Annotated in this window: 48 protein-coding genes, 1 tRNA gene and 1 pseudogene (1 of these 50 only partly in view); 31 read left to right on the top strand and 19 right to left on the bottom strand. The window is 70.5% G+C overall.

Features of this window, described 5'->3' with window-relative positions; genetic code table 11:
* A protein-coding gene (locus tag ID574_RS31955) for an RNA polymerase sigma factor (protein WP_188192756.1) crosses the window boundary here: on the top strand, window positions 1-515 show its 3' portion. 727 nt of this gene lie to the left of the window's left edge; only the last 515 of its 1242 coding nucleotides appear in the window; its start codon lies beyond the left edge, outside the window; the stop codon is at window positions 513-515.
* Here ID574_RS31955 and ID574_RS31950 read toward each other — a convergent pair.
* Window positions 510-1106: a class I SAM-dependent methyltransferase gene (locus tag ID574_RS31950; RefSeq protein ID WP_188192685.1), complete on the bottom strand. Its 597-nt coding sequence runs from the start codon at window positions 1104-1106 to the stop codon at window positions 510-512. The genes ID574_RS31955 and ID574_RS31950 overlap by 6 nt on opposite strands.
* Window positions 1107-1389: 283 nt before the next feature.
* On the bottom strand, window positions 1390-2181 hold the full coding sequence (locus ID574_RS31945; RefSeq protein WP_188192684.1) for an MBL fold metallo-hydrolase: 792 nt from the start codon (window positions 2179-2181) through the stop codon (window positions 1390-1392).
* A 47-nt stretch (window positions 2182-2228) separates the two neighbouring features.
* Here ID574_RS31945 and ID574_RS31940 point away from each other — a divergent pair, with 47 nt between their 5' ends.
* Window positions 2229-2633, top strand: coding sequence for a MerR family transcriptional regulator (locus tag ID574_RS31940; RefSeq protein WP_223167269.1), 405 nt, complete (start codon window positions 2229-2231; stop codon window positions 2631-2633).
* A gap of 6 nt (window positions 2634-2639) precedes the next feature.
* Here the strand turns inward: ID574_RS31940 and ID574_RS31935 are convergent, their stop codons facing one another.
* Together ID574_RS31935 and ID574_RS31930 are read right to left on the bottom strand one after the other, a co-directional pair.
* A complete protein-coding gene (locus tag ID574_RS31935; protein ID WP_188192683.1) occupies window positions 2640-3842 on the bottom strand; it encodes a hypothetical protein in 1203 nt (400 codons plus the stop codon).
* Window positions 3843-3955: 113 nt separating this feature from the next.
* Window positions 3956-5587, bottom strand: coding sequence for a dolichyl-phosphate-mannose--protein mannosyltransferase (locus ID574_RS31930; protein ID WP_188192682.1), 1632 nt, complete (start codon window positions 5585-5587; stop codon window positions 3956-3958).
* Between the two features lie 66 nt (window positions 5588-5653).
* On the opposite strand from ID574_RS31930, the gene rsmI reads away from it, so the two are divergent.
* Window positions 5654-6514, top strand: coding sequence for a 16S rRNA (cytidine(1402)-2'-O)-methyltransferase (rsmI, locus tag ID574_RS31925; RefSeq protein ID WP_188192681.1), 861 nt, complete (start codon window positions 5654-5656; stop codon window positions 6512-6514).
* A gap of 8 nt (window positions 6515-6522) precedes the next feature.
* Complete coding sequence (locus ID574_RS31920; RefSeq protein ID WP_223167267.1) at window positions 6523-8109, top strand: dolichyl-phosphate-mannose--protein mannosyltransferase; 1587 nt, start codon at window positions 6523-6525, stop codon at window positions 8107-8109.
* Here the strand turns inward: ID574_RS31920 and ID574_RS31915 are convergent.
* Window positions 8045-9565, bottom strand: coding sequence for a hypothetical protein (locus ID574_RS31915; RefSeq protein WP_188192680.1), 1521 nt, complete (start codon window positions 9563-9565; stop codon window positions 8045-8047). The two genes, ID574_RS31920 and ID574_RS31915, sit on opposite strands and share 65 nt — an antisense overlap.
* Before the next feature lie 592 nt (window positions 9566-10157).
* Here ID574_RS31915 and ID574_RS31910 point away from each other — a divergent pair.
* From ID574_RS31910 to ID574_RS31895, 4 genes are all read left to right on the top strand, one after another.
* Window positions 10158-11378, top strand: a complete 1221-nt coding sequence (locus ID574_RS31910; protein ID WP_188192679.1) for a glycosyltransferase family 2 protein — start codon at window positions 10158-10160, stop codon at window positions 11376-11378.
* Window positions 11379-11942: 564 nt separating this feature from the next.
* A complete protein-coding gene (gene metG / locus ID574_RS31905; RefSeq protein WP_188192678.1) occupies window positions 11943-13724 on the top strand; it encodes a methionine--tRNA ligase in 1782 nt (593 codons plus the stop codon).
* A gap of 33 nt (window positions 13725-13757) precedes the next feature.
* The gene (locus tag ID574_RS31900) at window positions 13758-14612 is read left to right on the top strand and encodes a TatD family hydrolase (protein ID WP_188192677.1); all 855 of its coding nucleotides are present in this window, start codon (window positions 13758-13760) and stop codon (window positions 14610-14612) included.
* 231 nt (window positions 14613-14843) lie between these two features.
* The gene (locus tag ID574_RS31895; RefSeq protein WP_188192676.1) at window positions 14844-15689 is read left to right on the top strand and encodes a resuscitation-promoting factor; all 846 of its coding nucleotides are present in this window, start codon (window positions 14844-14846) and stop codon (window positions 15687-15689) included.
* Here ID574_RS31895 and ID574_RS31890 read toward each other — a convergent pair.
* Together ID574_RS31890 and ID574_RS60310 are read right to left on the bottom strand one after the other, a co-directional pair.
* Entirely contained in the window at window positions 15686-16888 is a 1203-nt protein-coding gene (locus ID574_RS31890; protein ID WP_188192675.1) for an FG-GAP repeat protein, read from the bottom strand. The genes ID574_RS31895 and ID574_RS31890 overlap by 4 nt on opposite strands.
* Window positions 16885-19155: a serine/threonine-protein kinase gene (locus tag ID574_RS60310; protein ID WP_223167266.1), complete on the bottom strand. Its 2271-nt coding sequence runs from the start codon at window positions 19153-19155 to the stop codon at window positions 16885-16887. Before ID574_RS60310 ends, ID574_RS31890 begins: the two co-directional genes overlap by 4 nt.
* 91 nt (window positions 19156-19246) lie before the next feature.
* On the opposite strand from ID574_RS60310, the gene rsmA reads away from it, so the two are divergent.
* Complete coding sequence (rsmA, locus tag ID574_RS31880) at window positions 19247-20086, top strand: 16S rRNA (adenine(1518)-N(6)/adenine(1519)-N(6))-dimethyltransferase RsmA (protein WP_188192753.1); 840 nt, start codon at window positions 19247-19249, stop codon at window positions 20084-20086.
* Between the two features lie 151 nt (window positions 20087-20237).
* The gene (locus tag ID574_RS31875; RefSeq protein WP_188192674.1) at window positions 20238-20756 is read left to right on the top strand and encodes an NlpC/P60 family protein; all 519 of its coding nucleotides are present in this window, start codon (window positions 20238-20240) and stop codon (window positions 20754-20756) included.
* A 3-nt stretch (window positions 20757-20759) separates the two neighbouring features.
* Here ID574_RS31875 and ID574_RS31870 read toward each other — a convergent pair whose 3' ends face one another.
* Entirely contained in the window at window positions 20760-21806 is a 1047-nt protein-coding gene (locus tag ID574_RS31870; RefSeq protein ID WP_188192673.1) for an arginase family protein, read from the bottom strand.
* A 242-nt stretch (window positions 21807-22048) separates the two neighbouring features.
* On the opposite strand from ID574_RS31870, the gene ID574_RS31865 reads away from it, so the two are divergent.
* Together ID574_RS31865 and ID574_RS31860 are read left to right on the top strand one after the other, a co-directional pair.
* Window positions 22049-22972: a 4-(cytidine 5'-diphospho)-2-C-methyl-D-erythritol kinase gene (locus ID574_RS31865; RefSeq protein WP_188192672.1), complete on the top strand. Its 924-nt coding sequence runs from the start codon at window positions 22049-22051 to the stop codon at window positions 22970-22972.
* 417 nt (window positions 22973-23389) lie between these two features.
* Window positions 23390-25225, top strand: a complete 1836-nt coding sequence (locus ID574_RS31860) for an ABC-F family ATP-binding cassette domain-containing protein (protein ID WP_188192671.1) — start codon at window positions 23390-23392, stop codon at window positions 25223-25225.
* Between the two features lie 563 nt (window positions 25226-25788).
* On the opposite strand, the gene ID574_RS31855 is transcribed toward ID574_RS31860, so the two are convergent.
* Window positions 25789-26295: a MarR family winged helix-turn-helix transcriptional regulator gene (locus tag ID574_RS31855; RefSeq protein WP_188192670.1), complete on the bottom strand. Its 507-nt coding sequence runs from the start codon at window positions 26293-26295 to the stop codon at window positions 25789-25791.
* Between the two features lie 69 nt (window positions 26296-26364).
* On the opposite strand from ID574_RS31855, the gene ID574_RS31850 reads away from it, so the two are divergent.
* The 4 genes from ID574_RS31850 to ID574_RS31835 are packed head-to-tail and all read left to right on the top strand — an operon-like array spanning window position 26365 to window position 30167.
* Entirely contained in the window at window positions 26365-27123 is a 759-nt protein-coding gene (locus ID574_RS31850; protein ID WP_188192669.1) for a trans-aconitate 2-methyltransferase, read from the top strand.
* Complete coding sequence (locus tag ID574_RS31845; protein WP_188192668.1) at window positions 27120-27467, top strand: VOC family protein; 348 nt, start codon at window positions 27120-27122, stop codon at window positions 27465-27467. Before ID574_RS31850 ends, ID574_RS31845 begins: the two co-directional genes overlap by 4 nt.
* A gap of 52 nt (window positions 27468-27519) precedes the next feature.
* Window positions 27520-28995: a CYTH and CHAD domain-containing protein gene (locus tag ID574_RS31840; RefSeq protein WP_188192667.1), complete on the top strand. Its 1476-nt coding sequence runs from the start codon at window positions 27520-27522 to the stop codon at window positions 28993-28995.
* The gene (locus ID574_RS31835; protein ID WP_188192666.1) at window positions 28992-30167 is read left to right on the top strand and encodes a cytochrome P450; all 1176 of its coding nucleotides are present in this window, start codon (window positions 28992-28994) and stop codon (window positions 30165-30167) included. The genes ID574_RS31840 and ID574_RS31835 overlap by 4 nt, the downstream gene beginning before the upstream one ends.
* Here ID574_RS31835 and ID574_RS31830 read toward each other — a convergent pair whose 3' ends face one another.
* The 4 genes from ID574_RS31830 to ID574_RS31815 form a co-directional block, all read right to left on the bottom strand.
* Window positions 30168-31322, bottom strand: a complete 1155-nt coding sequence (locus tag ID574_RS31830) for a substrate-binding domain-containing protein (RefSeq protein WP_223167265.1) — start codon at window positions 31320-31322, stop codon at window positions 30168-30170.
* A gap of 148 nt (window positions 31323-31470) precedes the next feature.
* Window positions 31471-32616 carry an ABC transporter permease gene (locus tag ID574_RS31825; protein ID WP_188192665.1) on the bottom strand — a complete coding sequence of 382 codons (1146 nt, stop codon included), beginning with the start codon at window positions 32614-32616 and terminating at the stop codon, window positions 31471-31473.
* A complete protein-coding gene (locus ID574_RS31820; protein ID WP_223167264.1) occupies window positions 32616-34160 on the bottom strand; it encodes a sugar ABC transporter ATP-binding protein in 1545 nt (514 codons plus the stop codon). The genes ID574_RS31825 and ID574_RS31820 overlap by 1 nt, the downstream gene beginning before the upstream one ends.
* Window positions 34161-34333: 173 nt before the next feature.
* Window positions 34334-35125: an IclR family transcriptional regulator gene (locus ID574_RS31815; protein ID WP_223167263.1), complete on the bottom strand. Its 792-nt coding sequence runs from the start codon at window positions 35123-35125 to the stop codon at window positions 34334-34336.
* A gap of 171 nt (window positions 35126-35296) precedes the next feature.
* Here ID574_RS31815 and ID574_RS31810 point away from each other — a divergent pair, with 171 nt between their 5' ends.
* The 5 genes and pseudogenes from ID574_RS31810 (at window position 35297) to ID574_RS31790 (ending at window position 40413) form a co-directional block, all read left to right on the top strand.
* On the top strand, window positions 35297-36262 hold the full coding sequence (locus ID574_RS31810) for a cyclase family protein (RefSeq protein WP_188192662.1): 966 nt from the start codon (window positions 35297-35299) through the stop codon (window positions 36260-36262).
* Complete coding sequence (locus ID574_RS31805) at window positions 36259-37317, top strand: NAD(P)-dependent oxidoreductase (RefSeq protein ID WP_188192661.1); 1059 nt, start codon at window positions 36259-36261, stop codon at window positions 37315-37317. Before ID574_RS31810 ends, ID574_RS31805 begins: the two co-directional genes overlap by 4 nt.
* Complete coding sequence (locus ID574_RS31800) at window positions 37314-38195, top strand: NAD(P)-dependent oxidoreductase (RefSeq protein ID WP_188192660.1); 882 nt, start codon at window positions 37314-37316, stop codon at window positions 38193-38195. Before ID574_RS31805 ends, ID574_RS31800 begins: the two co-directional genes overlap by 4 nt.
* A 14-nt stretch (window positions 38196-38209) precedes the next feature.
* Window positions 38210-39022 (top strand): annotated as a pseudogene (gene gnd, locus ID574_RS31795) (phosphogluconate dehydrogenase (NAD(+)-dependent, decarboxylating)); the annotation flags it as partial.
* A gap of 365 nt (window positions 39023-39387) precedes the next feature.
* Complete coding sequence (locus ID574_RS31790; RefSeq protein ID WP_223167282.1) at window positions 39388-40413, top strand: MFS transporter; 1026 nt, start codon at window positions 39388-39390, stop codon at window positions 40411-40413.
* A gap of 11 nt (window positions 40414-40424) precedes the next feature.
* Here ID574_RS31790 and ID574_RS31785 read toward each other — a convergent pair whose 3' ends face one another.
* Together ID574_RS31785 and ID574_RS31780 are read right to left on the bottom strand one after the other, a co-directional pair.
* The gene (locus tag ID574_RS31785; RefSeq protein WP_223167262.1) at window positions 40425-41912 is read right to left on the bottom strand and encodes a gluconokinase; all 1488 of its coding nucleotides are present in this window, start codon (window positions 41910-41912) and stop codon (window positions 40425-40427) included.
* Between the two features lie 105 nt (window positions 41913-42017).
* Entirely contained in the window at window positions 42018-43352 is a 1335-nt protein-coding gene (locus ID574_RS31780) for an MFS transporter (RefSeq protein ID WP_223167261.1), read from the bottom strand.
* 273 nt (window positions 43353-43625) lie between these two features.
* Here ID574_RS31780 and ID574_RS31775 point away from each other — a divergent pair, with 273 nt between their 5' ends.
* The 5 genes from ID574_RS31775 to ID574_RS31755 all read left to right on the top strand — a co-directional run bounded on the left by ID574_RS31775 (window position 43626) and on the right by ID574_RS31755 (window position 48360).
* Window positions 43626-44510 carry an NAD(P)-dependent oxidoreductase gene (locus ID574_RS31775; RefSeq protein ID WP_188192658.1) on the top strand — a complete coding sequence of 295 codons (885 nt, stop codon included), beginning with the start codon at window positions 43626-43628 and terminating at the stop codon, window positions 44508-44510.
* Window positions 44507-45280: an SDR family oxidoreductase gene (locus ID574_RS31770; RefSeq protein ID WP_188192657.1), complete on the top strand. Its 774-nt coding sequence runs from the start codon at window positions 44507-44509 to the stop codon at window positions 45278-45280. The genes ID574_RS31775 and ID574_RS31770 overlap by 4 nt, the downstream gene beginning before the upstream one ends.
* Before the next feature lie 18 nt (window positions 45281-45298).
* Window positions 45299-46369, top strand: coding sequence for an L-idonate 5-dehydrogenase (locus ID574_RS31765; RefSeq protein ID WP_188192656.1), 1071 nt, complete (start codon window positions 45299-45301; stop codon window positions 46367-46369).
* 66 nt (window positions 46370-46435) lie between these two features.
* A complete protein-coding gene (locus ID574_RS31760; protein ID WP_188192655.1) occupies window positions 46436-47437 on the top strand; it encodes a 2-hydroxyacid dehydrogenase in 1002 nt (333 codons plus the stop codon).
* A 110-nt stretch (window positions 47438-47547) separates the two neighbouring features.
* Window positions 47548-48360, top strand: a complete 813-nt coding sequence (locus tag ID574_RS31755; protein WP_188192654.1) for an IclR family transcriptional regulator — start codon at window positions 47548-47550, stop codon at window positions 48358-48360.
* Between the two features lie 27 nt (window positions 48361-48387).
* On the opposite strand, the gene ID574_RS31750 is transcribed toward ID574_RS31755, so the two are convergent.
* The 4 genes from ID574_RS31750 to ID574_RS31735 form a co-directional block, all read right to left on the bottom strand.
* Window positions 48388-49218 carry an NUDIX hydrolase gene (locus ID574_RS31750; protein WP_223167260.1) on the bottom strand — a complete coding sequence of 277 codons (831 nt, stop codon included), beginning with the start codon at window positions 49216-49218 and terminating at the stop codon, window positions 48388-48390.
* Window positions 49211-51271 (bottom strand): RNA degradosome polyphosphate kinase, encoded by a 2061-nt coding sequence (locus ID574_RS31745; protein WP_188192653.1) that lies wholly within the window; start codon window positions 51269-51271, stop codon window positions 49211-49213. Before ID574_RS31745 ends, ID574_RS31750 begins: the two co-directional genes overlap by 8 nt.
* A gap of 118 nt (window positions 51272-51389) precedes the next feature.
* Window positions 51390-52265: a TetR/AcrR family transcriptional regulator gene (locus tag ID574_RS31740; protein ID WP_188192652.1), complete on the bottom strand. Its 876-nt coding sequence runs from the start codon at window positions 52263-52265 to the stop codon at window positions 51390-51392.
* An 82-nt stretch (window positions 52266-52347) separates the two neighbouring features.
* Window positions 52348-53286 carry an acyl-CoA desaturase gene (locus ID574_RS31735; RefSeq protein WP_188192651.1) on the bottom strand — a complete coding sequence of 313 codons (939 nt, stop codon included), beginning with the start codon at window positions 53284-53286 and terminating at the stop codon, window positions 52348-52350.
* 279 nt (window positions 53287-53565) lie between these two features.
* Between ID574_RS31735 and ID574_RS31730 the strand changes: the two genes are divergently transcribed.
* The 5 genes from ID574_RS31730 (at window position 53566) to pth (ending at window position 57670) form a co-directional block, all read left to right on the top strand.
* Window positions 53566-53637 (top strand) — tRNA-Gln (locus ID574_RS31730).
* Window positions 53638-53773: 136 nt separating this feature from the next.
* Window positions 53774-55225: a bifunctional UDP-N-acetylglucosamine diphosphorylase/glucosamine-1-phosphate N-acetyltransferase GlmU gene (gene glmU / locus ID574_RS31725; protein WP_188192650.1), complete on the top strand. Its 1452-nt coding sequence runs from the start codon at window positions 53774-53776 to the stop codon at window positions 55223-55225.
* On the top strand, window positions 55222-56199 hold the full coding sequence (locus ID574_RS31720; RefSeq protein WP_188192649.1) for a ribose-phosphate diphosphokinase: 978 nt from the start codon (window positions 55222-55224) through the stop codon (window positions 56197-56199). Before glmU ends, ID574_RS31720 begins: the two co-directional genes overlap by 4 nt.
* A gap of 102 nt (window positions 56200-56301) precedes the next feature.
* Window positions 56302-56925: a 50S ribosomal protein L25/general stress protein Ctc gene (locus tag ID574_RS31715; RefSeq protein WP_188192648.1), complete on the top strand. Its 624-nt coding sequence runs from the start codon at window positions 56302-56304 to the stop codon at window positions 56923-56925.
* Window positions 56926-57085: 160 nt separating this feature from the next.
* Window positions 57086-57670, top strand: a complete 585-nt coding sequence (gene pth / locus ID574_RS31710) for an aminoacyl-tRNA hydrolase (protein ID WP_188192647.1) — start codon at window positions 57086-57088, stop codon at window positions 57668-57670.
* The last annotated feature ends 1 nt before the right edge of the window (window position 57671 follow it).

The following is a 57671-nucleotide window of genomic DNA, read 5'->3' as shown; positions in this document are numbered from 1 at the left end:
CGCGACGGCCCGCGCGCACCGGCCCCGACGGGGCGCTGGTCCCCATGGCCGAGCAGGATCGCAGCCTCTGGAACGCCGCGCAGATCGAGGAGGGCGTCGCGCTCGTCACCGGAGCGCTGGCCCGGGGAGCCGTCGGGCCGTACCAGTTGCAGGCCGCCATCGCGGCGCTGCACGACGAGGCGCCGAGCGCGGAGGAGACCGACTGGCCGCAGATCACCGCGTTGTACGAGCTGCTCATGCGGATGTCGGACAACCCGGTGGTGGCGCTCAACCACGCTGTCGCCGTGGCCATGTCCCGCGGCCCGGAGGCCGGGCTGGAGCGGCTGGACCTGCTCCGCTCCGACGAACGCGTCGCCGGTGACCACCGGATGCACGCCGTCCGGGCTCACCTGCTGGAGATGGCCGGCGACCGCGCGGGGGCGCGGGAGGCGTACGAGGAGGCGGCCAGGCGCGCCATGAGCTTCCCGCAGCAGCGCTACCTGCACGCCAGAGCGGCCCGCCTCAAGGGCTCATGATCCGTCACGGGCGGCGAAGACCGTCAGGTTCTTCAGCTCGTGGCGCTTCACCTCGTCGAACAGCTCCGACAGCCCTTCCGCGATCCGCGCCAGCTTGTCCTCGGGCAGCCGCAGGGTCTTCGCGATCCTGGACCGCGCGCTGCCGCCGTGCCAGGCGATCACCACCCGGCCGCCGGCGCGGGTGACGCGGCGCAGCTCCCGCAGGCCGTCCATCAGGTCCGGCCAGAGCGCCACGGTGTTGACCGTGACCACGCAGTCGAAGCTCCCGTCGGGGAAGCCGGTGTCGGACGCGGTGCCCAGCCGCAGGTCGGCGCCGCCCGCCCGGCGTGCCGCCAGCTTGAGCATGTCGGGCGAGGGATCGACGCCGCAGACCCGGCCGGCATCGGTGCGGCCGAGCAGCCGGATGAGCGCGCCGGGGCCGTACCCGACCTCCAGCACGCTCTCTCCCGGTCGCAGGTCGAGAACGGGCAGGACCTCCTCCTGCCGGTTGGTGTAGTACATGAACCGTCCCGCCAGCCGGCCGATCAGCCCGGAGGGCGAGGCGAAGGGCGAGTTGACCGGGCCGCCCGTGACCCACGATCTGGTACCCATGTCCCGGGAAACTGCCCGGCTCCTCGGCAGGAATGCCTCGCCGCCGCGTCACCAGGAGGAGTACCCCCGGAAAATTGCTCGGCGAGCCGGGGAATGTTCCGCGGGGAGGTGTGGTTACATACATCGTGGCCGGTGTGTCCAGTGTCCCCGGGCCTCACCTATTGCCTTCGCGGACTACCGTTCGGCTGGAGCCGCGTTGTGCCTTTCGCCGAGAGGCGACCTGCACACCGGTACGCACTCGTTGAGCGCCCGCCCTCCCAGAGGGCGGGCGCTCTCGTGTGTTCTATGGGAGGAAGCCGGCCAGCTCCCAGGGGTCGTGGGCGGAGAAGACCGTCACCCCGTGATCGTGGACGAGCGAGCGCAGGCGCTCCTGGCTCGACACCCGGCGCTCGGCGTCGACCTGCGAGTCGAGCTGCACGATGTCCATCAGCGGGTGGGAGCGGGGCTCTCGGAGCAGTTCGCCGTGGTAGAAGTACGCGTCCCCGGCGTGCAGCAGCCACCGGTCGCCGTCGTGGACCGCCACCCCGGCATGCCCCCTCGTGTGCCCGTCCAGCGGCACGAGCAGGATCTCCTCGGGCAGGCCCTCCAGCGGCCGCACCCCCTCCACGCCCAGCCAGCGTGTGCCCGTGACGGGATAGGTGACCCAGCGCGGCCCGTGCGCCCAGTGGCCGGGGCGGTAGCGGCGGTTCGGCGCCTCCGCGAACGCGGCCTTCACCTCCGCCTCCATGACATGCACCTGGGCGTCGGGGAAGTCGGGCAGGCCGCCGCTGTGGTCGACGTCCAGGTGGGTGAGCACGATGTGGCGTACGTCGGCCGGGTCGTGGCCGAGCGCCGCGATCTGCCGCACGGCGGTCTCGGCGGGCGTCAGTGCCGGCTGGACGAGCTCCGTCCATTCGCGTTCCAGCAGCTCTCCGGGCCGGGTCACGTCGTCCGTGCCGAGACCGGTCTCCACCAGCACGAGCCCGGACGCCGGGGTCTCGACGAGCAGGGCGTGGCAGACCGCCGGTGCGGCCGGGCGGTCGTCGAGCGAGTCGATCTCCCGCATGGAGCCGACGTTGAGGTGGTGAATCTTCATGCGGCTAGGCTGCTACTTGAAGCGCGGTTCAAGTCAAGGGGGGCCAGATGACCATGGCGGACACGTTGCTCGACATCGGCGAGGTGGCCAGGCGGAGCGGGCTCGCGCCGTCCGCACTGCGGTTCTACGAGCGCAAGGGCCTTATCGAGGCCGAGGGACGCAACGGGCTGCGGCGGGCGTACCGGCCGGAGACGCTGGACCGGCTGGCGATGATCACCTGCGCCCGGGACGCGGGGTTCACGCTCGCCGAGATCGCCCAGGTCCTGCGCGCCCGGCCGTCGGACACGCGGCTGCGCGAGCGCATGGCGGCCAAGGAGCGCGAGGTGGACGCGCGGGTCGCGCAGCTGACCCGGCTGCGCGACAGCCTGCGCCACGCGGCCGTCTGCGAGCACGACCCGCTGGTGGAATGCCCCGACTTCAAGCGCGCCCTCGGCCGGGTGCCCCGAGGGTGAGAGGCGTCAGCCGGAGCCAGTGGGCCGGCCCGAGCTGACGTATTTCCTGGGGCGCAGGGCGTGGGCCCGCAGCGCCGCCAGGGCCGCGAGCTGCCCCGGCCGGTCCATCCGCACCGCCAGCTCGTCGCTGAACGCCAGCCCCAGCGCCGTCAGCTGGGCGACCAGGTCCGCCACCGGGCGGGCGACGTCCTGCACGCTCGTGGCCGGATGCCAGCCCTCGCCCCCGACCACCTCCGCGACCCGCTCACGCAGGTGGGCGGGCGACATCAGCGTGCCGTCGGCGAGCAGCATGAGCGCGGCCTCCCTGGCCGACACCTCGAACTCGTGCTCGCCCTTGGCCAGCAGCAGCCTGGTGACCGCCGCCCACATGTCGTCGGGCGAATTCAGCAGCCGCCTGCCGTAGTCGGTGATGGCCAGCCGCGCGCCGTCGCGGCTGATCGCGCCCAGCTCCCGCTCGGCAAGCTCGCGCAGCCTGAGCGCCTCGGGCGAGGGCGCCAGCCGCAGCGGCAGCGTGCCCTCCTTGTCGGCCAGGGAGAGCAGCCCGCGCAGGGCGGGCAGGGGCTGCGGCGTGACGGGCGCGTGCAGGCGCACCTCGAACGGCTGCGCCAGCTCCCTCCTCGCCGGGCCCCGCCCCAGCACCCAGCGGTTGAGCCGCTCGCCGTGCACCCGGTTGAGCCAGCTGTCGCCGCCCAGCTCGGCCCGCGGCTCGGTGAGCCAGCGGCGGGTCAGCGAGGCCCGGTCGACCTTCTCGCCGGAGACGATGGCCAGCTCCAGAGCCGCGGAGCAGGCGAGGTGCGCGCCCAGCTCCTCCGGTCCCATGATCATGCTCCACTGGAGTTCCGGCACGTCGGGCGGGAGCACGCCCGTGGCCTCGAGCGCCTGCTGGTAGGCGTTGGTGCCGGCGTCCTCGCCCTCCAGGGCGTAGGTGCGCAGGATCTGCACGGTCGTGGGGGACACGCACAGGGCGGCGTACCGGTCCAGTCCGCCCAGCTGGAGGAGTCGTCCGAGCGAGCGTGCCAGTCGCTCGTGGTCGCCGCCCACCTTGAGCGGCAACGTGTACCAGAGGAACTCGCAGACATCGAGCTGGGTCACCGTCTCCAGGGGTTCCCCACCCGTCAACCATTCGACTGCGGTCCTGGCGTCGTCGGCCAGGTCCGGGTGAGAGCGCTCCAACTCGGCGAGAAGGGCGGTGACATCCGGTGCACTCATGCCTCGAAGTTTGCCGTATCGACCCCTGGCCTGACGATGACCGAATCCGGTCCACATTGGGTCTTGCACAGTGACTACCCTAAGAAAGCACTAATGAGCAGGCTGTAACCGGGTCAGATCCATCGTTTTTCAAACAACATGCGGGCCTTCCACTCGGTGTACGGGATCAACTCGCCGGACAGGATCGGGTGCAACCACCAGAAGTTGATCAACGCTAGCAGAGCGAAGGCGCCGACGACCGCCGCCCCGATCGTACGCCGCAGCGGCATGGCCCCCGTGGCCGTGGGCCTGGACGGCCCGATCAGCAGCCCCGCGCACAACGTGATGGCCAGCACCATGAACGGCACCATCGGGATGGCGTAGAACAGGAACATCGTGCGGTTGTCGGCGAAGGCGAAGTAGAACCACGGTAGCCACCCCATCGCGTACGCCAGCAGCACGGCCCCGGCCCGCCAGTCGCGGGAGGAGACGTAGTAGGCGATCAGCGCCACCAGCGCGGCCACCGCGCCGAACCAGATCACCGGCGTGCCGACGCCGAGCACCGCCTCCGAGCAGTCCTTGACGCCGCAGGTGTTCTGTCTGCCCTCGTAGTAGAAGGCGACGGGACGCAGCAGCAGCGGCCACTGCCACGGCTCCGACATGTAGGGATGCGAGGTCTCCAGGCCGCTGTGGAAGGTGAAGACCTGCCATTGGTACTTGACCCACGACCGCATCGAGTCGAAGAGGAAGAAGAACGGCCCGGACGAGGTGGCCTGATCCCAGTTGCGCCCGTAGCCGGTGCTCGTCGCGAACCAGCCGATCCAGGTCAACATGTAGGCGACGAACGGTACGATCGTGAACGCCGCGAGCCCCTGCGGCACGTCCTTGCTGAACGCCCCCGCGTACGGATGTCGCAACCCCAGCGCCCGCCGCGCCCCGAAGTCCCACATCAGCGACATGGCCGCGAACGCCACCGCGAAGAACAGCCCCGACCACTTGACCGACATCGCCAGGGCCAGGCACACGCCGGCGCCGATGCGCCACCACCTGATCCCCAGCGCCGGCCCGTACGGCGACACCGGCGACGTCTCGTACCAGGCGACCAGCCGCTCCCGCGCCTGATCCCGGTCGACCACCAGGCAAGCGAACGCCGCCAGCACCCAGAACATCAGGAAGATGTCCAGCAGCGCCGTCCGCGACAGCACGTAGTGGAGGCCGTCGAGCGCCAGCAGCAGCCCGGCGAAGCAGCCGAGCAGCGTCGAGCGCGTCATCCTGCGCGCCACCCGGGCCAGGACGAGGATGGACAGCGTGCCGATCACGGCCGCGGCGAAGCGCCAGCCGAACGGGTTGAGCCCGAACATCCACTCGCCGACGCCGATCATCCACTTGCCCAGCGGCGGGTGCACCACGTAGGAGGCGCACTTGTCGAGCGTCTCCTGCGTGCACTTCTCCCAGATGTTGAGGTTGTCGGCCAGGATCGCCTTGTCCGCGTCCTTGATCGTCACTCGCTCGACGCCCCACGTGATCAGCGAGAACGCGTCTTTCATGTAGTACGTCTCGTCGAACACCACGGCCCTGGGATGGCCGAGGTTGAGGAAACGCAGGATCCCGCCGAACAGAGTGACCAGCAGCGGGCCGACCCACCCCCACAACACGCTGCCGCGCATGGGAGGTATGACCCGATCGCGCACGGACCGAGTCTGAGGAAGGCTCTCGCCGACCTCCGACTTGTCGTAGGCCTGGTACGGGGAATCGGTCACCGCCATTCGGACATCGTACGGGGCTCGGGCGTAAGAGGTACGTAGGGAACGGAGAAAGACGGTGCAATTGGGATGCCCTGCCACAATGGTCAGGTGACTGGAGACGGCAGGTTGGTGCTGGCAGGAGCCCCTATCGGCCAGGCGGGCGACGTCTCGCCGCGGCTGCGGGAGGTGCTCGCGAGCGCCGACGTCGTGGCCGCCGAGGACACCAGGCGGCTGCGCAGGCTCGCGGCCGACCTGGGCGTCGAGATCGCGGGCCGGGTGGTGTCCTACTACGACCAGAACGAGGCGGCCCGGGCCGAGGAGCTCCTGGAGACGCTCAAGGAGGGCCGCACGGTCGTGGTCATCACGGACGCCGGCATGCCGGGCGTCTCCGACCCCGGCTACCGCCTGACCCGCCTCGCGGTCGACGCGGGCATCACGGTCACCGCCCTGCCGGGGCCGAGCGCCGTCACCACCGCCCTGGCCGTGTCGGGGCTGGCCAGCGACCGGTTCTGCTTCGAGGGGTTCCCGCCGCGCAAGCCCGGCGACCGGGCCCGCCGCCTGGCCGCGCTGGCGGCCGAGGAGCGCACGATGGTCTTCTTCGAGTCGCCGCACCGGCTGGCGAGCTCGCTGGAGGCCATGGCCGAGGCGTTCGGCCCCGACCGGCCGGCCGCGGTGTGCCGCGAGCTGACCAAGACGTACGAGGAGGTGCGCCGCGGCGGGCTCGGCGAGCTGGCCGAGTGGGCGGCCGCGGGCGTCAAGGGCGAGATCACGGTCGTGGTCGCCGGCCACGTGCCCGGCGCGGGCGAGCAGGACATGGAGGGGCTGGTCGCCGAGGTGGACCGCAGGGTCGCGGAGGGCTCCCAGCGCAAGCTGGCCATCGCCGAGGTGGCCAAGGAGGCGGGCGTCCCCAAGCGAGAGCTGTATGAGCTAGTTCACAAGCGCCTATAGTGCGCATCGTGAGGAACTGGGGGGTTTCGCCGCGGCGATTGGTCCCGCCGATCCAGGGATCCGCCCTGCTGGGCTGGATCGGGCCGCTCCTCGTCGTGATCTTCGGCGGCGTGCTGCGTTTCGTCCGGCTCGGCGAGCCCAGGGCCGTGGTCTTCGACGAGACCTACTACATCAAGGACGCGTACTCGCTGCTCAAGTACGGTGTCGAGCGGGTCACCCTGGGCGATGCCAAGAACCCCGTCGCCGACCGGCGCCTCATCACCGGCAACCTGGACATCTTCAAACAGTGCCCCGAGCCCGCCGACTGCGCCTCCTTCGTGGCGCACCCCCCGCTGGGCAAGTGGATGATCGCCGTCGGCGAGCAGCTGTTCGGCATGAACCCCTTCGGCTGGCGCTTCGCCGCCGCCCTCGCCGGCACGCTCTCCATCCTGATCCTGGCCCGGGTGGCGCGCAGGATGACCCGCTCCACGCTGCTCGGCTGCCTCGCCGGGCTGCTGCTGGCGCTCGACGGGCTGCACCTGGTGCTGTCGCGGACGGCGCTGCTGGACATCTTCCTGATGTTCTGGGTGCTGGCCGGGTTCGCCTGCCTGGTGGCCGACCGGGACTGGGCACGCAGCCGGCTGGTCGACTGGTACGAGAGCGCGCCCGTCACCGAGCTGGGCCCGCGGCTCGGGCTGCGGCCTTGGCGGCTGGCCGCCGGGGCCTGCCTGGGGGCGGCCTGCGCGGTCAAGTGGTCGGGGATCTTCTTCCTCCTCGCGTTCGCGGTGCTCACCGTGATGTGGGACATGGGGGCCAGGCGGGCGCTGGGGCTGCGGGAGCCGTACCGGGGGGCGCTGTCGTACGACGTGCCCGGCGGGGTGGCCGCGATGGCGCTCGTGCCCGCCGCGGTGTTCATGGCGAGCTGGTCGGGCTGGTTCGCCACCGCCGGGGGATGGGGGCGCAACTGGGCGCAGGCCACCTCGTCAGGGCCGCTGTTCTTCGTGGTCGACTCGGTGCGGTCGTGGTTCGAGTACCAGAAGCAGGTGCTCGGCTACCACAGCGGCCTGGACGACTACCACCCCTACATGTCCGAGCCCTGGTCGTGGCCGCTGCTGCTGCGCCCCGTCTCGTTCCACTACCCGTCGAACCTGCCGCCGTCGGCGTGCGGGGCCGACAAGTGCTCCCAGGCCGTGCTCGGCGTCGGCACCCCGGCCCTCTGGTACGGCGCCGTGCTGGCCCTGCTCGGCCTCATCGCGTGGTACGTGTCGTCGCGCGACTGGCGGGCCGGGGCCGTGCTGCTCACGGTCGCGGCCGGCTGGCTGCCGTGGTTCTACTACGCCATCGCCGACAACCGCACGATGTACCTGTTCTACATGATCCCCGTGGTGCCGTTCATGGTGCTGGCGGTCGTGCTCGTGGCGGGGCTGATCCTGGGCCGGGAGAGCGCTCCCCCCACGCGCCGGGCGGCCGGGGCCGCGGCGGTGGGGGCGTTCGCGCTCATCGTGCTGATCAACTTCTGGTGGCTCTATCCGGTGCTGACCGCCGAGACGATCACACAGGCAGAGTGGTGGGCTCGGATGCTGATGCGCTCTTGGGTGACCGCCGCCCCCAAGTGATGCCCTTGCGCAGCGTGATCGCCGCCGCCACGCAGGCCAGGGGGACGGCCGGAAGCACGTAGCGGTAGTCGAACTCGGCCGTCGCCGCCGGGGCCAGCAGCAACCCGACCGCGCCCAGCCAGGGCAGCGCCACCGCGCCGCCGAACTTGCGCCAGCGCACCGCGACGCCGTACAGGCCGATCAGCAGGATCCCGCCGAGCATGATGCCGCGCAGGTAGAACACCTTCTGGTAGCCGCTCATGATGTCGGCCCACGGGTGCACGATGCGGGTCTCCGGCGGGCCCTGCTCGTAGCTGAACGCGTCGGTGTCGGTGCGGCCGCCGGCGTACGACGACCACTTCGGCAGCCGCTTGGGCTGGCCGTTCTCGTCGAGTTCGACGTACGGCTTGAACTGGTACATGTTGTAGGTGTTCTCGTCCGGGAAGCGCGGGCGCGCCCAGTGGAACGAGCGGAAGAAGTCACGCGCCACGACCTTCAGGTAGTCGCCCGGCTGCGACGTGATCGCCCGCGTGGCGAACGCGCTGGCCGCGTCGTTGGTGATCTCGCTCCACTTCTTCTGGATGCCCCATCGGTGCAGCACCTCGCCCGTGGCCGTGCCGTCGTGGCTGCCCTGGCCCCACAGGTACCACTGTGCGTACTCTTTGCGCTGGTCGACCGGGTCGTTGATGCACAGCAGGAGAAGCTGGACCTCTTTGTACTTGTCGATGTTCATCTTGTTGCAGTCGGCGAAGATCGCCGTCCGCATGTACAGGATGAGGCCGTCGCTGTTGGTCATCGCGAACTTGCCGTACGCCGAGGCGAACCAGCCCATGTACGCCATCACCGGGATCGCGCACGCCGTGATCAACGCTGCGATGGGCCGCCAGCCCGTCCGCCTGACCAGCAGATAGAGCACCACCAGGGCCAGGATCGGCAGGCCGATCGAGCGCGTCAGCCACGTCAGCGCCAGCAGGAACCCGACGACCGCGCCCGCCTTCCACGACAGCCGCCGCTTCCACAGCACCAGTGTGATCACGCCCACCACGAGCAGCGTGAACATGGTGTCCGACATCACCAGCTGCTCCAGCTGGATCTGGTACGCGTCGAACAGCACCGGCGCCGCCGCCAGCGTCGCGCCCCACTTCGGCAGCCTGAACTTGATCCGCAGCAGCGCGTAGATCAGGCACGCCGTGGCCAGGCCCATCAGGTGCTGCGTGAAGGTGACCAGCGCGAAGCTGTGGAACGGCTTCAGCAGCATCAGCCAGAAGCTGTAGCCGTCCGGCCTGATCGGGTGGGGCCTCGGGTGCAGCGCCACCGAGACGTACTCGTAGGAGTCGTTGAACCACATGGCAGGGCCGTAACCGAGCATGGTGATGAGCCGCAGCACGGCGCCGACGCCGAAGGCCGCGGCGAACACCCGATGCCGGTGCAGAAGCAACCGCCAACGAGTTGTCCGGCCGGGAGCGGAGTAATCCACAGGGGTATTCTGCTCCGCGACGCTCACCATGCTTTGACCTGCTCCTCGCCTTGGACGACGAGGATTCCTCAACCGCTGCCCGGTTGGGTGCTTGGCGCTTCGCTGACCGGGCGACCCCGAGGTCTCCACGCCCTGAGACGACCGGCCCGGCCGCCCTTTGTCCGACTGGCTATCGCCTGCTCGTTCGACTGGCTCGACCCTAATCGCTCTCGATCGATGCGGCAACCGGATCACTCGCTCTTTTGACTTGCTCCTCGCCTAAAGAGGCGAGGATCCCGGAGCCGCTTGCGCGGCCCTGGTGCTTGGCGCTTCACAGACCGGGCAATCCCGAGGTCTCCACGCCCTGAGACGACCGGCCCGGCCGCCTGTAGCGCCATGTTGATCTCACTCGACGGCTTGGTTATCGCACGCCCGTTCGATCGATTCCGACATTAGCGCGTCTCCGGCCGTGCCGCCATTGATTCGCTGAGATCCCAGGTCCCTGCTTCGCGCTCCGGTAAAGATTGACGGTCGATTTTGGGTCTTGACGCGAACGCCTCCGGGCACAGGGCATGATGGTTCACTGGAACAGCCTTAACTGAAGGGTAGACACGTGGAACTGACGGTGGTCATGCCCTGCCTCAACGAGGCGGAGACCGTGGAAGTCTGTGTGCGCAAGGCACTGGCGTGCATGGAGGAGCACGGCATCGAGGGCGAAGTCCTGATCGCCGACAACGGCAGCACGGACGGCTCTCAACAGCTCGCCCGCGACGCCGGCGCCCGCGTGGTCCACGTCGAGGAGAAGGGCTACGGCAACGCCCTCATGGGCGGCATCCGGGCGGCGCGCGGCAAGTTCGTCATCATGGGCGACGCCGACGACTCCTACGATTTCACCTCACTGCTGCCGTTCGTCGAACAACTGCGCGACGGCGCGGACCTGGTCATGGGCAACCGGTTCAAGGGCGGCATCGCCCCCGGCGCCATGCCTCCGCTGCACCGCTACCTCGGCAACCCGGTGCTGTCGTTCATCGGCCGGCTGTTCTTCCCGTCGGCGATCGGCGACTTTCACTGCGGCCTGCGGGGCTTCAGGCGCGACTCGATCCTGAAGCTGCACCTGCAGACGGGCGGCATGGAGTTCGCCTCCGAGATGGTGGTCCGCTCCACGCTGGCCGGCTACGACGTGCGCGAGGTGCCCACAACGCTCTCGCCCGACGGCCGCTCCCGCCCGCCGCACCTGCGCTCGTGGCGCGACGGCTGGCGCCACCTGCGCTTCCTGCTCCTCTACAGCCCGAAGTGGCTGTTCTTCTACCCCGGCGTGCTGATGATGATCATCGGCCTGGTGGCGGGGACCGCGCTGACCTTCGGTCCTGTGGAGATCGGCGAGCTCGCCTTCGACGTCGACACCCTGGTCGGGACGTCGGCGCTGGTGGTGATCGGCTTCCAGGCGGCGCTGTTCGCGCTGTTCACGAAGGTTTACGCGGCCGAGGAGGGGTTCCTGCCGGAGTCGCCGCGGATCCGTAAGATCATCGACATCGTCACTCTGGAGAAGGGGCTCGTCGTCGGCGGGCTGCTGGCGCTGGCCGGTCTGGTGGGGCTGGTGATGTCGCTGGTGCACTGGCAGGTGCGGAGCTTCGGCGAGCTGAACCCGCGGGAGTCGCTGCGACTGGTGGTGCCGTCGGCAACGGCCTTGATCATGAGCTTCCAGACGATCTTCGCGTCGCTGTTCGTCAGCATCCTCGGCATCCGCCGCTCCCGCGAGACGCCGATCGACCGCGCGGCCGCCGCCGCTGAGGAGGCGGCCGAGGCGATCTCACGGGAAAGATCAAAAGCTTGACATCTTTCTTTTACGCGTTGCCAGGGTCGGCCATCCGCCGACCCTGGCTCGTGTCTGTCCAGGGGAACGGCCGCTGACCGGTCAGTGGCGCGCCGCCGTTACGGGGCGCTTCGTTGACCGGCCTCCATGGCCCACCCGGGCGCCGTTCGGATCGCGCCGGGCTCCACCGCACCACCTCCCGCCGACGCGGCGCCGGGAGCTTCCCCCGCGGCCCCACCGAGGACCCTGCACCACCGGCGACTCCGGCACCATCGGCAACGCCGGCAACGGCGGCAACCCCGGCACCAACGGCGACAGTTCCACCACCCGCAGGCCATCACCTCGCAGGCCAGCGACCCCCGCCTCCAGCGACCCCCGTGCAGGGCGCAGGCCGGCAACCCTCCCGCAGGTCCGCAACTCCCGCAGGCCGACTAATCCCGCCAAGCTGAGCGGGGTATCGGCGTGGGTGTCAGAGGGTGCCGGAGACGGGGGTCGGAGCCCCAGATGGGCCGACCTGGTGGACCGGGCGTGTCGTGGAGGGGGAATGGGTCCGAGGGGGACAGCGATCCCCGTAGGCTTAGGAATATGTCCCAGCACATCTTGACCGCCGTCGCGTGGCCGTACGCTAACGGCCCCCGTCACATCGGGCACGTCTCAGGGTTCGGCGTGCCGTCCGACGTCTTCAGCCGCTACCAGCGGATGGCGGGAAACAAGGTGCTGATGGTGTCCGGCACCGACGAGCACGGCACGCCCATCCAGGTGCAGGCCGACAAGGAAGGCGTCAGCGCCAAGGAGCTCGCCGACCGCTACAACCGGGTCATCGCCGAAGACCTCACCGGCCTGGGCCTGTCGTACGACCTGTTCACCAGGACGACCACGAAGAACCACTACGCCGTCACGCAGGAGATCTTCAAGGGTCTCCACGCCAACGGCTACATCTTCCCCAAGACCACGATGGGCGCGATCTCGCCCTCGACCGGCCGCACCCTGCCCGACCGCTACATCGAGGGCACCTGCCCCATCTGCGGCTACGACGGCGCCCGCGGCGACCAGTGCGACAACTGCGGCAACCAGCTCGACCCGATCCAGCTGATCAACCCCAAGAGCCGCATCAACGGCGAGACGCCGACGTTCGTCGAGACCGAGCACTTCATGCTCGACCTGCCCGCCTTCACCGAGACGCTCGGCTCCTACCTGCAGTCCAAGCAGGGCGAGTGGCGGCCCAACGTGCTGAAGTTCGCGCTCAACCTGCTCGGTGACCTGCAGCCCCGGGCGATCAGCCGCGACCTCGACTGGGGCGTGCCGATCCCGCTCGACGGCTGGCGCGACCAGCCCAACAAGCGCCTCTACGTCTGGTTCGACGCCGTCATCGGCTACCTGTCGGCCTCCATCGAGTGGGCCAGGCGCTCCGGCGACCCCGACGCCTGGCGCCAGTGGTGGCAGAACCCCGACGCCCGCGGCTACTACTTCATGGGCAAGGACAACATCGTCTTCCACGCCGAGATCTGGCCGGCGATGCTGTTCGGCTACAGCGGCCAGGGTGACAACGGCGGCACGCCGGGCTCGCTCGGCTCGCTCGAGGTGCCGTCCGAGGTGGTCTCCAGCGAGTTCCTGACGATGGAGGGCCGCAAGTTCTCCTCCTCCCGCCAGGTCGTCATCTACGTGCGCGACTTCCTGGCACGCTACGACGCCGACGCGCTGCGCTACTACATCGCGGTGGCCGGCCCCGAGACGCAGGACACCGACTTCACCTGGCAGGAGTTCGTCAACCGCAACAACGGCGAGCTCGTCGCGGCCTGGGGCAACCTGGTCAACCGGTCGATCTCGATGGCGGCGAAGAACTTCGGCGCCGTGCCCGAGGCGGGCGACCTGACCGACGCCGACCGGGCCCTGCTGGAGCGCTCTCGCAACGCGTTCGGGCCGGTGGGTCAGGAGCTGAACAGGTCGCGTTTCAAGAACGCCATCACCGAGGCGTTCGACGTGGTCCGCGAGGCCAACAAATACCTCGCCGAGCAGGAGCCGTGGAAGCTCAAGGAGGACCCGGCGCGGCAGAAGTCGATCCTGCACGTCGCGCTCCAGGTCGTCGACGACGCCAAGACGCTGCTCACGCCGTTCCTGCCCAGCTCGTCCAACAAGGTCTTCGCCATGCTCGGCGGCGAGGGCGTGTGGTCGGGCATGCCGGAGATCCGCGAGGTCGACGAGGACGGCGGCGAGCCGTACCCCGTGATCACGGGCGAGTACGACGGGGCGGCCCGCTGGGAGCACCGGCCGATCAAGCCGGGCACGCAGCTCGCGCCCCCGGTGCCGCTGTTCAAGAAGCTCGACCCGAAGGTCGTGGACGAGGAGCTGGCCCGCCTGGCGGAGTGACCGGCTGTCGCGGGGAGCGGCTACTTTAGGGGCGTGAGCAAGATTCCCGCCGCCCCAGAGCCGCTTTCCGTGCCCGTGTTCGACAGCCACTGCCACCTCGACATCATGGTCGGCAACCGGCAGGCGTCGTCCGGCGACCCGGTGGCCCAGGCGGCGCAGGCCGCGGCGGCCACCGTGCGGAGCATCCTGGACGACGCCAGGGCGGTCGGCGTGACCAGGCTCGTCACGATCGGCTACGACCTCAAGTCCTCCCGGTGGAACGCGGAGACGGCGGCGGGTCAGGAAGGCGTGTACGCCGGGGTGGCGATCCACCCCAACGAGGCCCACGAGGCGACTCCCGAGGTGCTGGCCGAGATCGAGGCGCTGGCCCGGCGGCCGGAGGTGCGGGCGGTGGGGGAGACCGGGCTCGACTACTACCGCGACTGGGCGAGCAAGGACGACCAGCACGCCAGCTTCCGCGCGCACGTCGAGATCGCCAAGCGCACCGGGAAGGCGCTGGTCATCCACGATCGGGACGCCCACGACGACGTGCTCAAGGTGCTGGCCGCGGAGGGCGCGCCGGACAAGGTCGTGTTCCACAGCTTCTCGGGCGACGCCGAAATGGCCAAAAAGTGCGCCGAAGCTGGATATTTCATGTCCTTCTCCGGCCCTGTGACGTACAAGAACGCCGTCTACCTCCGCGAGGCCGCCGAGGTGGCCCCGTTGGAGTTGATGCTGGTCGAGACCGACGCCCCCTACCTCCCGCCGGTCCCGCACCGGGGCAAGCCCAACGCCCCCTACCTCATCCCCCTCACCCTGCGTTGCCTCGCCGAGGTCAAGGGGATCCATCCGGACCGGTTGTGTGAGGCGATCAGCACCAACGGGGTCACGGTCTTCGGCGAGTGGTGACCATCTTTTGGTGAACCGGTGGATGCCGGCGTGTCGTGGCGGCTAGCGTTCGGGCGGTCACTTTCCGTTATGGAAGGTGACGTGTGTGGTCGCGCTCACTTGGCCCTCGCTGGTAACGCAAGCTACCGCTCTCGGGCCTGAGCGTTCGCCGCTCCGTACCGGAGGTGGTTCGTGCGAGGCAGGAGACGTGCGCCGCGTCCGCCGATCCCATGGCGCTCCCCGTGGACACCGGTGGTGTGCCTGACGGCGGCCGTGGCCGCAGGTCTGCTCGTGGCCGTGTCGTCCCTGGCCAAAGACGTGACCGTGGTCGTGGACGGCAAGTCGATGGCGGTGCGGAGCTTCGCCGGCTCCGTACGCGACGCGCTCGGCGACGCCGGGGTCTCGCTGAGCTTCGGCGACGTCGTACACCCGCCCGCCCAAGAAGGCGTCTCCGACGGGACCAGGATCGAGGTGCGCCGTGCCCGCCCCATCACGCTGACCCTGGACGGCCGCACGAGCCAACACCTGGTCACCAGTACGAAGGTCGGCGACGCCCTCGCCGAGCTGGACATCTCCCCGGCGGCCGCCACGTTCTCCGCGCCCCGCGACGGGACGGTGCCGCTGTCGGGCATGTCGCTGACCGTCTACACCAAGCGCAAGGTGTACGTGGTGGCCGGCACCACCAGGCTCATCTCCCGCACCACCGCGCGCACGGTCCGCGAGGTGCTCCGCCAGAAGCGCATCGACCTGCGCCGCGGCTACCGGGTGACCCCGCCGCTGGGCAGCTTCCCCAAGGACGGCACGGTGATCATGGTCACGCCGCCGCACACCGTCGAGGTCCAGCCGGGCGTGGCGCGCCTGAACTGGCGGGCGCTGGCCGAGTGCGAGTCGCGAGCGAACCCGCGGGCGTACAACCCGGAGGGGCCTTACTACGGGATGTACCAGATCAGTCTGCCCATGTGGAAGGCCGTCGGCGGCATGGACCTGCCGTCGGCCTGGCCGACGGAGGAGCAGACGTACCGGGCCCAGCTCCTCTACCAGCACGTGGGCGGCCGCTGGCAGGTCCAGTGGCCCCGCTGCGGCGCCCACCTGTTCTAGGGGCCGGACACCGCCACCCCGAAGTCGGCGCCCGTGGACGGCTGGAGCTCCTCCAGGCTCTCGGCGTTCCGCCCGGCCACCGCCACCTTCCCGTACGGCGGCGCGTCCGGCTGCCCCACGAACAGCTTGTTGCCGCTGAAGGCCACCGACCAGCCGAACAGCCCGTCGCCGCCCGGCAGCCGCCGCTCCTCGCCGCCGCCCTTCCAGGAGACGATCCTGACGCCGCCGCCGTAGGGAGCCCCGATGGCCAGCCTGCCGTCCGCCGAGGCGGCCAGCGAGAAACCGAACGCCTGCTTGCCGCCCTGCGTCACCGTCCTGATCGGCTTCCTGCCGGGATTGAGCAGCTGGACGTAGCCGGGGCCGGGGGCGCTGACCGCGTAGCCGGAGCCCGCCGAGTACGTCACCGCGTAGCCGTACCGGTCGCCGGAGGCGTTGGTCGGGGAGTCCAGCTTCAGGCTCGTGATCTGGGGCGCGAAGGGGTCGTCGATGAACACGACCGAGCCCGAATCGATCTTGCCTGCCTCGATCTGGCGGCCCGCGCCGTCGTCGTTCTCATACGGGACGCCGACGAGCAGGGTCTTCTCCGCCCCGAACGCCATCGACCAGCCGAACTGGTCGCCCACCTCACTGTTGCCCCGCACCTCGACGGTCTCCTGGCTGATCCTGCGCAGCTCGCCGGTGCCCTTGCGCACGTAGATCGCGCCCACGTCGAGGAGCTTGTTCTCGTCCTCGTAGGGCGCGCCGATCGCCACCAGATCGTTCAGCGTCGCCAGAGACCAGCCGAAGTGCGCGAACCGCTGCGGCTGCGGGGCGGTCAGGCGCTGCGGGGGCTTGGCGCCGCCGCCGTAGACGACGTACGCGGCCCCGGCGTCCTCCGTGCCGTCCACATCCGCGTACGGCGCGCCGACCACCAGGTCCGCGCAGGCGTCGCCGTCGACCTTCGCCAGCCGCGCGGACCACCCGAAGGCGTCGCCCTTGACCAGGCCCGGCACGGCGACGGGGACGACCTTGCCGCCGGACAGCACGTGCACGGCGCCCTTCTGATCGTCGGCGAACGGGTCGCCCACCGCCACGTCGTCCACACCGTCGCCGTCGAAGTCGGCGGCCCCCGCACAGGCCGCCGCCGCGGCGGTGGCGCCGGGGACCGCGCTCATGCCGATGGCGAGCAGCAGCGCGACGAGCGTCTCCCTGGTCCTCACAGCGCCACCTCGATCTGCTGGCCGTTCTCGAGCATGGTCGCCGTCAGCTTCACCGGCTTGCGGTAGGCGGCCAGGTCGAACACGAAGGCGCTGTCCACGCGGGCGCCGGGGAGGATGGCCGGGGGCAGGGTGAGGGCGGCCGGCTCGTGCTCGCCGCCCCGGTCGTCGACCATGGTGACGACCGGCTGGATCAGCGTGCGCCGCTCGCCGCCCGGGTTGAGCATCGTCCAGCGGATCACGCAGAGCTGGCCCTGGGTGGCGGTCTTGCCCTCGTACTCCTTCAGACCGCACTCCGGGGCACTCGCCACGATCGCGATCGGGTCGTCGAAGCCGGCGCCCAGCGGGAACCTGCGGCCCACGTCGTCGGGGCTCGCCGTGGCGGCGGCCTGGGAGGGGCTGCCGGGGTTGGAGGGGACCGTGTTCCGGCCCGAGGTGACGATCAGCACGGCCACGGTGACCACGATGGCCAGCACGGCGGCCCCGGCGGCGATGAGCCACCGAGTGCCCGGGGTCCTCGTCCCGCCCAGTGTGTCGGGCTCGCTCGGGAGCAGCTCCGGGGTGATGGCGGTGGCCCGGTCACCCGGCTGGGTGTCGGCCCCCCGCTGCTCGGACTGCTCCATCTGCCGTAGTTGCTCCTGCCCCGGAATGCCGGCGGCCTGCCGCAGATGCTCCCGCCCCGCAATACCGGCCGCCGCCCGCCCCTGCTCCTGACCGGCGACTCCGGCCACGCGGTGCTGCGGCTGCCCCTGACCGGGGACGTCGGCCGTCCGGTGCTGCGGCTGTCCCAGGCCGGGGGCGTTGGCCGCCTGGTGCGACGGCTCCTGGCCCGGGAGACCGGGAGCCTGGTGCGGCTGTCCTTCTCCTGAGGCGCTGTGCGTCTGGAGCGGCTGTCCCTGGCCCGGGGCACTGGGCGTCTGGTGCTGCGGCCCCGCGAGCCCGGGCAGCCCGAACTGCGCCGGCGGCGCCTGCCCCGCAGGACCGCCGGCTGGCCGCGGTTGCGCCTGCGGCTCCGGCGTTCCGGGCGTTCCCGTCCCTCCGAGCGTTCCCTCCGCCGACTGGGCCTGCTGCTCCTTCTTTCGATCACCTCTCCGGAAGAACCCACGCGCCCGCACCTGACCCTTACCCGGTGCTTCGGCCTGGGGCTGCGCAGGCCAGCGAGCCAGCTCCTCCTTGGCCGCCTGCTCCTCCCTGCGCGCCCGCTCCTCGACCGACGCCTGCCCAAAAGGACCGGAAGGACCAGAAGGACCGGGGGGACCGGGGGGACCGGGGGGACCGGGGTGGACGACGTTGGGCCCGCTCGACGCCCGCCCCGTGGCGTCACCCGGCGGCGGCGTCGTGAACGTCGCCGTGATGTCGGGCTCGTCCACGACGTTCTGCGGCGGCTGCCACTCGTTGAACATCTCGGTCGCGACCAGAGTGGGGGGATTGATCGACGGCGGCGGCGTGTTGCCTCCCACCAGCGCGATCAGCAGGTCCTGCGCCGTCGGACGCAGCGCGGGGTCCATGGAGGTGGCCAGCCGCGCCAGCTCGTTCAACGGCGCGGGCAGCGCACCCAGCTCCGGCTGGGTGTTCAGCACGCGGTGGGCCATGGTGATGGGGTCACCCCGCCCGAACGGGTGCCGCCCGTTGCCGGCGTACGCCACCAGGCAGCCCCAGGCGAAGATGTCGGCCGCCGGGCTGACCACCTCGCCGCGCACCTGCTCGGGCGCCCACCATCCCGGGCTGCCCAGCAGCTCGCCGGATAGCGTGAACCCGGTCTCCCTGTCGAGCGCCCTGGCGATCCCGAAGTCGATCACCCGCGGACCAGAGAGCGAAAGGATCACGTTGGCGGGCTTCAGATCCCTGTGCACCAGCCCCGCCACGTGGATGGCGGCGAGCGCCGCCGCCACCCCCAGCGCGACACCATGTAACGGCCCAGGATCCAGAGCCCCATATTTCGCGATCTGGTCGGACAGCGGGGTGCCCGCGATGTACTCGGTCACCATGTACGGCCGTCCGTCGCCGGTGTTGCCGTTGTCCAGCACCTGAGCCGTGCAGAACGACGCCACCCGGCGAGCGTTGTCGACCTCCGCATGGAACCGGGCCGCGAACCCCTCCTGGTTGGCGAACTCCGCCTTGACGACCTTGAGCGCGACGAAACGCCCCGTCGGCGCGCGGGCGAGGAAGACGGTCCCCATACCGCCTTCGCCGAGTCGCCCCAGCAGACGGTACGGACCGATCTCCCGCAAATCCGTCGGGCGGAGCGGCGCGGCGCCCGTTGGCTCCATGAGGGACGTCCCTTCCTGTTCCACGCCATCCTCCCCTTTGGTCTCCCCATCCGCCATCGCAGGTTCTTCGATGCGAGAGACTGATTGGATGATGAGGCTGTTGGGCCCTGCAGAAATACGTATTTTGGCGGAGAAGCTAGATCTTCGTCCGACAAAAAAGCTTGGCCAGAACTTCGTGATCGACGCGGGGACCGTCCGGCGCATCGTCCGCGTGGCCGATCTGTCGGAGAACGACGTGGTCATCGAGGTGGGGCCGGGGCTCGGCTCGCTCACCCTGGCCCTCCTGCCGTCGGCCGCGCACGTGGTGGCCGTCGAGATCGATCCGGTGCTCGCCGCCCAACTGCCCCTCACCGTCGCCGAGCGCGGCCCGTCCGACAAACTCACGGTCGTCAACGCCGACGCCATGAAGGTGACCTCTGACGACCTGTTGGGCTTCACTCCCTCGGCCCTCGTCGCCAACCTGCCGTACAACGTTGCCGTCCCCGTGGTGCTCCACCTCCTGGAGGTCCTCCCGTCCCTCCGCAAGGGCCTGGTCATGGTGCAGTCCGAGGTGGCCGACCGCCTCGCGGCCGGTCCAGGCTCGAAGGTGTACGGGGTACCGTCGGTCAAGGCCGCGTGGTACGCGGACGTACGCCGGGCCGGCGCGGTGGGCCGTACCGTCTTCTGGCCCGTCCCCAACGTCGACTCGGGCCTCGTCTCCCTCACCCGCCGCGAACCACCGGCCACGGCGGCCTCGCGCGAGGAGGTCTTCGCCGCGGTCGACGCCGCCTTCGCCCAGCGCCGCAAGACGCTGCGCGCGGCCCTGGCGTCGTGGGCGGGCAGCCCGGCCGAGGCGGAGAGCATCCTGCGGGCGGCCGGTGTCGACCCCTCGACCCGAGGCGAGCAACTCGACATCACGGCCTTCGCCCGCATAGCCGAACTGAAACCCTGACGCTGGGGCCGGAAGCCGCGGAGAGCCGGCGGAACTGTGGACAAGCCCTCGTCGTCCACAGAATCGCATTCGGCCCCGCGCCACCCCGCCTCGCCACACGATCCTGGCCTCCCACCATCCATCCGTACGGCTGGACCCAGGGAGGTCAACGATGATCCGCAGTTTCCTCCTCGCCGTCACCGGCGGGCTGTTCATGACCTTCGCCACATTCCCCACCACGGCCCAGGCCCTGTCCGTGAAGAAGGCCAAGGAGAAGCTGGCCCGGGGCGAGATCGCCGCCGCGGCGGCCCTCAGCCAGTTGGGCGTCTCCTTCTCCTGGGGCGGCGGCTCCCCGAAGGGCCCCACCTTCGGCATCGGCAGAGGAGCCGGCACGAAGGGCTTCGACTGCAGCGGCCTGACCCTCTACGCCTGGTCCAGAGCCGGCGTGACCCTCGCCCACTACACAGGCACCCAGTTCCGCCAGGGCCGCCGGATCCCTCCGAGCGCCCGCCGCGCAGGCGACCTCCTCTTCTTCGGCGGCGGCCGAGGCGATCCCACCCATGTGGGCCTCTACCTCGGAGGAGGACTGATGATCCACGCCCCGAAGACCGGCGACGTGGTCAAGAAGACCAACTTCCTCAACTCGCCCTACTACCGCGCCGTCTACCGGGGCACTGTCCGCCCGGGCTGACCCTCACCGGCGCGCGCAGACCGCCACCAGCCCGGAGACCAACCCCGACAGCAACTCCTGATCCTCATCCCGAGAGGGCTCGTACTCCATGAGCCCGAGCCCGACCACCTCGAACCGCTCGGCGACGGCGGCGACGGACGACAGGAGCCGCTCAGGATGCAACCCACCAGGCGACGGACATCCCACACTCCGGAAGATCTCCGGATCGAGCACATCGAAGTCGACATGCACATAGACAACGGGGTCACGCCCATCCGACCCACGGCCGTCCCTTTCGCCGTCCGACGCGCCGCCGTCCGACGCGCCGCCGTCCGACGCGCCGCTGTCTGGCGCGCCTGCCGCCGTGCGGCCGTCCGCTTCGCCGCCTGCCGCCGTGCGGTTGTCCGCCTCACTGCCTGCCGACGCACGGCCTTCCGGCTCGCCGCCCGCCGACGCACGGCCTTCCGGCTCGCCGCCCGCCGATGCGACGGCCGCCACGAGAGCCGCCGGGTCCTCCTCCACACCCCATCGCCGGATCCCCGCGGCCGCCACGAAGTCCGCCTCCGCGGGATCCAGATCCCGCACTCCCGCCAGCACGATCCGCCCGGGGTCCAAACACGCGTCCGGCACCAGCCCCTGCGGTCCTTCTCCGGTCAGCGCACGCAGCACCATCCCGTGGTAGGCCCCGGAGGGCGAGGAATCCGGCGTGTTCACGTCCCCATGGGCGTCGAACCAGACCACGACCAGCCGATCCCCGTACGCAAGCCTCGCCGCCGCAACAGGTTCGAGTTCGACACCACAGTCCCCGCCGACGGTGACCATCAGCCCGCCGCGAGCCCCGGCGGCGGCTGCGTGGGCAATCGCCGTGCGCACCCTGGTAGCGGTGGCGACGAGGCTGTCGTCATCGACGTCGACCCGCACTCGACGATCCGCCTTCACCATGGCGCCGAGCAGCCGGGCCCCCTCACGGAGCCGCTCAGCCGTACGCGACCCGGACCCCCGCCACTGTGCCACCTCAACAACCGACACCCCTGACAACACGCCCACCCTTCCCGAACTCGCCTTCAGCATGACCAGATCAGCATGCCCAGCCACATACGCACAAAGCTCCACTACGTCACTCAACGGAACCAGATCGGGGTCGCTCCTCGTTACCGAGAGGAAAAAGGCAAATGACCACGAACTTGACTCTGTGTGTCGGAGAAGTAGTCACTCCCCAGGCCATATTTCGAGAACCGCATGTCAGGGCTGCGTGCCCCGATAACATCGAGTGTCCTCCGACCCCGGCAAGCGATGAGAGTGGCAGAAGATCGATGAGTTCGGTGACCGTACGTGTGCCCGCGAAGGTCAACGTGCAGCTTTCTGTCGGCCCGCTCAGGGAAGATGGCTACCACGACCTGGTCAACGTCTTCCACGCCGTATCGATCTTCGATGAGGTGGTGGCGAAGGAGTCCGAGTCGATCACTGTGTCGGTGACCGGGAAATGGTCCGACCAGGTGCCGGTCGACGACAGCAACCTCGCGATCCGGGCCGCCCGGGCGCTCGCCAAGCACGCGGGACGCACCTATGGCGCCGACCTGATCATCCAGAAGGACATTCCCGTGGCGGGCGGAATGGCGGGCGGCAGCGCCGACGCCGCAGGCGCTCTCGTGGCCTGCAACGAGCTCTGGGGTCTCGGGCTGCCGTTCGACGACCTGATGGAGATCGCCGGAGACCTGGGCAGCGACGTGCCGTTCTCCCTGCTCGGTGGCACCGCCGTCGGCACCGGCCGTGGGGAGCAGCTGACCGAGCTCCCGACCGGCGGCACGTTCCACTGGGTGTTCGCGCTGGCCGACGGCGGTTTGTCCACGGCCAGCGTGTACGCCGAGTGCGACCGGCTCCGCAAGGCCTCGGGGGCCGAGGTGCCCTGGCCACAGCTGAACGACTCCCTGGTGGAGGCGCTGGGCACCGGCGACGCCTACGCCCTGGGCGCTCACCTGAGCAACGACCTCCAGCCGGCGGCCCTCAACCTCCGGCCCGAGCTCGCCCCGACCCTCGAAGCCGGTCGTCAGCACGGAGCCCTGGGCGCGATCGTCTCCGGCTCGGGCCCCACCTGCGCTTTTCTCGCCATCGACGCCCTCCACGCCCGCGACCTGGCCCTCAGCCTGACCACCACGGGCGCCGCCCACACCGCGGTAGCGGCCCATGGCCCCGTCAACGGCCCGGTCCACGGCACCGCCGTCCCCAGAAGACACTGAGCACTCGCGCCTGCCCACTCCTGGAGCGGCCGCGCAGCGACGCACCCTTGGCTGCTCGCCGACCGGCTGCTCCCGACCGGCTGCTCCCGACCGGCTGCTCGCCGACTGGCTGGCCGCCGACGCGGTTGCGGTGTTCGAGCGGACCGGAATGCCGCGCCGCACCCCGAACACGATCACCGACGTCCGGGTGCGGGCGCGGCACCGTCTGAAACGGGAGGGGACTGCGGTGGGGCCTGGAATACGGGGACGGGCCCCGGTGGGCTCCGGAGGAGCGGTCTGCGGTGGGGCACGGGCCACGAGAGCTGGCGCGGCACGACGCCGGGGCTGCGGCGGGTCCGGATCGTGGGAGCAGCGGGCTGCGGCGGGGCCCGGACCAAAGCAGGGAATGGTCCTCGCTGCGGCTACCCTTGGAACGTCATGAATCTGGTCAACCTTGAGTCGGTTTCCCATGCCTACGGGCCCAGGCCGCTCCTCAGCGACGTGTCGCTCGGCGTCGAGGCAGGAGATCGCATCGGCGTCGTCGGGCGCAACGGAGGCGGCAAGACGACCCTGATGTCGGTCATCGCCGGAGCCGTACGCCCGGACAGCGGACGTGTGACGCACAATCGCGGGCTGCGCGTCGCGTTCCTCTCCCAGCAGGACTCGCTCGATCCGGCCGCCACTGTGCGGGAGACCGTCCTGGGCGGGATGGCGGAGCACGAGTGGGCGGGCGACCAGCGCGTTCGCGAGATCCTGACGAACCTGATCGGCGACCTCGACCTCGATGCCAAGACCGCCGACCTCTCGGGAGGCGAGCGCAGGCGCACGGCGCTGGCGCAGCTGCTCATCGACGACCACGACCTGATCATGCTGGACGAGCCCACGAACCACCTCGACATCGAGGCCATCGCCTGGCTCGCCGCCCACCTGACCACCAGGAAGAGCGCGCTGCTGGTCGTGACGCACGACCGGTGGTTCCTCGACGCCGTGTCCACCCGCACATGGGAGGTCGTGGACGGGCGCGTCGAGCGGTACGAAGGTGGCTACGCCGCCTACGTCCTGGCCAAGGCGGAGCGGGCGCGGATCGCTCAGGCCGCCGAGGAGCGCCGGCAAAACCTCATGCGCAAGGAGATCGCCTGGTTGCGGCGCGGCCCGCCCGCCCGTACGTCCAAGCCGAAGTTCCGCATCGAAGCGGCTCAAGCGCTGATCGCGAACGAGCCGCCGCCACGTGAGACCGTCGAGCTGATGAAGTTCGCCGCGGCCCGGCTCGGCAAGACCGTTTATGACCTGGAGGACGTCACCCTCCACGCCGGCGGCCCAGGCAGTGGGCCGCTGGTGCTCGATCGCTGCACGTGGCAGTTCGGGCCCGGCGACCGCGTCGGGTTGATCGGCGTCAACGGGTCGGGCAAGTCGTCCGTGCTGCGGCTGCTCGCCGACTCGATCAAGCCGGATTCCGGCCGGGTGGTCAGGGGCAAGACGGTACGTCTGGCGCACCTGTCGCAGGAGCTGACCGAGCTCGACCCGACGCGGCGGGTGCTGGAGTCGGTGGAGGAGGTACGCAAGTACCTCCAGCTCGGCAAGAGGGAGTGGTCCGCCTCCCAGCTGCTCGAACGCCTGGGCTTCCGAGGCGAAGCGCAGTGGAAGGTCGTCGGTGACCTGTCCGGTGGTGAGCGGCGGCGGCTGCAGCTGCTCAGGCTCCTCATGGACGACCCGAACGTCCTGCTGCTCGACGAGCCCACCAACGACCTCGACATCGAGACGCTCAACGAGCTGGAAGACCTGTTGGACGGCTGGCCCGGCACGCTGATCCTGGTGAGCCACGACCGGTATTTCCTGGAGCGCGTGACCGATCGCTGCGTGGCGCTGCTGGGGAACGGCAAGTTGTCGCTGTTGCCCGGCGGGGTGGACGAATACCTCGAACGGCGCGCGGCCGGCACCGCCCTGACCGCCCGCGTGGCGACCGCGGCGTCGGCTCCCGCAGCCCGAACGACGACGGGAACGATCACCGAAGGCCCGGTCGCGGGGGCGTCCGGCGGCACGAAGACGGAGCTGTCGGCCAAGGAGGAACGCGAACTTCGCAAGGAGCTCAACCGCCTGGAACGCCAGCTCGACAAGCTGACCGACCAGGAGGCCCGGCTCCACGCCGCCATGGCGGAAGCGGCCAGCGACTACGCCAAGCTGGGATCGCTGGACGCCGAACTCCGCGAGATCACGGCCCAGAAGGACACGATCGAAGCGGAGTGGCTGGAAGTCGCCGACCGCCTCGGCGACTGACCCATCCGTCCGCCCACGTGCCGCTGGCGAGGCCGGCGTTCCGTCCCCGCCCACGCGCCGCTGGCGAGGCCGGCCGCCCCGGCCGTACCTCGAACCGGCGCTCCGGGGCCGTGGGATCGCACTGCTCCGGCGCGTCGGACACGGTCGCTTCGGGTGCTCGGTGCCATGGGGTTCGGTGCCATGGTGCTCGGCCAGCGCAGTGCCGGGTGTCCGCCGCAGTGTCGCGTGTCAGCGGCCGTGCCGCCTGTCCGCAGCAGTGTCGACTGTCCGCCGCAGTACTGGCAACGGTGCATTCTCCGCGGGCGCGCGCCGTACCACGTGCCCACTGCCGTCGGACATGGAGCCGATTCAGTCGCCAGGGGGGCCGCCGGATGGCCGAGCGCGTGCGCTCGCTACCGTGAGGAAGGAAGAAAGGCGGATCCCTTTCTCGTGACGCTCGGCGGAGGGGGACGAGCGTTCACGCGGACAGGGGAAGGGATTCGCCGCGACGTGGCCCTCCCGCAAAGAGAGCGGCGCTCCCGCAGCGAGAGTGCTCCCAGAGGCGAGAGTGCTCCCAGGGAGAGTTACGTGGGGGAGTCGAACGGGGCGAGGAGGGTGCGGAGGAGGGAGGCCAGGGCACGCTGATCGTCGAGACCCAGCCCGGACAACAGCTCACGCTCGCGCCGCAGCAGGTCGGCGAAGGCCGCGTCGACCCTGGCCAGCCCTGTGTCGGTCAGCGACACCAACACCCCGCGCCGATCCTCGGGATCGGGCCGCCGGCGCACGAGCCCGGCGGCGGCGAGGCGGTCGATGCGGTTGGTCATGGTGCCCGAGGTGACCAGCGTGGCGCGGAGCAGCGCCCCCGGGCTGAGCTCGTACGGCTTCCCGGCCCGCCGCAGCGCGGTGAGCACGTCGAACTCCCAGTGCTCCAGACCGTGCTCGGCGAACGCGGCCCGCCGGGCCCGGTCGAGATGCTTGGCGAGTCGTGACACTCTAGAGAGCACCTGGAGCGGCTCGACGTCGAGGTCGGGGCGTTCCGCTCGCCAAGCCGCGACGAGGCGGTCGACCTCGTCCCTAGCATCCTCCGTCATGACACAGAAGTGTACTGTCTTGACATCGAGATATCTCTCTCGATATCAATTATCTTTATGTCAAGAGATATGTGGGACCCAGTCACCTACGCCGTCTACGCGGACGAGCGGTCGCGGCCGTTCCTCGAACTGATCTCCAGGGTGGGGGCGGTCAACCCCGATTATGTCGTCGACGCCGGTTGCGGCAGCGGCGAACTCACCGTTGAGCTGGCCAATCGCTGGCCCGACGCGACGATCGAGGGCTTTGACTCCTCGCCCGCGATGATCAGCAAGGCCCGTCGGCTGGAGACGTCCGTCAGGTTCGCGGTCGCCGACGTGGCCACCTGGCGCCCGGACCGGCCGGTGGACGTGATCGTCTCCAACGCCGTCCTCCAGTGGGTGCCCTCGCACCGCGACGTGCTAGAGCACTGGATGGAAGAGCTGGCCTCGGGCGGCTGGCTGGCCTTCCAGGTGCCGGGAAACTTCGAGGCGCCCAGCCACGTGGTGATCCGCGAGCTGTGTGCCTCACGTGCCTGGTCCGACAAGCTCAGCGACTTCGCCAGGGGCAACCCGGTCGGCGACGCCCTCGAATACGTCGACCTGCTCCACCAGGGCGGCGCCCAGGTGGACGCCTGGGAGACGACGTACGTGCACCTGCTCCAGGGCGAGACCCCGGTGCTGGACTGGGTCTCCGGCACCGCACTGCGCCCGATCCTCGACCGGCTCGACCCGGACGAGCAGCGGCGGTTCAAGGCCGACCTGGTCGAGCTGCTGGCGGAGGCCTATCCGGCGAGGAGCTACGGCACGCCCTTCCCGTTCAGGAGGATCTTCGTGGTGGCACAGAAATGATCAAGGCGTTACATCACGTCCAGCTCTCCGCGCCGAAGGGCAGCGAGCCGCTCCTGCGGGACTTCTACGCGGGCGTCCTCGGCCTGCGGGAGGTGCCCAAGCCGGCGGCGTTGGCGCAGCGTGGCGGCGCGTGGTTCCGAGGCGAGGGCGTGGAGATCCACCTCGGCATCGAGGAGGATTTCAGGCCGGCGCGCAAGGCCCATCCGGCCTTCCTGGTGGACGACCTCGACGCGTACGCCGCCCGCCTGCCCGGCGCGGTGCCCGACGACCTCCTGCCGGGCTTTCGGCGCATCTATGTCTCGGATCCGGTCGGCAACAGGATCGAGCTTCTGCAGGTCGTGTGATGTTCACCTTGTAGTGGCATCATGGTCCGAAATCGGACACCTGTGAGGCGTAGTGGGTATCGAGATAGAGGACAAGTTCGACGTTTCCTCCGAGTACGCGATTCCGGATCTGAGCCGCCTGGCGGAGGTCGTGGGTCCCAAGAGCTACCAGCTCGTGGCCCTCTACTATGACACGTCTGACCTGCGGCTTGCCGCCCGAGGCGTCACGCTCAGGCGCCGGCGCGGTGGCGCGGATCCCGGCTGGCACCTGAAACTGCCCAAGGCCAAGGGCGTACGGCAGGAGATCACGCATCCGCTCACCCGCAGCACCAAGATCGTGCCTCCCGAACTGGCCGAACTCGTCCGCGCCTACACCCGCGGCGCCGACCTCCAGGTGGTCGCCGAGCTGGACACCCGCAGGAGCGTGACGCACCTCCTGGACGGCGAGACCATGGTGATCGAGATCGCCGACGACCGCGTCAAAGGCACCGACCACCGGGACGGCAATGTCGTGCGGTGGCGCGAGGTCGAGGCGGAGCTGCTCGACGACAGCGGGCAGGCGCTGCTCGCCAAGGTCGGCAAGCGGCTCAGGAAGGCGGGCGCCACGCCCTCCGACGCCGGCAGCAAGCTGGCCAAACTCCTCGAACCCGCCCCGCCGGCCAGGGCCCGCACGGTTCCGGGCTCGGCCGGCGAGGTCGTCGTCGACTACCTGGCGAGCCAGGTGAACGCCCTCCTCTCGCAGGACCCGCGGGTGCGCCGGGCCGAGGACGACGCCGTGCACCAGATGCGCGTGGCGTGCCGCCGGCTGCGCAGCGCGATGAAGGCGTTCAAGACCGTGGTCATGGACACCCAGGAGCTCCAGGAGGAGCTGCAGTGGCTCGGCACCGTGCTCGGCGAGGCCCGCGACCTCGAGGTGATCAGGGCCAGGTTCGGCAAGCTGCTGGCCGGTGTGGCGCCCGAGCTGATCCTCGGCCCCATCCAGGCCCGCCTAGGATCCGACCTGCACGAACGCGAGCAGGAGGCGTACGTCCGTATCAAGGAGGCCCTGAGCGGCGACCGCTACTACGCCCTGCTCAACGCCCTGGACGACCTCGTCGCCGAGCCGAAACTGGGCAAGGCCGCGGCCAAGCCCGCCCAGGAGCAGCTCCGGACCATCGCGGCGGCGAACTGGGGAAGAGTGACCAAGACGTACGACCACGCCCAGGCCATCGAGGACCTCGAGCGCCGTGAGATCGCCATGCACGACGTGCGCAAGGCGGCCAAACGCGCCCGCTACACCGCCGAAGCGCTCACACCGGCCCTCGGCAAAGACATGGCCCGACTGGCTAAGCTGGCGGAGGACATCCAGGAAGTACTGGGGACGCACCAGGACGGCGTGGTCGCGCAGGAAACGCTGGCAAAGGAGGCGGAACGCGCACGTCACGCAGGCGAGGACACGTTCACGTACGGGCTCCTCGTCGGGATAGAACGCAACACCGCAGAACGGGCTCACGCCGACTTCCCCAGGGTATGGGCGGAAACTGTCAAAGCAGTGGGGAAGCTTCTATGAGCGCACTTCCGGTCATTCCCTTCCAACGCAGCGACCTGTTAGAGGTGCCCCCGGAATACCGGGAGCTCCGGATCAAGGAGGGCATCGCCAGGGTACGCACCCGGAGGGGCGACGAGTTCTGGCTGGTCAGCGGATACGAGGACGCCCGCAAGCTGTTCAACGACGCCCGGCTCGGACGCTCACACCCGGAGCCCGAGAAGGCCGCGCGGCTGTCGGGCTCGGCCCTGCTCGGCGGCCCTCAAGGCGACATCGCCACCGAGAAGGCCGAGCACGACCGCATGCGCAAGCTGTTCATGCCGTCGTTCTCGGCCCGCCGCATGAAGGCGCTCACCGAGCACGTGGGCTCCCTGGTCGACGAGCGGCTCGACCACCTCGCCAAGCTGACGCCGCCGGCCGACCTGCACGCCGAGCTGTCCTTCCCGCTGCCTGTGCTGGTCATCTGCCAGCTGCTCGGCGTGCCGTTCGAGGACAGGGCCTACTTCGGCGGCGTGTCGGAGCGCATGGGCGACATGCTCGACCCGAACAAGAGCCAGGCCGCCCGCGAGGAGCTCAGCGCGTACATGGCCGGCCTGATCGAGCGCAAGCGGCAGGAGCCGGGCGAGGACGTGCTGTCGGACCTGGCGGGCGAGCTGGACGACGACGGCAAGATCGCGGATCTGGCCGGCACGCTGCTGTTCGCCGGCCACGAGACCACGGTCAACCGCATCGACTACGGCGTGCTGCTCCTGCTGGCCAACCCGGACCAGCTCGGCCTGCTCAAGGCCGATCCGGGGCTGGCCCCCGGTGCGGTCGAGGAGATCCTGCGCATGACCGTGACCAGCCTGCACGGCCTGCCCAGGTACGCCCACGAGGACATCGAGATCGGCGGCCGGACCATCCGGAGGGGCGAGGGCGTCGTGCTCCTGCCGGGCGCGGCCAACCGGGACGAGCGGGTCTATCCGGATCCGGATGCGTTCGACATCCGCCGTCCGCAAACCGATCCGCACCTGAGCTTCGGCTACGGCCCGCGCTTCTGCATCGGCGCCAGCCTGGCCAGGGTCGAGCTGATCGCCGTGTTCAGCAGGCTCTTCCAGCGCTTTCCCACGCTGCGGCTGGCCGTGCCGGCCTCGCAGCTGCGGCGCAGTGAGGGGAGGATCGCCGACGGGTTCGCCGAGCTCCCGGTCATCTGGTGATTACTTGCCCCAGATCTTCCGGTACGCCTCGCGGTAGTCCTTCGGATCCCAGGAGGAGCCGCCGCCGCTGTTGGCTGCCGTGGTGATGTGGACGGGGGCGACGACGCCGCTGGCGGGCTCGCCGGCGAAGGCGCGGTTGAACTCGTCGATGATCTGCCATCCCTGTGCGGACAGGGGTTCCGGCACCGTGGCGGCCTGGAACGCCTTGCTGTTGATGCGCTGGAAGGCGGACGGGTCGCCGTCGCCCGCGCCGATGTTGTACGGAGTGCCCTCGCCCTTCCTGCCCGCGGCGCGGAGGGCGGGGGCGGCGTCGGCGAAGTACAGGTCGTTGATGGCCACGGAGTGAGTCCACTTGTCGCCGAAGCGGGACAGCAGGGCGGAGACCTCCTGCGGGGTGCGGGTGCTGGCGTCGGGAATGGGGATGTTCGACTCCGAGAGGAGCTCGACGCCGGAGCAGGTCGCGAGCTCCTTCTTGATCAGGTCTGACTTCCCCTTGGCGAAGGGGATGGAGGCGTCGGTGAAGACGACCACGCCGGCCCGGCCGTTGGACTGGCTGATGATCCAGTCCGCGCTGATCTTCGCGACGTCCTCGACCTTCGTGGTGATGTTGGTGAAGAGCTTGGGGTCCTCGCTCGGCCCCGGCTGGGCGACGGCGTGCCAGCCGATGAGGGGGATGCCCGCCGCCTCGGCCTGGGCCAGCTGCTGGGCGGTCGACTTGGGGTCGAAGCCGGACAGGACGATGCCGGCCGGTTTGACGGCGACGGCCTGACTGAGCGCCGCCTGGATGCCCGCCGGGGTGCCCTGCCCGTCGATGATCCGCACCTGCCAGCCGATGGCCTGCGCGGCCTCCTTGACGCCTTCGGCCGTGCCTGAGACGCCGGGGTTCGTCATGCTCTGGGCGACGTAGACGATGCTCTTGCCGGCGACCGCCTTCGGGCCGTCGGCCGGGCCGTTCCAGGGGGCGTTCACGTCCTCGGCCTGCTGGACCGCCGTCTTCGCGGCCGCCAGGACGTCGGGGCAGCCGGCCTGCGACGAAGCGGCGGCCGCGGTGGTGGCGGCGGTCTCCGACCCACGGGTGCAACCGGTGACAGAAGCGGCGGCCACGGCCAGAACGGCCAGGGCGCGCAGGGTTTCCTTGCGGGTGAAGTGTGGCACGGGAGCTCCTTGACGGCATGCGGGACAGGCGGGGGTCTGGAGGGTGTGGGTTGGCTGGGGGCGCGGGCGGCTGGAAGGGGCGGGGCACTGAGGGCTCCGGTCGCCTGTGGGGGGTGGACTGCCTGGGGGACCGGCTCAGCGGTGCAGGCTAGGAGACGTGCCGGTGCTCTTCGGGCGCTGGTCCGGCTGACGGTGACGGCGATCCCGGTGACGGCGATCCCGGCGAGGGCGATCCCGGCGCGTGGTCCGCGCCGTCGGGCAGCGGCCGGCGGGTGGCGGTGGCACCCGCGCGCAGCCTGCGGCGGGCGGAGACGCCGGCCAGCCCGACCGCGAGCAGCAGGGTGCTGCCGTTGAACAGCGGCGTCGCCCAGAAAGCGGCGCCGAGCTGCCCGATGCCCGCCAGACCGATGGCCAGGATGGCGACGGCGACCACGGTGCCGGCGGCGTTGGCGCGGCCTGGCTTGATCGCGGTGGAGCCCAGCAGAGCCCCCACGAACGCGGGGAGCAGGTAGTCCATGCCGACACTGGGATTGCCGATCTGCTGCTGCGCCGCGAGCAGGACGCCGGCGAAGCCGACCACCGCCCCCGACCCGGCGAAGGCGTAGATGCCGTAGCGGCGGGTGGGGATGCCGACCAGCTCGGCGGCGCGCGCGTTGGAGCCGATGACGTACAGGTAGCGGCCGAGCGGCAGCCGCTCGAGCAGCAGCCAGAGCGCGGCGGCGAGGGCGAGGACGTAGAAGGCGGGCACGGGGAGACCGAGGAGCTTGGAGTCGTACAGGTCCGTGAAGGCCGGAGGCAGGCCCTGCGGGCCCGGGACGATCCTGGCGCCGTCGGTGCTCCAGAGGGTGAGGGCGTACAGGACGCTGCCGGTGCCGAGGGTGGCGATGAAGGAGTCGATCTGGGCGAACTCCACGAGCACGCCGTTGAGCACGCCGACGATCGCACCGCCGAGGATGACGGTGGCGCAGACCAGCGGCCAGGACCATCCCTCGCCGACGATGAGCTGCATCGCCATGACATGGGCGAGCCCCAGGCCGTAGCCGATCGACAGGTCGAACTTGCCGATGACGATGGGGATCATCGCGCCCAGCGCGAGGATGGCCGGAATCGACTGGTTGGACAGGATCGACGAGGCGTTGGCCAGGGTCGGGAAGGTGTCCGGCAGGGCCAGGGAGAAGCCGGCGAACAGCAGCACGGCCAGGACGAGCAGGCCGTACGTGCCGATCAGGTGGCCGCGCAGCAGGCCGGCCGCGGAGCGCTCGGTGCTGGGGGAGGCGGCGGTGCGGGTCGCCATCACTCGCCCGCCGTCCCGGTGGTCAAGGCCGGTCCCGTCAAGGCGGGCATGGCGGAGGCGGCGTGGGTGAGATCGGTGACGGTGAGGTCGTCGCCGCTCAGTTCGGCGGTCACGGTCCCGCGTACGAACACCAGGGCGCGGTGGCACACGTTGGCTATCTCCTCGAAGTCGGTGGAAATGAGCAGGACGGCGAGTCCTTCTGCGAGTGCGCCGTCGAGCAGGCGGTAGATCTCGGCCTTGGCGCCGACGTCCACGCCGGCGGTCGGTTCTTCGAGGATCACCACGCGCCTGCTGATGCGCAGCCAGCGCCCGATCATGACCTTCTGCTGGTTGCCGCCCGACAGGGTGGCGATCGGCGCCTCGGAGTCGGCGGGCCGGACGCCGAACCGCTCGACCAGGGACGCCGCCTCGGCGCGCTCGCGCCGGGGGCCGATCCAGCGCAGTAGGGATCGGCCCCCGATGCGGGGGTTGGCCAGGAAGTTCTCGCGGACGGTCAGTTCGAGCGCGCAGCCTTCCTCGTGGCGGTTGCTGGTGACGAATCCGATGCCCGCGTCGACGGCGGCGGCGACCGACCCGGGTCGGTACGGCCTGCCGTCGAGCAGCGCCTGACCGCCCAGAATCGGCCGGGCTCCGGCGAGGGCCCGGCCGAGCTCCATGTGACCCGCGCCGGTGAGGCCGACCATGCCGAGGACCTCGCCGGCACGCAGCTCCAGGTCCACCGGCCCCGCGCCCTGTGTGGTGACGCCGGAGAGGGAGAGCACGGTGGAACCCGGGGTGCGAGCGCCGGAGGGCCGGTGGTTGTCCGGCTCGTGTCCCACGATGTCGTGGACGAGCCGGTCGGGACGGTGGTCGGCGAGGAGTCCCTGGCTGATGAGGCGGCCGTCGCGCAGCACCGCGAAGCGGTCGGCCACCTGGTAGACCTCGTCGAGCCGGTGGCTGACGTAGACGATGCCGTGGCCGCGGTCGCGCAGCGTGTTCAGGACGTCGAACAGCCGCGCGCAGTCCGCGGCGGGCAGGCTGGCCGTGGGCTCGTCGAGGACGATGAGTCCGGCCCGGGTGGACAGCGCGCGGGCGATGGCGACGAGAGAGCGTTCGGCACGGGTGAGATCGGCGACAGGCGTGTCCGGGTGGAGGTGACCGGCGACGATCTGGAGGGCCTCGGCGCAGCGCTCGCGGACCTGCCGCCAGGAGACGAGCCCGGCGCTGCGCGGGTAGCCGGTGCCCAGGGCTATGTTCTCGGCCACCGTCATCCACTCGACCAGGCCGAGGTCCTGGTGGATGAAGGACATCTCGGCGGAGGCGGCGCCGGTGCCGAGGGGGTGTCCCGCCACGGTGACCCGGCCCTCGTCGGCACGGTAGACACCGGCGAGGATCTTGTTGAGCGTCGACTTCCCGGCGCCGTTGTGGCCCAGGAGCGCGAGGACGCTGCTCCTGTGGATGTCGAGGTCGAGATCGGCCAGCGCGAGGGTGCCGCCGAACCGCTTGCGCAGGCCCCGGATGGTCACCAGCGGACCGGATGCCGCGTCGTCGGTAGCGTCATGCACGGACTTCTCCGGAGGGGTCTTCGGCCGATGACCGTTCCACCGGCACGAACAGAATCCTGTACATCGACCAGTATATTGGTCAATAGCTGAGGCGGTATTTGTTGCCGCAAAGTTAAGGCGGCCGTACGGAGTCATCTCCGTACGGCCGCCTCGAGAGGTCGGTGGGGCGCCGCTCAGCCGCCCATGGTGGCCCCCTTGGGCAGCAGCGGGTTCTCCATGCCCGCCGCGATCTCGCGCAGGTCGTCGAGCAGCGCCTCGCGGAACTCCTCGTCGAGCCGGGCCTTGAGCACGGTGACGCTGATCGCGAACGGCGCGGAGTCCGTGCGGAACCCGCTGACGGGCACCGCCAGGCACACGATGCCCGCGGTGGTCTCCTCGTCGTCGATCGCGTAGCCGCGCCCGCGGGTCGCCTCCAGGTCGGCCAGCAGGGCGGGCACGGAGGTGATCGACCGCTCGCTCAGCCGGACCAGGGGGCGCGTGCGGAGGCGGTCCTCGGCCACCGCCGGGTCCAGGGTCGACAGGATGGCCTTCCCGGTCGCCGTGCAGTTGGCGGGGAAGCGGTCGCCGATGTTGGCCGTCAGCCGCAGCGGCTGTGTGCCGTCATATCGGCCCAGATAGAGCACGTCCATGCCGTCCAGCACGGCGACCCTGGCGGTCTCCCTGGAGATGTGCTTGCTGCGCCGGCACAGCTCGTAGAAGTCGCGCAGCTGGTCGACCGTGGCGAGGTAGCGACCGCCGAGCTCGACCAGCTTGCGTCCGAGGCTGAAGCCCTGGCCGTTGCGCGCGATCATGCCCGCCGTCTCCAGGGTGGCGCACAGGTTCGCCGTCGAGGATTTCGGCAGGCCGAGAGCGCGGGCTATCTCGCTGACCGACAGCGGGCGCCCCTCTGCTTCGCCGAGCGTGTCGAGGATGGCCACGGCCCGCGTGACCGCGGGGACCAGGCTTCCCGGATCGCTTGCGCTCACCAACAACTCCACCCATCATTCTGTTCATCGTTCAGCATATTGGTATTGTCCGTCCTGCGTCCCTGAACGACAACGCCATCGCACCCGCTTTGTCGTCGAGACCTTCCGACCGTAGCGCCGACGCGGGCCCGCCGACCCCACCCCTCCGAGCCTTGGAGCGCTGAGCACCAGATGACCAGTAGCCCGGAAGCCTCCCCGCCACCACCCGCCACCCCCGACAACGGGCCCCGTCTCTCCCGCCAGGAGTTCGACGAGCTCTTCGCAGCCGTACGCACCTGGGGCCGATGGACCGCCGCCGACCGCGGCGCCTGGAACCGGGTCACCCCGGAGCACGTCAAGCGCGCCGCCGCACTCGTCCGCACCGGTGTCACCGTTCCGATGGCGCTGCCGTGGAACACCGTGCCCGGCCCGGACAACGGCAAGCCCGCCCTGCACTACATGTCCGACCTCGGCGACGTGGAGGCCCCCGAGCCCGCCACGCACAAGGACTTCATCGCCGTCGACTACCACGGCAAGGGCGTCAGCCACCTCGACGCCCTCTCCCACATCGCCTACCGCGGACAGCTCTACGACGGCCGCACCGCCCGCGAGGTCGTCGACGCCGGGGGAGCGCGTTTCGGCGCGGTCGCAGCGCTTGGGCCGCTCGTCACCAAAGGCGTTCTCCTCGACCTGCCCGCCGTCCTCGGGAGCGACTGGCTGGAACCCGGGCAGGCCGTGCACGCCGAAGACGTCCTCGCCGCGGAGAAGGCGCTCGGCGTGACCATCGGCGAAGGCGACGCGGTGCTGCTGCGCTCGGGCCACTTCCGCCGCCGCACGGAGCTCGGCGCCTGGAACCCCGACGCTGCCAGCGCAGGTTTCCACGTGGACGCGATACCACTGCTGGCCGAACGCGGGATCGCCCTGCTCGGCGCCGACGGCGACAGCGACGTGCGCCCGTCCCCGGTCGAGGGGCTGCATTCGCCCGTGCACGCGCTGGCCATCACCGCCATGGGTGTGCCGCTGCTGGACAACCTGGATCTGGAGCCGCTCTCGGCCGCCTGCGCCGACGCCGGCCGCTACGCGTTCATGCTCACCGTGGCGCCGCTGAACATCCCCGGCGGGACGGGGTCGCCCGTGAACCCGATAGCGGTCCTGTGACGGCCGGTCCGCGGATCACCGTGGGCGTCAGCCGGGACTTCCTGGACGACCACGGCCGCAACGTGTGGGGAGACATCCGGCTCGGCGAGTTGGACGCCGCCGGCATCGCCTGGCGTTACCTGCCGCGTGACACCGGCGAACTCCTCGCGGCGGACGTGGCCGGCCTGGACGCCGTGCTGTTCGCCGCGCCCGCCGTCACCGAGCGCACATTCGCGGGACTCGACCGCCCTCCGCTGCTGTTCGCCCGCTTCGGCGTCGGCTACGACGCGGTCGACCTCGACGTCTGCACCCGTCACGACGCCCTGGTGACGATCACGCCGGACGGCGCGCGCCGCCCGGTGGCCACGGCCGCCCTCACCCTCCTGCTGGCCGCCCTGCACAATCTCACCGCCAAGGACCGGCTGGTACGGCAGGGGCGCTGGGCCGAGAAGGACCGGTGGATGGGCCGCGGGCTCACCGGCCGCCGCATCGGCCTGATCGGCCTCGGCAACACCGCCGGTGACCTGGTGGGGCTGCTGAACCCGTTCGACGTCGAGGTCATCGCGGCCGACCCGTACTGCCCGCCGGAGACCGCCCGCCGGCTCGGCGTCCGCCTCGTGGACGTCGACACGGTGATGGCGGAAGCCGACGCCGTGATCGTCATGTGCGTGCTGACCGACGAGACCCGCCACCTGATCGACGCGCGGCGGCTGGCCCTGATGCGGCCCACGGCCGTGCTGCTGAACGTCGCCCGCGGTCCCATCGTCGACGAGGCCGCGCTCATCGACGCGCTGCGGTCGGGCCGCATCCGCGGCGCCGGCCTGGACGTGTTCGAGACCGAACCGCCCGACCCCGGCAACGCCCTGCTGCGCATGGACAACGTCGTCCTCAGCCCGCACGCGCTGGCCTGGACCGACGAGATGTCGGCAGGCAACGGCGGCAGCGCCGTCCAGGCCGTGCTCGACGTCGCGGGCGGTCGCCTGCCGCGGTTCGTGGTCAATCGCGAGGTGGTCGACCGGCCGGCCCTCGCCGACCGGCTCGGCGCGCTGGCGGCCAGGGCGGAGGGCCGCTCATGACGCCCGTGCGGGAGACCGTCGGTTTCGTCGGGCTCGGCGCCATGGGCCTGCCGATGGCGGCGAATCTCGCCAGGAACGGATGCGACGTCCTGGCCTGGAACCGCGCCCGCCCGCCGCTGGAGGCCGCCGCGTCGGCCGGCTGCCGCACCGCCGCCCGCCCGGCGCAGGTGAGCGCCGCCGCGCCGGTGGTCATCACCATGCTGCCCGACCTGCCCCAGGTGGCCGAGGTGCTGGACGGCCCGGACGGGCTGCTCTCCGGAAGCCCGGTCATGGACACCCTGCTCGTGATGGGCACCGTCTCCCCGAGTGGTGTGCGTGCTCTGGCCGAGCGGCTGCGCCCGTACGGCGTCACGGTCATCGACGCTCCCGTCAGCGGCGGGGTGACCGGCGCCCGCGACGCCACGTTATCGATCATGGCGGGCGGGCCGGTGGACGCCGTCGCGCGCGTCCGCCCGTACCTGGAGACCATGGGCTCGACCGTGCGCCGCATGGGCGACATCGGCGCCGGCTCCCTCGCCAAGGCGTGCAACCAGCTCGTCGTCGCGGGAACCCTGGTCGCCCTGGCCGAAGCCGTGCTCCTCGCCGAACGCGGCGGGCTCGACCCGGCGGAGCTGCTCGACGTGCTGGCCGGGGGCCTCGCCTCCTCGGAAGTGCTCACCCAGAAACGCCACAACCTGTCCACCGGGGACTTCACGCCCTCCGGCCAGGCCCGCTACCTCCGCAAGGACCTGGGCTTCGTCCTGGAGAGCGCCGCCGGTGCGCGGACCGCGCTGCCGCTCTCCACGGCCGTCGCCCGGCTGTACGAGGCGATCGACGCCGAAGGGCTCGGCCACCTCGACAACAGCGTCGTCCTGGACATTCTCCGCAACTCTCCCTAAAAGGATTGAGATCAATGCAGGTAGGAATCGTCGGCCTCGGTCGCATGGGCGGCAACATGGCCGCTCGCTGGCGGGCCTCGGGCCACGAGGTGGTCGGCTACAGCCGTACCTCTCCCGACCGTGACGTGGCCTCCCTGGAGGAGCTGGCGGGCAAGCTCGCCGCGCCCAGGGCGGTGTGGCTGATGCTGCCCGCGGGGGAGCCGACCCGCGAGGCCCTGCGGCAGCTGGCGGGCCTGCTGTCAGCAGGCGATGTGATCGTAGAAGGGGGCAACTCGCGCTTCAGCGACGACGCCGAGCACGCCCGCATGCTGGCCGGGCACGGCATCGGATACGTCGACTGCGGTGTCAGCGGCGGCATCTGGGGACGGGAGAACGGCTACGCCGTCATGTGCGGTGGCGCGGACGAGCACGTGCGGAAGGTGTGGCCGCTGCTGGAGTCGCTCGCGCCCGATGCGGACGGGCTGTGCCACGCCGGGCCCGTCGGCGCCGGTCACTACGCCAAGATGGTGCACAACGGCATCGAGTACGGCATGATGCAGGCGCTCGCCGAGGGCTACGAGCTGCTGGAGGCCAGCGAATACGTCCCCGACGTCCCCAAGCTGCTGGCCTCCTGGCGGCACGGCACGGTCGTGCGCTCCTGGCTGCTCGACCTGCTGGTCCGCGCCCTGGACGACGACCCGCGCCTGTCCCGCCTGTCCGGCCGGGTGGACGACTCCGGCGAGGGCCGCTGGACGGTGGAGGAGGCCGTACGCCTGGCGGTGCCCGCGCCCGCGATGACCGCCGCGCTCTACGCCCGCTTCGCCTCGCGGGAGCCGGACGCCGCCGCGGCCGGCGGAGGGCCCCACCCGGCCCCACCCGGCCCGTGCCCGGGTGCCACGATGGCGGTGCTCGGACAGGGAGGCACGGGGATGAGTGGACGAGGCGGACGGCGGCTGGCACTGCTCGTGGCCGGGGCGTTCTTCATGGAGAACCTGGACGCCACGATCATCTCGACGGCCGCCCCCGACATGGCGGCCTCCTTGGGTGTGCGGCCGGTGGACGTCAACCTTGCCATGACCGCGTACCTCGTCGCCCTGGCCGTGTTCATCCCCGGTGAGCGGGTGGGCCGCCGACCGCTACGGCGCCCGCCGCGTCTTCGCCTGCGCGATCGTGGTGTTCACGGCCGCGTCGGCGCTGTGCGCGGTAGCCGGCACTGCTCGCCCCCGTCCTGGCGCCCGCGCTCGGCGGCCTGCTGACCACCTACACCTCCTGGCGCTGGATCTTTCTGATCAACGTGCCGCTCGGCGTGGTGGCGCTTCCCCTTGCTCTGCGGATGGTGCCCGACCTGCGGGACGCGGAGCGGCCCGCGCTCGACTGGGCGGGCTTCACGCTCGGCGGCGCCGGGCTGGGAGCGGCGGTCTACGGCCTGGAGCTCTTCGGTGGAGCTTCGGCCCGCTGGGGCGCGGCGGCGGCCTGGCTCGGCGCCGGAACGGTGGTGTGCGCACTGACGGTCCGTCATTTGTTACGCAGCGGCCGCCCGTTGCTCGATCTCACCATCCTGCGGGTGCCGACCTTCCGGGTGTCGAACGCGAGCAGGGCGCTGTTCCGGGCCGCCATCAGCGCCGTCCCCTTCCTGCTTCCGCTGATGTTCCAGGAGGCCTTCGGCTGGAGTGCCGTCATGGCCGGGCTGGTCCTCATCGCGGTCTTCGCGGGAAACATCGCCGTCAAGCCCCTCACCACACCGATGCTGCGCCGCTTCGGCTTCCGCACGGTGATCGTGGCGAACGGGGTGGCGACCGCGGTGACCTTCGTGCTGTGCGCCCTGCTCGGCGTCGTGCTGTGCGCCCTGCTCGGCCCCCACACCCCGCTCGTCCTGGTGGTGTGCGCCCTGTTCGCGAGCGGTGTGTGCCGCTCGGTCTCGCTCAGCGCCCATTCCACGATCGGCTTCGCGGACATCGGACCGGACCGGACCAGCGGCGCCAGCGCGCTGACCAGCACCGTCCAGCAGTTGGCCACCGGTCTCGGTATCGCACTGGCCGCGCTGGCGCTGCGCGCCGCCCAGCATCTCGTGCCGCTCCTCGGCCTGAGCGGACCCGCGGGGGCATACCAGGTGGCGCTCATGTTGCTCGCGCTGCTTCCGATCGCCGCCGTCACGGAGGCCGTACGCCTTCGGCGCGACTCGGGAGCGGTCGTCACCGGGCTTCCCACCCAAAGCCGTCCCATGCGGGCGGATCGGTAACCCGCCCGGCGCTACCAGGGCAGCTCGCGCAACATCCGGTACAACTGCTCGGTGAGAGGCCGCGTGGCGGCCATCCGCCGCGCGGCCACGGGTTCGGGCTTCACGGTGCGATGGGTACGGAAGCCCGCCTCGGACGTCGCGGAGGTCAGTGAGGGCAGGGCACCGAGAGCACGCCAGCCGAGCAGTGCGGCGCCGAAGCCGGAGCCGGCGGCGTCGTCCGCGATCTCCAGCGGCATGTCGAGCGCGGCGGCGAGGACGTCTGCCCACAGCGGGGAGCGCAGCGCACCGCCGGTGGCCCGCACCGCGGTGATCGACGACCCGGCCGCGACCACCGAGTCGCGTACCAGCGCGAGCTGCTGCCCGACACCCTCGATCATGGCCCTGGTCAGATGCGCTCTGCCGTGTCCGCGCCGTAGCCCGACCAGGGCGCCCCGACTGTCCGGATCCCACCACGGGGCGCGTTCGCCGAGCAGGTGGGGCAGCCCGATCAGACCCTCGGCGCCGGGTTCCACCTGGGCCGCCTCCTTGAGGAGATCGGCGAGGTCGGCGCCGCCGAACGACTCGGCCGCCCACTGGGCCACCACCCCGGCGTTGCTGACCGCGCCGCCGAGCACCCACAGCCCGTCGGCGAGGTAATAGCAGAACACGCGGCCCTGCTCGTCCACACCCGGCCGGTCGCGTACGACCCGGAGGGCCCCGCTGGTGCCGAGGGACAGAGCCGCCATTCCCGGGACGGTGGCGCCTACGGCGAGGTTGGCCAGCGGGCCGTCCCCGGCACCGGCGATCACGGGCAGCCCCGCGGGCAGCCCCAGTGCGTGGGCCGGCTCAGGAAGCAGCGTCAATACCTCGGTGGGCGGTACGAGCTCCGGCAGCCGATCGCCGGACACTCCGGCGACGTCCAGCGCGGGTCCGTGCCATCGGGAGGTCCGCAGGTCCAGCAGCCCCATGCCCGACGCACAGGAGAGGTCGGTCACCAGCCGGCCGGTGAACCGGAGCAGGACGAGATCTTTCAGTCCACACCAGCGGGTCGTACGCCGGAAGAGCTCGGGCTCGTGCTCGCGGAGCCAGGCGAGCTTGGTGAGCGGCGACATGGGATGCACGGGAGTGCCGGTCGCCTGGTGCAACTGCGCGCCGCCTCCATCGGCGCGCAAGCGCCGGGCGACGCCGGCCGAGCGGGTGTCGGCCCAGCTCAGCGCGGGAGTCAGCGGATCGTGGGAGGTGCCGAGCGCGAGCAGCGTGTGCATGGCGGCGCTGAAGGACAGCCCACGCACCGCGAGGCCGCGTCGCGCGCAGACTTCGCCGCTCTCGCGCACCGCGTCGTACACCCCGGCGAGCACCTCTCCGGGGTCGTGCACGACTTCGCCGTCGCGCCCGGTGCGCATCGGGGCCGGGCGCTCGACCGTCAGGACCAGCTGATGCGCTCGGTCCACCGCGACGACCTTGGTCGTGGTGGAGCCCAGGTCGATCCCGAGCACGATCTCGCCTGCGACCTTCATCATCGTCTCCGTTCGGCTCGGGATCAGTCCGGACGCCCGCCCTCGAGGCCCGCAGGCCACGGGGGCGGGGTCCGGGGCCTGCGGGTCACTGGGGCGGGCGTCCGCCGGCTAGCGGGCGTCGGCGAGGTCGGCGAGATCCCGGCCTCGAGTCTCCGGCGTGAGGAAGGTGGTGCCGAAGGTGATCAGCGAAAGGACCACGACGTACGCGGCCAGCGGCCACCAGGAGTTGCTGAACGCCAGCAGGAGCGCGGCGCCGATCATGGGCGCCACTCCACCGGCGATGATCGCGCTGAACTCCCGGCCGATCGCCACACCGGTGTAGCGGTGCCGCGCGCCGAACAACTCGGCCAGCAGCGCGCACTGCGAGCCCAGCATGCCGTTCACCCCGACGCCGATGCCCAGGGTGATGACCACGCAGATCAGAATGGTGTTTCCGGTGCTCAGCAGCGCGAAGGCGGGAACGGCGAACAGGGCCTGGAAGAGCGCGGCCATGCGGTACAGCGGCACCCGGCCGATCCGGTCGGACAGCATGCCGAACAGGGGAATGGAGACCACGCCGGCGAGTGAGGCGCAGGCCACCGCGAGCGGGCCGACCGAGGCGGACACCCCCACGACGGCGGTCACGTAGCTGATGCTGAACGTCGAGTACAGATAGGACGTGCCGTTCTCGGCCATCCGCAGCCCGAAGGTGATGAACAGGTTGCGGCGGCTGTGCGCGAACAGGTCCCGCAGCGGACGCTTGCTCACGTCCCCGGACTCCGACAGTTGTTCGAAGGTGGGGCTCTCGTCCATCTGCCGCCGGATGTAGACCGCGAGCACGATGAGCACCGCGCTCAGCAGGAACGGCACCCGCCAGACCCATCCGAACAACAGATCCTGGTCCAGCCTGGCGAGCGGGATGAACAGGACGGTGGCGGCCAGCATGCCGATCTGGATCCCGACGAAGGGAAGTGCGGCGTAGTAGCCGCGGCGGGCGCTGGGGGCGTACTCGGCCATCAGCGTCGACGCGCCGGCCTGCTCGGCCCCGGCGCCGAACCCCTGGAGCACCCGCAGGATCATCAGCAGGATCGGACTCCACACGCCCGCGGTCTCATAGGTGGGCAGCAGCCCGATGGCGAACGACGAGCCGCCCATCAGCGCGACCGTCACGACCAGCACCGTCTTCCGGCCGTGTCGGTCGCCCAGTGACCCGAAGAACAGCCCGCCGAGCGGACGGGCGACGAAGCCGACCGCGTACGTGGCGAAGATCGCCACCAGCCCGACCGCCGAGCCGAGCCCGGGGAAGAACAAGTGCTGGAACACCAGGGCCGAGGCGAGGCCGTAGATGGCGAAGTCGTAGTACTCGAGGGCGCTGCCCACCGAGCTGGTCAAGAGTGCGCGGCGCAGTCCGGGGGGCGCGGGGGTGCTGTCGCCGCCGGTGGTCTGGGTTGTCGAGGTAGGCACCTGCATGGGGGATGCAGCCTTCCGTCTCACGGAGGAGGTAACACGCAGTTCATCTGCGGATGAGGGTGACCGTAACAGGAAGCAGCACGCAAGCCAATATTCTGAACACATCTTGTTTCCTGCGACGAGCCCCGCGAGTGCTGTCCCTGGCGGGCATTACACCTGTTCAAATAGGCCAACGACCGCCTGTCGCCGGGAGCTCGACCTTGCAGGCTGCCAGCGAAGAGAGTTCAATATGCTGACAAGAGGACAGAATATGGGCCTGGAGGGCGCATGGAGGAGCACATAGAGGTGGGGATCGCCGGGCTCGGCGTCATGGGCGCGGCCATCGCCCGCCGGCTGATGAAGCAGGGGCGGCCGGTGCGGGTCTACGACATCAGGCCCGACGCCGTCGCCGAGCTCTCTTCGGAAGGGGCGCTCGCGGCGCCGTCGCCGGCGCATCTCGCCGAGTCGCCCGTGGTGCTCCTCTCCCTCAACACCGCCGACATCGTCGAGGAGGTGGCCTTCGGGCCGGAGGGCGTGCTCGCCGGAGCGCCCGACGGCGTACTCGTGATCGACATGTCCAGCATCGACCCCGCGCGCACGCGCGAGTTCGCCCGGCGCGCCGCGGAGCTCGGCGCCGGCTGGGTGGACGCGCCGCTGTCCGGCGGGGCGCCGGGAGCCGCGCGCGGAGAGCTGACCCTGATGCTCGGCGGCGACGAGGAACACGTGGAGCGGGCCCTGCCCGTGCTGGAAGACCTCGCCTCCCGGCTGACCCGCCTGGGCCCGGCTGGCTCCGGGCAACTGGCGAAGTCCGTCAACCAGGTGTTGGTCGGTTGCGGGTTCGCCGCGCTCGCCGAGGCCGCCGCGCTGGTGCGGGCGGCCGGGCTGCCGCCACGGCAGGTGCTCGCCGCGCTCTCCGGGGGCAGGGCCGATTCCGCGCTGTTGCGGGAGTTCTTCGTGAAGTTCGCCGAATTCGATCTCTCACCGACCGGACGGCTGAGCAACATGGTCAAGGACCTGGAGGCCGCCCGCGACTACGCGCGCTCGGCCGGAGTGCCGCTGCCGGTCACCTCCGCCGTCGCCGAGCTGCACCGCTGGCTGGCCGCCGCCGGTCACGGCGACGCCGACAACGCCGCACTGATGCACTACTACTGCCCTACGGAGGCCGGCTCATGAGAGGCTCCACGTTGTTCGACCTGTCCGGGCGCCGGGCCCTGGTGACGGGGTCCAGCAAGGGCATCGGGGAGGCCCTGGCCACCGGGCTGGCCGAGGCGGGCGCCGAGATCGTGCTCAACGGCCGCGACCCCGAGGCGCTGGAGCGCGCACGGGAGAGACTGTCCGGACGCACCGGGGCGAGAGCCCACGCGATGCCCTTCGACGTCACCGATCCGGAGGCCGTGCGGCGGGCGGTCCGGGAGCTCGAGAGCCGGATCGGCCCCGTCGACATCCTGGTCAACAACACCGGGATCCAGCACCGCGAGCCGCTGCTCCAGGTGCCGGCGGAGACCTTCGAAAGAGTCGTCCACACCAACCTGACCAGTGCCTTCCTCGTCGGACGCGCGGTCGCCGCGGGCATGATCGAGCGCGGCTACGGAAAGATCGTCAACATCTGCTCCGTGCAGACCTGGCTCGCCCGGCCCGGCATCGCGGCCTACTCCGCGTCCAAGGGCGGCCTGGCGATGCTGACCAAGGGCATGTGCGCGGAATGGGCGGGCTCCGGAGTGACGGTCAACGGGCTCGCCCCCGGATACGTGATCACCGAGCTGACCCGCCCGCTCGTCGACGATCCCGCCTTCGACGCCTGGATCCGGGGCCGCACCCCGGCCGGGCGCTGGGCGTCCGTCGAGGATCTCGTCGGAACGCTCGTGTGGCTCGCGGCACCGGCGTCGGATTTCGTCAACGGCCAGGTCATCGCCGTCGACGGCGGGCTCACCGCGGTCATCTGAGGAAGGGTGGGACAAGACATGACGTCGACGACGACGCGGCCGGCCATGCGCGCGGTGGCGGCCCACGGCGCGGGAGACCTGCGCCTGGAAGAGCGCCCCATCCCGGTGCCCGGACCGGGCGAGGTGGCGGTGGACATCAGGTACGGCGGCATCTGCGGCTCCGACCTGCATTACTGGCGGCACGGCGCGGTCGGCGAGTTCCGCTTGCGCGAGCCGCTGATCCTCGGCCACGAGATCGTCGGCCGGGTGCGTACGTCCGGCCCCGGCACGCCGGTTGCACCGGGAACCCCGGTGGCCGTGCACCCACTGGTGTCGTGCGGGAAATGCCGGCAGTGCCGCGCCGGACGGCGCAACACCTGCCTGGACACCGGCTACCTCGGCAGCGCCGCCCGCTTCCCCCACGTGCAGGGCGGCTTCGCCGACGTCCTCGTGGTGCCCGCCGAGCGGGTGCTGCCGCTCCCGGAGGGCCTGGACCTCAGGCTGGCCGCCGTGGCCGAGCCGGCGGCGGTGGCCTGGCACGCCGTGCGGCAGGCGGGCGACGTACGGGGCAAACGGGTGCTCGTGACCGGCGCGGGCCCCATCGGCTGCCTGGTGGTCGCGGCGCTGCGGGCGTCCGGTGCCGGCGAGATCGTCGTGACGGACGTGTTCGAGGCGCCGCTGGCCGTCGCCGAGGCGGTGGGCGCCACCTCGGTCATCCGCGTCGGCGGGGCCGCGGATCCCAGCCAGACCGAGGACCTGGCGGCGGACCTCGCCATCGAGTCCTCCGGCACGTCCGCAGGGCTGCGCACCTGTGTGTTCGGCGTGGACCGGGGCGCCACCGTGGTGGGCCTCGGCCTGCTGCCGCCGGGAGATACGCCACTCCCCGCCAACGCCATGATCACACGGGAGCTGCGGCTCGTCGGCTCCTTCCGCTTCGACACCGAGCTCGGTGAGGTGCTCCAGGCACTGGCCGACGGCCGCCTCCCCGTCGATCCGGTGATCACCTCGGTGCTTCCGGCGGCGCAGGCGGGCGAGGCGTTCGAGCTGGCGGCCGATCCGGCCCGCTCCTGCAAGGTCCTGCTCGACTTCGCCGCCTCCGGCGCGGCGTGACCATGCCGCCCGCCGGTCGGGTACGCCTGGTGTAGGTCTGAAGAATTCGATGAAACGGAGCACAGCATGTCCGGCACGCCCGCACCTCGCCCACGCGTCGCGGTCTCCCGCGCCGACCTCCCGGGAGACGCCGTCGCCCGGCTGGCCACCCGCTTCGACGTCACCGTGTGGCCGGGAACGGCGCCGCCCGTCCCCGCCGAGCTCGCCGAACTGGCCCACGGCTGCGACGCCCTGCTCGCCGTCGGCAACGACCGGATCGGAGCCGAGTTCCTGGACGCGGCCGGGCCGCGGTTGCGCGTGGTGGCGCTGGCGTCGATGGGCTATGACAGCGTCGACGTGGCCGCGGCCGGCGAGCGTGGTGTCGTCGTCACGCACACGCCGGACGTGCTCGCCGACACCACCGCCGACGTGGCCATGGCACTGATCCTGATGGCGCGGCGCCGCCTGGTCGCCGGCATGGACGCCATGCGCCGCGGCGAGTGGGGCTCGACCGTCGTGAACGAGTTCTTCGGCCTGGACGTCCACGGCGCGACCCTCGGGCTGATCGGCTACGGCCAGATCGCCCGCGCCCTGGCTCGCCGGGCGGCCGGATTCGGCATGCGCGTGCAGCACCATCACCCGAGACGGAAGGAGGACGCCGCGCTGTCTCGCTGGGTCCCCTTCGACGAGCTGCTGTCGACCAGCGACGTGGTCTCGATCCACACGCCCCTGACCCCGGAAACCGTGGGCATGATCGGCCGCGCGGAGCTGGCCCGGATGAAGCCGACGGCGACTCTGGTCAACACCGCCCGGGGCGGGATCGTCGACGAGGACGCGTTGCTGTCGGCCCTGCGCCGAGGCGAGCTGCACTCGGCGGGACTCGATGTGATGACCGACGAGCCGCGTACGGATCCCGCCGATCCGCTGTTCGCCGAGCCGCGCCTGGTGGTGCTGCCGCACGTGGGCTCGGCGACCGAGGCGACGCGCGCGGCGATGACCGACCTCGCGGCCCGCAACATCGAGGCCGTCCTCCGCGGCGAGGCCGCGCCGACCCCGCTGCCCGGAACCCAGGACCGGCCGGGTCGCTGACCTCGCCTGTCACGCTGACGGAACATCGTTCCAAAAGCTGTACAGACGTACCGCGGCCTGGGCCGGGCTCCGTAGTATGGGAGCACTGCGTAATGACAAGAGGAGCCCTCATGATCCAGGCCGTCGGCGCCTCTCTGGCGGAGCAGCCCGAGGAGCGTTCGCTGCGCTCGGTCGAAAGCCGCTCCCCTGCGGTGACCAGGGCGGTCGCCGTGCTGGAGATCCTGTCCAAGAGCAGGCGGCCGTTGTCCGTGACCGAGCTGGCGAGGGCGCTCGATCTGGCGAAGTCCACCGTCGCGAATCTCTGCGCGGCGCTGGAGGACAGCCACATGATCCGCCGCATCGACGGCCGCTGGGCACTGGACTACAAGGTGCTCGAGCTCGGCCAGGGTTTCCTCGCCGGCACCGACATGCTCGGCGAGTTCCGCACGGCGGCCGCCGCGCTGCCCGTGGCGTCACAAGAGACGCTGCTCCTGGCCACGCTCGACGACCTCGAGGTCGTCTACCTCGCCAGGCACGACGGCAGCCAGCCCGTCCGGTTGGCGAGCGACATCGGGCGGCGCATGCCCGCCGTGGTCACCGCGCTCGGCAAGGCCATGCTCGCCTCCCTTCCCGCGGACGAGCTGGAGCGGCGCCTGGCCCACGTGGATGAGCTGCCGGCGTTCACCCCCCGCTCCCACCGGACCATGGACTCTTTGCGCCGTGACCTTGAGAGCACGCGCGAGCGCGGCTACTCCGTCGACGACGAGGAGAACACCGAAGGCATCACCTGCGTGGGCGTCGCCCTGCCGGGCAGCCGCGCCACGCCCATCGCGGTCAGCGCTACCTTGCTGACCGTGCGGTTCACCACCCAGCTCCGGGAAGCCCTCGTGGAAGATCTCGGCTCGCTCGCCCATCGCCTCGCCCGCGTGGCCCCCCTCTCCTGACGCCACGCGACGCGCGCGGGACGCCGGTCAGGCGGCGTAGCGCTCGACGCTGACGACGTGCTCGCCGGCCCTGTGCAGCACGGCGAACGCGCCCTTGCGCAGGTGGACGTCCTTGCCGCTGAGCGCGTGGATCAACCCGGGCAGCACCTTGCCGTGACTGCACACCGCCGCCGGCACGCCGATCTCCCGCACGAGTTCGGGCGTCTTGTGCGGGTCCTGGCTCTCCTCGGTGAGCAGGGGCTCGAGCTTGATCTCGGCCCCGTACGGCTCCAGCGTCTGCACGCAGCGGGCGGTGGGCGAGCTGAGCAGCAGCTGGGGCCGGTAGGCCGGCAGCGCGGTGGCCAGTGCGGCCGCCTGGGACTCGCCGACGGTGTCCAGCGGGCGCTGGGCGTCGTCGCCCGTCCACTCGCTCCTGGAGCCGGCCGAGCCGTGCCGGATGAGGACGAGGGGCACGGTCTGCAGCGGCGCCACCGCCAGGGCCCGCAAGAGCCCCGCGTCCCATTCGTAGGTGAGTAACGCCTTCGCCTCGTCCAGCGGCAGCCAGCGCAGCTCGTCCACCTCCTCGTTGGGGGCGAACCCGGCGTCGGCGACGGCCTGGGCCGTCCAGTAGTCGACGCGCTTGAGCCGGCCCCGGCTGATGTAGTGGACGGGCGGCAGGGCGCGGCCGAGCGCGACCGTCAGGCCGGTCTCCTCGCGTACCTCGCGGAGGGCGGCGGCGATCACGTGTTCCCCGGTCTTGAGCTTGCCCTTGGGGAAGGTCCAGTCGTCGTAGGCGGGGCGGTGGATGACGGCTACCTCGGGGCGGCTCGCCTCGCCCCTCCAGACCACGGCTCCGGCCGCGCGGAGCAGGTCAGTCATCAACGGTCCTCCAGCGGCGCGTACTGATGAGATGACTCTGCAGGTCATCGCCGTGATGGCGGGTCCACTTGCCATCGGAGTCGAGCCACCACGCGTTCGTGGTCTCGGCCATGGCCTGGTCCATCAGCTCGATGAGATAGGCCTTGTGCTGCTGCGAGGTCACCTTGACCAGGGCCTCGACGCGGCGGTCGAGGTTCCTGCGCATGAGGTCGGCGCTGCCGATCCAGATCTCGGGCCGCCGGCCCAGGCCGAACTCGTACACGCGGGAGTGCTCGAGGAAACGTCCCAGGATCGAGCGCACGCGGATGTTCTCGGACAGGTCCGGAATCCCCGGTCTGAGGAGGCAGATGCCGCGTACCCACAGGTCCACCGGGACGCCGGCGCGGGACGCCCGGTAGAGCGCGTCGATGAGCGGCTCGTCCACCAGCGAGTTGGTCTTGATCCGGATGCGGGCGGGCCGGCCGGCCTGCTGGTGGGCGATCTCCCGCTCGATCCTGGCCAGCAGCCCGCTGCGCATGGAGTGGGGCGCGACCAGCAGCCTGCGGTAGGCGGAGTGGTTGGAGTAGCCGGTCAGGTGGATGAACAGGTCCGTGACGTCCTCGCCGACCAGCGGGTCGGCCGTGAGCAGGCCGAAGTCCTCGTACTGGCGGGCGGTCTTGGGGTTGTAGTTGCCGGTGCCGATGTGGCAGTAGCGGCGCAGCTCGCCCGAGGGCTCCTGGCGGACGACCAGGGCCAGTTTGCAGTGGGTCTTCAGGCCCACCACGCCGTAGACGACGTGGCATCCGGCGCGCTCCAGCTTCCTGGCCCAGGAGATGTTGGCGTGCTCGTCGAAGCGGGCCTTGATCTCCACGACCACCACGACCTGCTTGCCGGCCTCGGCCGCGTCGATCAGGGCGTTGACGATGGGGGAGTCGCCGCTGGTCCGGTAGAGGGTCTGCTTGATCGCCAGCACCCTGGGATCTTCAGCGGCCTCCTCGATGAAGCGCTGCACGCTGGTGGCGAACGAGTCGTACGGGTGGTGCAGCAGCACGTCGCGCTCGCGCAGGATCGAGAAGATGTCGTCCTCGCCGCTCATCACCTCCGCCGGGACGAAAGGGCGGTAGCTGAGCTCTCCGCGCTCGATGTCGGCGATCGCGTGCAGGCCGGACAGGTCGAGCGGCCCGGGCAGGCGGTAGACCTCGTGCGGCGCCAGCTCCAGCTCCTCCACGAGCGGAGCCAGCACCTCGGGGGTGATCGTGTCCTCGACCTCCAGCCGCACGGGCGGGCCGAAACGCCTCTTGAGCAGCTCCTTCTCCAGGGCCTGCATGAGGTTCTCGGTGACGTCCTCGTCGACGTCGAGGTCCTCGTTCCTGGTGACGCGGAAGACGTGGTGCTGGAGGATCTCCATGCCCTTGAAGAGCTGCCCCAGGTGGGCCGCGATCACGTCTTCGAGGGGGACGAACCGGTCCTTGGACGCCTGGATGAACCGGGGCAGCTGCGAAGGGACCTTGACCCGGGCGAAGACCGTGTGGTCGGTCGCCGGATTGCGCACCAGGACGGCCAGGTTCAGGCTGAGCCCGGAGATGTAGGGAAACGGGTGTGCGGGGTCCACGGCCAGCGGCGTCAGGACCGGCCTGATCCGCTCCCTGAACAGCTTGCGCAGCTCGGTGCGCTCCTCGCGGCCCAGGTCGTCCCAGCGGGCGATCTGGACGCCCTCACCCGCCAGCTCAGGGCAGATCTTGTCGTGGAACACGGCGGCGTGCCGCTTGGCCAGGTCGTCGGCGATCGTGGCGATCCTGACGAGCTCCTCGCGCGGCTTGAGCCCGCTCTTGGTCCGCAGCAGCAGGCCTGTCGCCATGCGTCGTTTGAGTCCCGCCACCCGCACGCGGAAGAACTCGTCGAGGTTGCTGGCGAAGATCGCCAGAAAGCGCACCCGCTCGAGCAGCGGAAGCGTCGGGTCTTCTGCCAGTTCGAGCACCCGCTCGTTGAACTGCAGCCAGCTCTCCTCGCGGTTGAGGAACCGCTCCTGTGGCAGTGGCAGATCGTTGGTGGACTGGAACGGTTCTGCGGACATATCGCCTATATTGCCCCGATTGATTGAACAGAACGTTAACGGAGCCGCAACGGCTCACTCCGGGCGGTCAGCCCTGCTCAACACAATAGTCATCGGGGCTGAGTGGCTGTTCAAGACGTCACTCTGATTGATCTACCTGTTCGAGACGTGCGGCGCGCTCGGCCAGCCGGGCCTCCCGCTGGCGGATCTTCTCCTCGCGCTCCCTGACCTTCTCCGCCTCCTTCAGCAGCCGCTCGCGCTCCTTGAGCTCGCGGACCCTGGCCTTCTCGGCCTCCTTGAGTTCGCGCTGGCGGAGCTTCTCCGCCTCCTTGGCCTCCTTCTCCCGCGCCTTCTCGAACTCGCGCAGTTCCTTCTCGCCGGCGCGGGGCTTGGGCAGAGCGGAGGCCGGGACGTGATCGCGGCTGATCGCGGTGATCGTCGGGTTGGGGTTGAGCCCGGTGAGGCCGTTCCAGGCCAGGTTGACCAGGTGGGCGGCGACCTCCTCACGGCCCGGCTTGCGTACGTCCAGCCACCACTGGCCGGTCAGGGCCACCATGCCGACCAGCATCTGGGCGTACATCGGCGCGAGTTTGGGGTCGTAGCCGCGAGCCGCGAACTCGTCGGCCAGGACGTCCTCGACCTGGCTGGCGATCTCGCTGATCAGGCTCGCGAACGTGCCGGTGCCCGACGCGGCGTGCGAGTCGCGCACCAGGATGCGGAAGCCCTCGCTGCTCTCCTCGATGTACTGCAGCAGCGCCAGCGCGGCGCGCTCCAGCTTGATGAGGGAATGGGCCGCCGACAGGGCCTCGGTGATCATGCTGAGGAGCTTTTGCATCTCGCGGTCGACGACGACCGCGTAGACGCCCTCTTTGCCACCGAAATGCTCGTATACCACGGGTTTCGACACCTGTGCGGTAGCTGCGATTTCCTCGATGGAGGTCCCGTCGAACCCCTTTTCGGCGAAGAGCGTGCGACTGATGCGGATCAGCTGCTCTCGTCGCTCGCTACCGGACATACGCCTGCGAGATCGGGGTTCTTGGGTCACGGTTTCCATAATGACGGCCACGGATCTATGACCGCTCATCGGATCATTGACGTCAAGCAATGCGCTTCGCCGCCAGACGCTCCGGCGTCGGCCACCGGACGTCGTACACCCAGCCCAGCTTCTCGAAGATCCGGATGAGGCCGGCGCTCAGGTCGATCTGGCCCTTGAGGGCGCCGTGCCGGGCGCACGTCGGGTCGGAGTGGTGCAGGTTGTGCCACGATTCGCCGAAGGACGGGATGGCCAGCCACCACACGTTGCGGGACTTGTCGCGCACCTGGAAGTCCTCCTCGCCGAAGACGTGGCAGATCGAGTTGATCGACCAGGTCACGTGGTGCAGGAGGCCGATGCGGACGAGCGAGCCCCAGAACAGCGCGGTCAGCGCGCCCTGCCAGGACCAGGTGAGCAGCAGGCCGAGCACGCCGGGCAGGAAGATCGAGGTGATGGCCAGCGTGGGGAACCACTTGTGCAGCTTGAGCACGTCCTCGTCCTTGCACAGGTCGGGCGCGTACTTCTCTCTGTTGGTGCGCTCGCTCTCGAACAGCCAGCCCATGTGGGCGTAGAGCAGGCCCTTGGCCATGTTCTTGAAGCCCGGGCCGAAGCGCCACGGGGAGTGCGGGTCGCCCTCCTTGTCGGAGAACTTGTGGTGCTTGCGGTGGGTCGCCACCCAGTCGAGCACGGACATCTCCAGCGACAGGCTGCCCGCGATGCCCATGGCGATCTTCAGCGGCCGCTTGGCCTTGAACGAGCCGTGCGTGAAGTAGCGATGCAGCCCCACGGTGACGCCGAGCCCGGAGACCACGTAGAAGACGAACGCGATCGCGATGTCCGTCCAGCCGAGTCCCCATCCCCAGGCGAGCGGCACGGCGGCGGCGATCGCGATCAGGGGCAGTCCGACGACCAGACCGAAGGTGATCAGTTCTGCGCGGGATTTCGGCTCGGGCTCGTATTCGGGCTTCGGGGTTGGTGCGGAACGCTCGGCGAGAACGGTCATGGGCGACCTCCAACGACATGTATGAGGATGAATGTCCTGGCTACGCAACCGTAACCTACGCCATCGTAAGTAAGGAAGTCCTAAGCCGTGGATGTGGGGAAGGTGACGCTCTGCCCGGTGAGGTGGGTGGTATTCGCGTCTTGCGGCTTTTGGGCTGGTCTGTTAAGGGCGCGCCACGCCGGTCACCTGCGGTGATCGGCCTTGGGGGGAATTACGGGCGCGCGCCGGGGTGCGGGCTCGGTATCGTAGGGGGGTGTCGGACGTCACCTGTCCGATCTGTCCCGGATCGTCTAATCGGCAGGACAAGTGGTTTTGGTCCACTTTGTAGGGGTTCGAGTCCTCTTCCGGGAGCCTTGAGGCTGTCCCCGACGAGAATGTTCGGGGTGGGGCCAGGTATCCTCACGGTGTCGGGAGGGTAGCGGTGCGGTAGCCGTACAAGAACCGTACCTTCCACCCTGATCCGTTCAGTCACAGGGAGCCTCAGTCCGTGAGTGTGCCGCGCCCGGCAGCCGTCATCGTCCTCGCCGCCGGCGAGGGCACCCGGATGAAGAGCCAGACCCCGAAAGTCCTGCACGAGCTGTGCGGTCGCGCGCTGGTCGACCACATGCTCGCCGCCGCCCGCGACCTCGGTCCCGAGCGGCTCATCGTCGTCATCGGCCACGCGCTCGAGCGGGTCGGCGGCCACCTGGCCGCCACCAGCCCCGACGCGCGCGCCGTTGTCCAGCGGGAGCAGCGCGGCACCGGCCACGCGGTCCGCACCGTGCTCGAAGAGGTCGGCACGATCTCCGGCACCGTGCTGGTCACGTACGGCGACGTGCCGCTCCTGCGCACCCAGACCCTCGCCGCGCTGCTCGAAAGGCACGAGTCCGACGGCAACGCGGTCACCGTGCTCACCGCCGAGGTGCCCGATCCGACCGGCTACGGGCGGATCATCCGCGACGAGGGCGGCGCCGTCCTCGAGATCGTCGAGGAGAAGGACGCCACTCCCGAGCAGCGCGCCATCAGGGAGATGAACTCCGGCATCTACGCCTTCGACGGCGAACTGCTCGCCGACGCCGTCAAGCGCGTGTCCACCGACAACGCCCAGGGCGAGGAATACCTCACCGACGTCCTGGCCATCCTGCGCGGCGACGGCCACCGGGTCGGCGCCTGCGTGGCCCCCGACCACGTCGAGGTCGAGGGCGTCAACGACCGCGTGCAGCTCGCCGCCGCCCGCAAGGTGCTCAACCGGCGCCTGCTGGAAGACCACATGCGGGCCGGTGTCACGATCGTCGACCCGGCCAGCACGTGGATCGACGTGGGCGTGCGGATCGCGCCCGACGTCGTCATCCATCCCGGCACCCAGCTGCACGGCGACACCGTCATCGAGACCGGCGCCGAGGTCGGCCCGGCCACCACGCTGACCGGCACCCGCGTCGGCGAGCGGGCCGTCGTGCGCAACGCCGTCTGCGACGGCGCCGAGATCGGCCCCGAGGCCAATGTCGGCCCCTACGCCTACCTGCGGCCCGGCACCGTGCTCGGCCACAAGTCCAAGGCGGGCACGTTCGTCGAGATGAAGAACGCCAAGGTCGGCGACCGCTCCAAAGTGCCGCACCTGACCTACGCGGGCGACGCCACCATCGGCGTGGACGCCAACATCGGCGCCGCCACCGTCTTCGTCAACTACGACGGGGTCAACAAACATCACACCACCGTGGGCGACGGCGTGTTCGTCGGCTGCGACACCATGCTCGTCGCCCCGGTGACGGTCAACGACGGCGCCTACACGGCGGCCGGCTCGGTGATCGTCGACGAGGTGCCCCCGGGCGCGATCGGCGTGGCGCGGGCGCGGCAGCGCAACATCGAGAAATGGGTCTTGCGCAGGCGCGCGGGCACGAAGTCGGCCGCGGCCGCCGAGCGGGCGCTGGCGCGGCAAGAGCAGCAGGAGAAGGAACAGTGACCAGCATCAAACAGCCGGGCGAGAAGAACCTGATGCTCTTCTCCGGCCGGGCCCATCCCGAGCTGGCCGAGGAGGTGGCCCGGCACGTCGGCGTCTCCCTCACCCCCACCAAGCTGATCGACTTCGCCAACGGCGAGATCTACGTCCGGTTCATGGAGTCCGTACGCGGCTGCGACGCCTTCGTGATCCAGAGCCACACCGGCCCGATCAACAAGTGGATCATGGAGCAGCTCATCATGGTCGACGCGCTGAAGCGGGCCTCCGCCAAGCGCATCACCGTGGTCATGCCGTTCTTCGGCTACGCCCGCCAGGACAAGAAGGGCCGCGGCCGCGAGCCCATCACGGCCCGGCTGATGGCCGACATGTTCAAGACCGCGGGCGCCGACCGGCTCATGTCGATCGACCTGCACACCTCGCAGATCCAGGGCTTCTTCGACGGCCCGGTGGACCACCTGTTCGCCATGCCGGTCCTGGAGAGCTACCTCAAGACCAAACTCGACCTCGCCAACACCACCGTCGTCTCGCCCGACACCGGCCGCGTCCGCCTGTCGGAGCGCTGGGCCGACACGCTCGGCACGCCGATGGCGTTCATCCACAAGCGCCGCGACCTCGACGTGGCCAACCAGGTCAAGGTCAACGAGGTGGTCGGCCGGGTACACGGCCGCACGTGCGTGGTGATCGACGACATGATCGACACCGCGGGCACCATCTGCAAGGCCGCCGACGCCCTCTACGAGCAGGGCGCCACCAACGTGATCGTGGCCGCCACCCACGCGGTCTTCTCCGACCCGGCCGTGGACCGGCTGAAGAACTCCAAGATCTCCGAGGTCATCGTCACCAACACGCTGCCGTTGTCGCAGGCCAACAGGTTCGACAAGCTGACGGTCCTGTCCATCGCGCCGCTCATCGCACGCGCCATCACGGAGATCTTCAACGACGGCTCGGTCACGAGCCTGTTCGAGGGTGACAGTTAACCCTTATAGACTGAACCGGTTGCGCTCGTAACGCCTTCCGCTAGGGCGGGTGAGGGAGAGCGCTCAACACACCGAATCCCCGATGCATCCCTAGGAGATGTCGTGTCCGAAGTACGTATCGCCGCCGAGCCGCGCACCACGTTCGGCAAGGGCGCCGCTCGCAAGATCCGCCGCGCCGACAAGGTGCCCGCCGTCCTCTACGGGCACGGCATCGACCCCATGCACCTGACCCTGCCGGGCCACGAGGTCCTGCTCGCGCTCCGCACGCCCAACGTCCTGATCCGCCTCAAGGGCGAGGGCGTCGACGAGCTGGCGCTGCCCAAGGGCGTGCAGCGCGACCCGATCAAGGGCTTCGTCGAGCACGTCGACCTGCTCCTGGTCAAGCGCGGTGAGAAGGTCACCGTCGAGATCCCGGTCACCACCGTCGGCGACGTCCACCCCGACGGCCTGCTCGACCAGCAGCTCGTCCAGGTGGCCGTGGAGGCCGAGGCCACCCACATCCCGACCGGCGTCGAGGTCGACGTCGAGGGCCTGGAGGTCGGCACCGCCGTCACCGCCGGCCAGCTCCAGCTGCCGCAGGGCGCCACGCTGGCCGCCGACCCCGAGACCGTCATCCTCCAGGTCATCGCCAAGCCGGTCGAGGCGCCGGAGGAGGCCGAGGAGGCCGCCGAGGAGGCCGCCGAGGCTCCCGCCGAGGCTCCGGCCGCCGAGGCTTCCGCCGAGTGATCTCATGCGGGGTGGCCGGCACGAGCCGCCCCGCTCTCCTGCGGGGTGGAGCCGATGCCTTCCGCCCCGCTCTCACGCGGGGTGTGTCCCACGCCGGCCGCTCCGCTCCACGCGGGGCCGGCCGGTTGGCGGCCGCCCCGCTCTCGTACGAGGGGGGCGTATGGACCGCTGGCTGATCGCCGGACTGGGCAACCCGGGGCCCGAATACGCCGGCAACCGGCACAACGCCGGATTCATGGTGCTCGACGAGCTGGCCGCCAGGGCGGGCGGACGGTTCAAGGCGCACAAGAGCCGGGCCGAGGTGTGCGAGACCCGCGCCGCCATCCTGGCCAAGCCGCTGACGTACATGAACTTGTCCGGCGGGCCCGTCAAGGCGCTCTCCGACTTCTACAAGATCGGCCCGGAGCGGCTGATCGTCGTCCACGACGAGCTCGACGTCCCCTACGGCGCGCTGCGGGCCAAGCTCGGCGGCGGCGACAACGGCCACAACGGCCTCAGGTCGATCACCAAGGTCCTCGGCACCCGTGACTACCTGCGGGTCCGCTTCGGCATCGGGCGTCCGCCCGGCCGCATGGACGCAGCCGCCTACGTGCTCAAAGACTTCGCCACTGCGGAGCGCAAGGATCTGCCGTTCCTCGTGGACCGGGCGGCCGACGTCGTGGAGTCGCTGATGGCCCGCGGCCTGGAGGCCACCCAGAACGAGTACCACCGGGCTGATCTGCACATTTCCGGCCCTCCTCGCTGAT

Origin of the sequence: Nonomuraea sp. SYSU D8015 (assembly GCF_008065375.1) — a bacterium.
In the GTDB taxonomy this organism is placed as follows: domain Bacteria; phylum Actinomycetota; class Actinomycetes; order Streptosporangiales; family Streptosporangiaceae; genus Nonomuraea.
This window is presented reverse-complemented; position numbering and strand designations above follow the sequence as displayed.

Excerpts from the sequence above, each read along its gene's own strand:
- ID574_RS31745 (WP_188192653.1), bottom strand. The coding sequence starts at position 51,271 with ATGTCCGCAGAACCGTTCCAGTCCACCAACGATCTGCCACTGCCACAG.
- ID574_RS31760 (WP_188192655.1), top strand. The coding sequence starts at position 46,436 with ATGTCCGGCACGCCCGCACCTCGCCCACGCGTCGCGGTCTCCCGCGCC.
- ID574_RS31865 (WP_188192672.1), top strand. The coding sequence starts at position 22,049 with ATGAGTTCGGTGACCGTACGTGTGCCCGCGAAGGTCAACGTGCAGCTT.
- ID574_RS31850 (WP_188192669.1), top strand. The coding sequence starts at position 26,365 with ATGTGGGACCCAGTCACCTACGCCGTCTACGCGGACGAGCGGTCGCGG.
- ID574_RS31765 (WP_188192656.1), top strand. The coding sequence starts at position 45,299 with ATGACGTCGACGACGACGCGGCCGGCCATGCGCGCGGTGGCGGCCCAC.
- ID574_RS31950 (WP_188192685.1), bottom strand. The coding sequence starts at position 1,106 with ATGGGTACCAGATCGTGGGTCACGGGCGGCCCGGTCAACTCGCCCTTC.
- ID574_RS31835 (WP_188192666.1), top strand. The coding sequence starts at position 28,992 with ATGAGCGCACTTCCGGTCATTCCCTTCCAACGCAGCGACCTGTTAGAG.
- ID574_RS31945 (WP_188192684.1), bottom strand. The coding sequence starts at position 2,181 with ATGAAGATTCACCACCTCAACGTCGGCTCCATGCGGGAGATCGACTCG.
- ID574_RS31755 (WP_188192654.1), top strand. The coding sequence starts at position 47,548 with ATGATCCAGGCCGTCGGCGCCTCTCTGGCGGAGCAGCCCGAGGAGCGT.
- rsmA (WP_188192753.1), top strand. The coding sequence starts at position 19,247 with ATGAGGCTGTTGGGCCCTGCAGAAATACGTATTTTGGCGGAGAAGCTA.
- ID574_RS31870 (WP_188192673.1), bottom strand. The coding sequence starts at position 21,806 with ATGCTGAAGGCGAGTTCGGGAAGGGTGGGCGTGTTGTCAGGGGTGTCG.
- rsmI (WP_188192681.1), top strand. The coding sequence starts at position 5,654 with ATGCCCTGCCACAATGGTCAGGTGACTGGAGACGGCAGGTTGGTGCTG.
- ID574_RS31855 (WP_188192670.1), bottom strand. The coding sequence starts at position 26,295 with ATGACGGAGGATGCTAGGGACGAGGTCGACCGCCTCGTCGCGGCTTGG.
- ID574_RS60310 (WP_223167266.1), bottom strand. The coding sequence starts at position 19,155 with ATGGAGCCAACGGGCGCCGCGCCGCTCCGCCCGACGGATTTGCGGGAG.
- ID574_RS31775 (WP_188192658.1), top strand. The coding sequence starts at position 43,626 with ATGGAGGAGCACATAGAGGTGGGGATCGCCGGGCTCGGCGTCATGGGC.
- ID574_RS31845 (WP_188192668.1), top strand. The coding sequence starts at position 27,120 with ATGATCAAGGCGTTACATCACGTCCAGCTCTCCGCGCCGAAGGGCAGC.
- ID574_RS31740 (WP_188192652.1), bottom strand. The coding sequence starts at position 52,265 with ATGTCCGGTAGCGAGCGACGAGAGCAGCTGATCCGCATCAGTCGCACG.
- ID574_RS31875 (WP_188192674.1), top strand. The coding sequence starts at position 20,238 with ATGATCCGCAGTTTCCTCCTCGCCGTCACCGGCGGGCTGTTCATGACC.
- ID574_RS31825 (WP_188192665.1), bottom strand. The coding sequence starts at position 32,616 with ATGGCGACCCGCACCGCCGCCTCCCCCAGCACCGAGCGCTCCGCGGCC.
- ID574_RS31750 (WP_223167260.1), bottom strand. The coding sequence starts at position 49,218 with ATGACTGACCTGCTCCGCGCGGCCGGAGCCGTGGTCTGGAGGGGCGAG.
- pth (WP_188192647.1), top strand. The coding sequence starts at position 57,086 with ATGGACCGCTGGCTGATCGCCGGACTGGGCAACCCGGGGCCCGAATAC.
- ID574_RS31860 (WP_188192671.1), top strand. The coding sequence starts at position 23,390 with ATGAATCTGGTCAACCTTGAGTCGGTTTCCCATGCCTACGGGCCCAGG.
- ID574_RS31785 (WP_223167262.1), bottom strand. The coding sequence starts at position 41,912 with ATGATGAAGGTCGCAGGCGAGATCGTGCTCGGGATCGACCTGGGCTCC.
- ID574_RS31770 (WP_188192657.1), top strand. The coding sequence starts at position 44,507 with ATGAGAGGCTCCACGTTGTTCGACCTGTCCGGGCGCCGGGCCCTGGTG.
- ID574_RS31935 (WP_188192683.1), bottom strand. The coding sequence starts at position 3,842 with ATGAGTGCACCGGATGTCACCGCCCTTCTCGCCGAGTTGGAGCGCTCT.
- ID574_RS31735 (WP_188192651.1), bottom strand. The coding sequence starts at position 53,286 with ATGACCGTTCTCGCCGAGCGTTCCGCACCAACCCCGAAGCCCGAATAC.
- ID574_RS31810 (WP_188192662.1), top strand. The coding sequence starts at position 35,297 with ATGACCAGTAGCCCGGAAGCCTCCCCGCCACCACCCGCCACCCCCGAC.
- ID574_RS31940 (WP_223167269.1), top strand. The coding sequence starts at position 2,229 with ATGACCATGGCGGACACGTTGCTCGACATCGGCGAGGTGGCCAGGCGG.
- metG (WP_188192678.1), top strand. The coding sequence starts at position 11,943 with ATGTCCCAGCACATCTTGACCGCCGTCGCGTGGCCGTACGCTAACGGC.
- ID574_RS31930 (WP_188192682.1), bottom strand. The coding sequence starts at position 5,587 with ATGGCGGTGACCGATTCCCCGTACCAGGCCTACGACAAGTCGGAGGTC.
- ID574_RS31800 (WP_188192660.1), top strand. The coding sequence starts at position 37,314 with ATGACGCCCGTGCGGGAGACCGTCGGTTTCGTCGGGCTCGGCGCCATG.